Origin of the sequence: Microtetraspora glauca (assembly GCF_040656155.1) — a bacterium.
Taxonomy (GTDB): domain Bacteria; phylum Actinomycetota; class Actinomycetes; order Streptosporangiales; family Streptosporangiaceae; genus Microtetraspora; species Microtetraspora glauca.
On the sequence record NZ_JBFALK010000026.1, the window covers coordinates 1 to 56756 of the forward strand.

General features: G+C 71.5%; 50 protein-coding genes (1 of these 50 running past the window's edge). 17 read left to right on the forward strand and 33 right to left on the reverse strand.

The window, feature by feature from the left end:
* Window positions 1-201: 201 nt before the first annotated feature.
* The 7 genes from AB0I59_RS35710 to AB0I59_RS35740 form a co-directional block, all read right to left on the reverse strand.
* The gene (locus AB0I59_RS35710) at window positions 202-1212 is read right to left on the reverse strand and encodes a hypothetical protein (protein WP_358140087.1); all 1011 of its coding nucleotides are present in this window, start codon (window positions 1210-1212) and stop codon (window positions 202-204) included.
* A 326-nt stretch (window positions 1213-1538) separates the two neighbouring features.
* Window positions 1539-2159 carry a PaaI family thioesterase gene (locus tag AB0I59_RS35715; protein WP_061259514.1) on the reverse strand — a complete coding sequence of 207 codons (621 nt, stop codon included), beginning with the start codon at window positions 2157-2159 and terminating at the stop codon, window positions 1539-1541.
* The gene (locus AB0I59_RS35720) at window positions 2156-3061 is read right to left on the reverse strand and encodes a MaoC/PaaZ C-terminal domain-containing protein (protein WP_061259515.1); all 906 of its coding nucleotides are present in this window, start codon (window positions 3059-3061) and stop codon (window positions 2156-2158) included. Before AB0I59_RS35720 ends, AB0I59_RS35715 begins: the two co-directional genes overlap by 4 nt.
* Window positions 3062-3064: 3 nt before the next feature.
* Complete coding sequence (locus AB0I59_RS35725; protein ID WP_358140091.1) at window positions 3065-4288, reverse strand: lipid-transfer protein; 1224 nt, start codon at window positions 4286-4288, stop codon at window positions 3065-3067.
* 26 nt (window positions 4289-4314) lie between these two features.
* On the reverse strand, window positions 4315-6549 hold the full coding sequence (locus AB0I59_RS35730; protein WP_358140094.1) for an acyl-CoA dehydrogenase family protein: 2235 nt from the start codon (window positions 6547-6549) through the stop codon (window positions 4315-4317).
* Between the two features lie 7 nt (window positions 6550-6556).
* The gene (locus tag AB0I59_RS35735) at window positions 6557-7729 is read right to left on the reverse strand and encodes a steroid 3-ketoacyl-CoA thiolase (RefSeq protein WP_061259518.1); all 1173 of its coding nucleotides are present in this window, start codon (window positions 7727-7729) and stop codon (window positions 6557-6559) included.
* A gap of 16 nt (window positions 7730-7745) precedes the next feature.
* Entirely contained in the window at window positions 7746-9365 is a 1620-nt protein-coding gene (locus tag AB0I59_RS35740) for an acyl-CoA synthetase (RefSeq protein ID WP_358140099.1), read from the reverse strand.
* A gap of 181 nt (window positions 9366-9546) precedes the next feature.
* Between AB0I59_RS35740 and AB0I59_RS35745 the strand changes: the two genes are divergently transcribed.
* On the forward strand, window positions 9547-10482 hold the full coding sequence (locus AB0I59_RS35745) for a 3-oxoacyl-ACP reductase (protein ID WP_358140102.1): 936 nt from the start codon (window positions 9547-9549) through the stop codon (window positions 10480-10482).
* Between the two features lie 60 nt (window positions 10483-10542).
* Here the strand turns inward: AB0I59_RS35745 and AB0I59_RS35750 are convergent, their stop codons facing one another.
* From AB0I59_RS35750 to AB0I59_RS35760, 3 genes are all read right to left on the reverse strand, one after another.
* On the reverse strand, window positions 10543-11319 hold the full coding sequence (locus AB0I59_RS35750; RefSeq protein WP_358140105.1) for an SDR family oxidoreductase: 777 nt from the start codon (window positions 11317-11319) through the stop codon (window positions 10543-10545).
* Between the two features lie 36 nt (window positions 11320-11355).
* Window positions 11356-12102 (reverse strand): SDR family NAD(P)-dependent oxidoreductase, encoded by a 747-nt coding sequence (locus tag AB0I59_RS35755; protein WP_061259522.1) that lies wholly within the window; start codon window positions 12100-12102, stop codon window positions 11356-11358.
* A gap of 132 nt (window positions 12103-12234) precedes the next feature.
* Window positions 12235-12894 carry a DUF305 domain-containing protein gene (locus tag AB0I59_RS35760; protein ID WP_061259523.1) on the reverse strand — a complete coding sequence of 220 codons (660 nt, stop codon included), beginning with the start codon at window positions 12892-12894 and terminating at the stop codon, window positions 12235-12237.
* Between the two features lie 201 nt (window positions 12895-13095).
* Between AB0I59_RS35760 and AB0I59_RS35765 the strand changes: the two genes are divergently transcribed.
* A complete protein-coding gene (locus AB0I59_RS35765) occupies window positions 13096-14940 on the forward strand; it encodes an LVIVD repeat-containing protein (RefSeq protein ID WP_358140109.1) in 1845 nt (614 codons plus the stop codon).
* A gap of 77 nt (window positions 14941-15017) precedes the next feature.
* On the opposite strand, the gene AB0I59_RS35770 is transcribed toward AB0I59_RS35765, so the two are convergent.
* A complete protein-coding gene (locus AB0I59_RS35770) occupies window positions 15018-15635 on the reverse strand; it encodes a TetR/AcrR family transcriptional regulator (RefSeq protein ID WP_061259524.1) in 618 nt (205 codons plus the stop codon).
* A 160-nt stretch (window positions 15636-15795) separates the two neighbouring features.
* On the opposite strand from AB0I59_RS35770, the gene AB0I59_RS35775 reads away from it, so the two are divergent.
* The 4 genes from AB0I59_RS35775 to AB0I59_RS35790 all read left to right on the forward strand — a co-directional run bounded on the left by AB0I59_RS35775 (window position 15796) and on the right by AB0I59_RS35790 (window position 20918).
* Window positions 15796-17334: an FAD-dependent oxidoreductase gene (locus tag AB0I59_RS35775; protein WP_358140113.1), complete on the forward strand. Its 1539-nt coding sequence runs from the start codon at window positions 15796-15798 to the stop codon at window positions 17332-17334.
* Window positions 17335-17348: 14 nt separating this feature from the next.
* Window positions 17349-18572 carry an alpha/beta hydrolase family protein gene (locus AB0I59_RS35780; RefSeq protein WP_358140116.1) on the forward strand — a complete coding sequence of 408 codons (1224 nt, stop codon included), beginning with the start codon at window positions 17349-17351 and terminating at the stop codon, window positions 18570-18572.
* A gap of 69 nt (window positions 18573-18641) precedes the next feature.
* Window positions 18642-19811: a phosphotransferase family protein gene (locus AB0I59_RS35785; RefSeq protein ID WP_358140119.1), complete on the forward strand. Its 1170-nt coding sequence runs from the start codon at window positions 18642-18644 to the stop codon at window positions 19809-19811.
* Entirely contained in the window at window positions 19812-20918 is a 1107-nt protein-coding gene (locus AB0I59_RS35790) for an Rv3169 family protein (protein ID WP_358140122.1), read from the forward strand.
* 14 nt (window positions 20919-20932) lie between these two features.
* Here the strand turns inward: AB0I59_RS35790 and hsaA are convergent, their stop codons facing one another.
* The gene (hsaA, locus tag AB0I59_RS35795) at window positions 20933-22099 is read right to left on the reverse strand and encodes a 3-hydroxy-9,10-secoandrosta-1,3,5(10)-triene-9,17-dione monooxygenase oxygenase subunit (protein ID WP_358140124.1); all 1167 of its coding nucleotides are present in this window, start codon (window positions 22097-22099) and stop codon (window positions 20933-20935) included.
* A gap of 179 nt (window positions 22100-22278) precedes the next feature.
* On the opposite strand from hsaA, the gene AB0I59_RS35800 reads away from it, so the two are divergent.
* From AB0I59_RS35800 to AB0I59_RS35810, 3 genes are read left to right on the forward strand one after another with little or no spacing between them, the layout of a single operon-like run.
* Window positions 22279-23430 (forward strand): 3-ketosteroid-9-alpha-monooxygenase, oxygenase component, encoded by a 1152-nt coding sequence (locus AB0I59_RS35800; RefSeq protein ID WP_358140127.1) that lies wholly within the window; start codon window positions 22279-22281, stop codon window positions 23428-23430.
* Window positions 23427-23705, forward strand: coding sequence for a hypothetical protein (locus tag AB0I59_RS35805; protein WP_061259531.1), 279 nt, complete (start codon window positions 23427-23429; stop codon window positions 23703-23705). The genes AB0I59_RS35800 and AB0I59_RS35805 overlap by 4 nt, the downstream gene beginning before the upstream one ends.
* 16 nt (window positions 23706-23721) lie before the next feature.
* Window positions 23722-24513, forward strand: coding sequence for an SDR family NAD(P)-dependent oxidoreductase (locus tag AB0I59_RS35810; RefSeq protein WP_061259532.1), 792 nt, complete (start codon window positions 23722-23724; stop codon window positions 24511-24513).
* Between the two features lie 45 nt (window positions 24514-24558).
* On the opposite strand, the gene AB0I59_RS35815 is transcribed toward AB0I59_RS35810, so the two are convergent.
* The 4 genes from AB0I59_RS35815 to AB0I59_RS35830 form a co-directional block, all read right to left on the reverse strand.
* Complete coding sequence (locus AB0I59_RS35815) at window positions 24559-26076, reverse strand: hypothetical protein (RefSeq protein WP_358140131.1); 1518 nt, start codon at window positions 26074-26076, stop codon at window positions 24559-24561.
* Between the two features lie 155 nt (window positions 26077-26231).
* The gene (locus AB0I59_RS35820) at window positions 26232-27149 is read right to left on the reverse strand and encodes a hypothetical protein (protein ID WP_358140134.1); all 918 of its coding nucleotides are present in this window, start codon (window positions 27147-27149) and stop codon (window positions 26232-26234) included.
* A complete protein-coding gene (locus AB0I59_RS35825) occupies window positions 27146-27703 on the reverse strand; it encodes an RNA polymerase sigma factor (protein ID WP_061259533.1) in 558 nt (185 codons plus the stop codon). Before AB0I59_RS35825 ends, AB0I59_RS35820 begins: the two co-directional genes overlap by 4 nt.
* A 102-nt stretch (window positions 27704-27805) precedes the next feature.
* On the reverse strand, window positions 27806-28549 hold the full coding sequence (locus tag AB0I59_RS35830) for a TetR/AcrR family transcriptional regulator (RefSeq protein ID WP_061259534.1): 744 nt from the start codon (window positions 28547-28549) through the stop codon (window positions 27806-27808).
* A gap of 133 nt (window positions 28550-28682) precedes the next feature.
* Here AB0I59_RS35830 and AB0I59_RS35835 point away from each other — a divergent pair, with 133 nt between their 5' ends.
* The 3 genes from AB0I59_RS35835 to AB0I59_RS35845 are packed head-to-tail and all read left to right on the forward strand — an operon-like array spanning window position 28683 to window position 32853.
* Window positions 28683-29270 (forward strand): NADPH-dependent FMN reductase, encoded by a 588-nt coding sequence (locus AB0I59_RS35835; RefSeq protein ID WP_061259535.1) that lies wholly within the window; start codon window positions 28683-28685, stop codon window positions 29268-29270.
* An 11-nt stretch (window positions 29271-29281) separates the two neighbouring features.
* Window positions 29282-31030: an ABC transporter ATP-binding protein gene (locus tag AB0I59_RS35840; RefSeq protein ID WP_358140138.1), complete on the forward strand. Its 1749-nt coding sequence runs from the start codon at window positions 29282-29284 to the stop codon at window positions 31028-31030.
* The gene (locus AB0I59_RS35845) at window positions 31027-32853 is read left to right on the forward strand and encodes an ABC transporter ATP-binding protein (protein WP_358140141.1); all 1827 of its coding nucleotides are present in this window, start codon (window positions 31027-31029) and stop codon (window positions 32851-32853) included. Before AB0I59_RS35840 ends, AB0I59_RS35845 begins: the two co-directional genes overlap by 4 nt.
* 912 nt (window positions 32854-33765) lie before the next feature.
* Here AB0I59_RS35845 and AB0I59_RS35850 read toward each other — a convergent pair.
* Window positions 33766-34320, reverse strand: a complete 555-nt coding sequence (locus AB0I59_RS35850) for a Chromate resistance protein ChrB (protein ID WP_061259537.1) — start codon at window positions 34318-34320, stop codon at window positions 33766-33768.
* Between the two features lie 88 nt (window positions 34321-34408).
* Between AB0I59_RS35850 and AB0I59_RS35855 the strand changes: the two genes are divergently transcribed.
* The 4 genes from AB0I59_RS35855 to AB0I59_RS35870 all read left to right on the forward strand — a co-directional run bounded on the left by AB0I59_RS35855 (window position 34409) and on the right by AB0I59_RS35870 (window position 37056).
* Window positions 34409-35179: a COG4280 domain-containing protein gene (locus tag AB0I59_RS35855; protein WP_061259538.1), complete on the forward strand. Its 771-nt coding sequence runs from the start codon at window positions 34409-34411 to the stop codon at window positions 35177-35179.
* Window positions 35176-35382: a hypothetical protein gene (locus tag AB0I59_RS35860; RefSeq protein ID WP_061259539.1), complete on the forward strand. Its 207-nt coding sequence runs from the start codon at window positions 35176-35178 to the stop codon at window positions 35380-35382. Before AB0I59_RS35855 ends, AB0I59_RS35860 begins: the two co-directional genes overlap by 4 nt.
* Window positions 35383-35385: 3 nt before the next feature.
* Window positions 35386-36093 (forward strand): VIT1/CCC1 transporter family protein, encoded by a 708-nt coding sequence (locus tag AB0I59_RS35865; protein WP_061259540.1) that lies wholly within the window; start codon window positions 35386-35388, stop codon window positions 36091-36093.
* A 144-nt stretch (window positions 36094-36237) separates the two neighbouring features.
* Window positions 36238-37056 carry a (2Fe-2S)-binding protein gene (locus AB0I59_RS35870; RefSeq protein ID WP_358140146.1) on the forward strand — a complete coding sequence of 273 codons (819 nt, stop codon included), beginning with the start codon at window positions 36238-36240 and terminating at the stop codon, window positions 37054-37056.
* Window positions 37057-37076: 20 nt separating this feature from the next.
* Here the strand turns inward: AB0I59_RS35870 and AB0I59_RS35875 are convergent, their stop codons facing one another.
* From AB0I59_RS35875 to AB0I59_RS35900, 6 genes are all read right to left on the reverse strand, one after another.
* The gene (locus tag AB0I59_RS35875; RefSeq protein ID WP_358140149.1) at window positions 37077-38417 is read right to left on the reverse strand and encodes a TldD/PmbA family protein; all 1341 of its coding nucleotides are present in this window, start codon (window positions 38415-38417) and stop codon (window positions 37077-37079) included.
* A complete protein-coding gene (locus tag AB0I59_RS35880; RefSeq protein ID WP_358140152.1) occupies window positions 38414-39889 on the reverse strand; it encodes a TldD/PmbA family protein in 1476 nt (491 codons plus the stop codon). Before AB0I59_RS35880 ends, AB0I59_RS35875 begins: the two co-directional genes overlap by 4 nt.
* Window positions 39890-39928: 39 nt before the next feature.
* A complete protein-coding gene (locus AB0I59_RS35885) occupies window positions 39929-40999 on the reverse strand; it encodes a nitrilase-related carbon-nitrogen hydrolase (protein ID WP_358140155.1) in 1071 nt (356 codons plus the stop codon).
* On the reverse strand, window positions 40996-43044 hold the full coding sequence (locus AB0I59_RS35890; protein WP_063818922.1) for an iron ABC transporter permease: 2049 nt from the start codon (window positions 43042-43044) through the stop codon (window positions 40996-40998). Before AB0I59_RS35890 ends, AB0I59_RS35885 begins: the two co-directional genes overlap by 4 nt.
* Window positions 43041-44009, reverse strand: coding sequence for an ABC transporter substrate-binding protein (locus tag AB0I59_RS35895; RefSeq protein WP_061259545.1), 969 nt, complete (start codon window positions 44007-44009; stop codon window positions 43041-43043). Before AB0I59_RS35895 ends, AB0I59_RS35890 begins: the two co-directional genes overlap by 4 nt.
* Before the next feature lie 101 nt (window positions 44010-44110).
* Window positions 44111-44899 (reverse strand): ABC transporter ATP-binding protein, encoded by a 789-nt coding sequence (locus AB0I59_RS35900; RefSeq protein WP_061259546.1) that lies wholly within the window; start codon window positions 44897-44899, stop codon window positions 44111-44113.
* 298 nt (window positions 44900-45197) lie between these two features.
* Between AB0I59_RS35900 and AB0I59_RS35905 the strand changes: the two genes are divergently transcribed.
* Window positions 45198-45842 (forward strand): helix-turn-helix transcriptional regulator, encoded by a 645-nt coding sequence (locus tag AB0I59_RS35905; RefSeq protein WP_358140160.1) that lies wholly within the window; start codon window positions 45198-45200, stop codon window positions 45840-45842.
* Window positions 45843-45896: 54 nt separating this feature from the next.
* On the opposite strand, the gene AB0I59_RS35910 is transcribed toward AB0I59_RS35905, so the two are convergent.
* From AB0I59_RS35910 to AB0I59_RS35955, 10 genes are all read right to left on the reverse strand, one after another.
* A complete protein-coding gene (locus AB0I59_RS35910; protein ID WP_358140163.1) occupies window positions 45897-47042 on the reverse strand; it encodes an alanine racemase in 1146 nt (381 codons plus the stop codon).
* A complete protein-coding gene (locus tag AB0I59_RS35915; RefSeq protein ID WP_061259548.1) occupies window positions 47039-48370 on the reverse strand; it encodes a serine hydrolase domain-containing protein in 1332 nt (443 codons plus the stop codon). The genes AB0I59_RS35910 and AB0I59_RS35915 overlap by 4 nt, the downstream gene beginning before the upstream one ends.
* A 74-nt stretch (window positions 48371-48444) precedes the next feature.
* On the reverse strand, window positions 48445-49845 hold the full coding sequence (locus AB0I59_RS35920; protein WP_358140166.1) for an amidohydrolase family protein: 1401 nt from the start codon (window positions 49843-49845) through the stop codon (window positions 48445-48447).
* Between the two features lie 65 nt (window positions 49846-49910).
* Complete coding sequence (locus AB0I59_RS35925; RefSeq protein WP_358140169.1) at window positions 49911-51506, reverse strand: amidohydrolase; 1596 nt, start codon at window positions 51504-51506, stop codon at window positions 49911-49913.
* 23 nt (window positions 51507-51529) lie between these two features.
* Entirely contained in the window at window positions 51530-51970 is a 441-nt protein-coding gene (locus AB0I59_RS35930) for a RidA family protein (RefSeq protein ID WP_061259551.1), read from the reverse strand.
* A 189-nt stretch (window positions 51971-52159) separates the two neighbouring features.
* Window positions 52160-53743 (reverse strand): amidohydrolase, encoded by a 1584-nt coding sequence (locus AB0I59_RS35935; protein ID WP_358140172.1) that lies wholly within the window; start codon window positions 53741-53743, stop codon window positions 52160-52162.
* A 33-nt stretch (window positions 53744-53776) separates the two neighbouring features.
* The gene (locus tag AB0I59_RS35940; RefSeq protein ID WP_358140175.1) at window positions 53777-55468 is read right to left on the reverse strand and encodes a PucR family transcriptional regulator; all 1692 of its coding nucleotides are present in this window, start codon (window positions 55466-55468) and stop codon (window positions 53777-53779) included.
* A gap of 153 nt (window positions 55469-55621) precedes the next feature.
* Window positions 55622-56242 (reverse strand): FMN-binding negative transcriptional regulator, encoded by a 621-nt coding sequence (locus AB0I59_RS35945; protein WP_358140178.1) that lies wholly within the window; start codon window positions 56240-56242, stop codon window positions 55622-55624.
* A gap of 97 nt (window positions 56243-56339) precedes the next feature.
* The gene (locus tag AB0I59_RS35950; RefSeq protein WP_358140181.1) at window positions 56340-56474 is read right to left on the reverse strand and encodes a hypothetical protein; all 135 of its coding nucleotides are present in this window, start codon (window positions 56472-56474) and stop codon (window positions 56340-56342) included.
* Window positions 56475-56651: 177 nt separating this feature from the next.
* Window positions 56652-56756: the end of a DUF4132 domain-containing protein gene (locus AB0I59_RS35955; protein ID WP_358140184.1), read on the reverse strand. 1959 nt of this gene lie beyond the right edge of the window; only the last 105 of its 2064 coding nucleotides appear in the window; the start codon falls outside the window, past its right edge — the gene reads right to left on this strand; its stop codon occupies window positions 56652-56654.

Genomic DNA, 56756 nt, shown 5'->3' on the forward strand with positions numbered 1-56756 from the left:
CGCTACAAGGAGCGCAACACCGTCGAACGCTGCGTCAACAAGCTCCGCCAGAATCGCGCCGTGGCGACCCGGTACGACAAGCGGGAGCTTATCTACCAGGGCACTCTCGATGTTGCCTCGATCCGGATCTGGCTCCGCGACCCAGTCACATGATCACGGGACACGCCCTAAGCCGGTGACGGACGAAGACGTTGGCGAGCGTCATGCCCAGCGTGCTCGAACGATGCCGTCTTCGTCGGGTAGGACCGCGACGAGCGCGCCAGGCTGGTCATCCGCATCGGCTGGATACACGGCACAGCGATCAGCTTCACGGGCCGTTTCCAGCCAGCTGGAAAGGTTGTCGTCGTCCAGCAGGTAGTCGTGGCGGAGTCGCCCAGTGCCTTTGTCTTCGATCAGGCACATCACGCCGGCGACCGAGAAATCTTCAGCGAGCAAGCGTCGAGCATGTGCCGAAATCTCGACCATGCTGCCGTCGTTCACTGCCACGGGTGCACCGATGAAGGCGGTGACCATGGCACGAGGTCTGAGCGCGGCACGGACACGGGCGGTCCCGTCCCCAGGGGCTACCAGGTGCCAACACCATGCGTTGTAGGCCCACATTTCAAGCAGTGGCACTTCCCCGTCGGTTCGTCTTGCCAGGAGTTCCACCTCCGCCCAGAACCCCGCATCCGCCGACCGGTGTGGCACCGGGTCCTCGAGATCCAGGTCGTAGGGCGAGGTGAAGCCTTCGTCCACGAAGAGCCCGAGGCCGCGCACCTGGTCTACCGCCTGGGAGCACGGCCGGTGGCTGCTGACATAGAGGTAGTAGTCCCAGCCGACCGCGAGACTGAAGCGGCCTTCGGCCTCCAGGCGGCACCACACACCGTCCTCGCGCAGCATCGCTCGGACCAGTTCCAGCCCCGCCGCAAGCGAGACCGGGCGGCCGTCATAGAACTCTTCCGCAGACAGGTTGGATACTTCCGGGCCGTAGCCGGTCAGAAGACGCCCGGAGCTGGTGCCGTGCAGTCCGGGAGTGCGTACGACCAACTCGTTGATCCCGGATGCTTGGGCGAACAGCTCTACCGCTATCAGATAGGCCGATTCCACCTGCTCGTACCGCCGGCGGGTGAGGACGCGGCCGTCGAAGGTCTGGCCGATCTCACCCATGGAGGTCCAATCGTCCCCGGCAAAGGCCCCGCTCGCGTCTCTCAATCGCGGGTCGTACTTGGTCACTCTGAAACGGTGGTCGAGCATGCTCCATCATCTTCCGACGGACGAAGCTCCGACAAGATCGTCTAGATGCGCCTGTCAGAGAGGGCCTGGGCACGACCTGTCGAGCGATGTCTCCAGAAGAGGGAATGCCGGATGCCGCAAACGATCATCACGCGAACAAGATCACGACAGACGAGCAGCCATCGAGCAACCATCATGATCACAATGGGGCATGGGCTGCCGTTGAGTTGGGCTCCAAATGAAGAAAGCCCAGGTCAACTATGCCAACCTGGGCTTCTTGCTGGTGCGCCGCCAGGGACTCGAACCCCGGACCCGCTGATTGAGAGTCAGCGGGGGCGTGGGAGGTGTTTGGCGATGAACAGGCCCTCCGCGCTGACGCACAGCTCGCCGCCGGCCGAGATGGTGCCGGTCGTGCGGATCTTGCGGCCGTCCACGGAGATCTGGCGTCCCGTCACGGTCAGCGGCTCGAACAGCGGCGTCGGCCGGTGGTAGCGCAGGGTCAGCTCGGCCGTCATGCCGGACGGCCCGCCCCAGGCGTTCGCCACGCCGAGCGTGTGGTCGAGCAGCAGCGCCGAGACGCCGCCGTGCACGAACCCGGGCGGCCCCTGGTACGGCATGCCCAGGACGACGACCCCCTCGATCGAGCCGTCGTCCTTGCCTGTGAGCGGGAGCGGCGGCGCGATGGCGTTCTCCGGCCCGGTGACCGGGTCGTGCCGGGTCACACCCTCGCCCCGCCACATGTCGATCATCCGCTCCTCGACGCCGGGAGCGTGCTCGTCCAGATAGTCGGCGACGGCGTTCAACCGGTCCGCCACCTCGGTCATCTCGGCGTCGGAGCCGTCACCGGCGTGCAGCAGCGAGGCGATCACCCGGCGGGCGGCGGCGACGGCCGCGTCCACGCCCTTGTTGTTCGCCTTGGCGGTGAGCTCCTCCAGTCTCTCGCTCATGCCGTCACCTCCGGCGCCGCCGCGGACGACACCGCGGGCGACACTGTGGCCGTCGCGTGCGTGAGAACGGGCGCGTCGTCGCGTTCCGGGCAGGTCGAGGTCAACACCAGCCGGTCGCCCTCGCGCCACACCGTGGTCCGGATCGTCTCGCCGGGGAACAGCGACCCGGCGAACCGCACCGACAGGCCGGTCAGCCGGGACACGTCACCGTCGAGCACACCGTCCACGACGGCCTTCGCGACGATGCCGTACGACGCGAGCCCGTGCAGGATCGGCCGGTCGAAACCGGCCATCCGCGCGAACTCCGGGTCGGCGTGCAACGGGTTGAGGTCGCCGTTGAGCCGGTACAGCAGGGCCTGCCCGGGGGTGGTGGGTGAGTCGAGCACGTGGTCGGGCTTCCGTTCCGGCGCGGCCCACGGGGTCTCCGGGCCCGGGTCGCCGCCGAAGCCGCCTTCGCCGCGCGCCCAGATCTGCATGGTGGTGGTCCACAGCGGCCCGCCGTCGGGGTCGGCCGCGGACTGCTCCATGACGATCACCGCGGCCTTGCCCTTGTCCCAGATGTGGGCCACGCGCGAGGTGACGGTGGCGGTGCCCGAGGCGGGCAGCGGCCGGTGGACCGTCAGGCCCTGGCCCGCGTGCAGGATCCGGCGCAGGTCGATGTCGACGCCGGGCAGGTGCATCGCCGTGGGACCACGGTCCCCGGCGGAGACGCCCTGCCCGGCGACCATCGCGAAGGTCGGGAGCACGCGCAGGCCGCGCTCGTAGGTGTAGGGCAGCTCGGGGCCGGCGTCGGTGCCGCCCGCTCCCAGGCTGAGGTGGTAGAGCAGCACGTCGCGCCCGGTCCAGCTGATCTCGCGGACCGAGGGCGGCGCGCTGAGCGCCTTGTCGACGTCGATCGGCATGGTTCAGCCCTCCTTTCCTGTGTCGGAGCCGTTCAGCGTGCCCGCGCCGTACAGGGTGACGACGCAGGCGCCGCCGAGCCCGAGGTTGTGCTGCAGGCCGACCTTGGCGCCGTCCACCTGGCGGGCGCCCGCCTCGCCGCGCAGCTGCCAGGTCAGTTCGGCGCATTGGGCCAGGCCGGTCGCCCCCAGCGGGTGTCCCTTGGAGATCAGGCCGCCCGACGGGTTGACGACCCACCGGCCGCCGTACGTGGTGGCGCCGGACTCGGCGAGCGTGCCGCCCTCTCCCTCGGGGCACATGCCGAGCGCCTCGTACGTGAGGATCTCGTTGATCGAGAAGCAGTCGTGCAGTTCGATCACGTCGACGTCGTCGATCCCGAGCCCGGCCTCGGCGAACACCAACTCCTTGGCGGCGCGGGTCATCGGGGTGCCGACGACGTCGATGTGCGACCGGGTGGCGAACGCCTCCTCGGTGTCGGTGGTCAGCGCCTGGGCGAGGATCTCGACCGCCCGGCCCTCCAGACCGTGCTCGCGGACGAACCGCTCGCTGACGATGACGGCCGCGGCCGCGCCGTCGGAGGTCGGCGAGCACTGCGACCGGGTGAGCGGGTCGTGGATCGGCTTGTCGCCGAGCACCTGGTCGAGCGTGTACTCGTCCCGGAATTGGGCGTACGGGTTGTTCACCGAGTGCCGGTGGTTCTTCACCGCGACGGAGGCGATCTGCGCGGCGGTCGTGCCGTGCCTCTCCATGTGCTCGCGGGCCGCGTTGCCGAAGAACTGCGCGGTCATCGGCGCGTTCGCCCAGCCGCGGGTGCCGACCAGCACCTCGAGGTGCCGGTCCACGGTCGTCACCTTGGGCATGCCGCCCGACGGGTTCAGCGCGTCCTTGGTCATCTTCTCGAAGCCGACCGCGAGCGCGACGTCGGCCAGGCCGGCCTGCACCCACTCCCTGGCCAGCATCAGCGCCGTGGAACCGGTGGCGCAGTTGTTGTTGACGTTGATGACCGGGATGCCGGTCAGCCCGACCTCGTAGAGGGCGCGCTGACCGGCCGTCGAGGGACCGAACACGTAGCCGGCGGCGGCGCGCCGCACGGCGTCGTAGCCGATCCCGGCGTCGGCGAGGGCCGTGCCGACGGCCTCCGCGACCATGGCCGGGTACTCCCAGTCACGGGTCTCGATCTTCTCGAACTTCGTCATCCCCACGCCGATGACGAACGTCCTGTTGCTCATTGGGGTCTTCCTTCGCGTCCGGGGGTTCACGCCTTGGCGGGCACGGGCTCGGGGTCGCGGGGCAGGCCGAGCAGACGCTCACCGATGATGTTGAGCTGCACGTCTGTGGTGCCCCCCGCGATCGACATGCACCGGGAGTTGAGGAACATCCAGGTGGCGTTCCTCCGCGCGCCACGCCGCTCGGTGCCCTCCTCCCCCTCCTCGTCCGACAGGGACGCGGGGCCGGCCCAGTCCATGGCGGTCTCCCAGACCTCCTGGATGTGCTCGACTCCGATCAGCTTGGCGACGCTGGACTCGGCCCCCGGCTGCCGGCCGGACAGCGACCGGATCGTGGTCCGCAGACCGAACAGCCCGCCGGACTGGGCGTCGCAGAGGATGCCGCCGAGCCGGGTCAGCCGCTCGTCGTCCATGTCGTCGGGGGCGGTGCTCGCGAGCTGGAGCAGCGCCTCGCCGCCGCTCCCGAGCGACGAGTCGTGCGAGAGGGACACCCGCTCGTTGGCCAGCGTGGTGCGGGCCAGTTTCCAGCCGTCGCCGGGCTGGGCGACCAGCATGTCGTCGGGGACGAAGACGTCGTCGAGGAACACCTCGTTGAACAGCGTCTCGCCGGTCAGCTCGCGCAGTGGCCGGATGTCGATGCCGGGGCTGGACATGTCCAGCAGGAAGTAGGACAGGCCCTTGTGCTTGGGAGCCGAGGGGTCGGTGCGGGCCAGCAGGATGCCCCATCGCGCCTCGCGGGCCATAGAGGTCCAGACCTTCTGGCCACTGATCTTCCAGCCGCCGTCCACCTTCTCCGCGCGGGTGCTGAGCGCGGCCAGATCGGAGCCCGCGCCGGGCTCGCTGAAGAGCTGGCACCACAGGAAGTCCCCGCGCAGCGTCGCCGGGAGGAACCTCTCGTGCTGCTCGGGGCTGCCGTGCGCGATCAGGGTCGGCACCACCCAGGCGCCGATGATCAGGTCCGCGGCACGCAGCCCGGAAGCACGCATCTCCTCGGCGATCACGAGCTGGGAGACGGCGTCGGCGCTCTTGCCCCAGGGTTTCGGCAGATGCGGCGCCGTGTACCCGTGCTCGGCCAGGTAGGTGAGCCGTTCCGCGCCTTCGAGGGCGAGGGCCGGCTCCAGCTCGGCCCGGATCTCGGCGCGTACGGCCTCGGCCTCGGGCGGCAGCTCGATGCCGAGCGTGCGGCGGACGCCGTCCAGCGTGAGCCGGGCGACGCGGCGCCGCCACCACGCGGTGGAGCCGAGGAGGAGCCGCAGGCTCTGGGCCCGGCGCAGGTAGAGGCCGGCGTCGTGCTCCCAGGTGAAGCCGATGCCGCCGAGGGTCTGGATGCAGTCCTTGGCGGTGGAGAAGGCCGCCTCGACGCTGGTCGCGCCGGCCACCGCCGCGGCGAGTACCGCCTCGCGCGCGTCGGTGCCGGGGTCGGCGGCGCGCGCGGCGTCCCACGCGCACACCCTCGCCTGCTCCGCTCTGGTCAGCATCCGAGCGCAGCGGTGCTTGACGCCCTGGAACTGGCCGATCGGGCGGCCGAACTGCTGCCGCACTCTCGCGTACTCGGCGGCGGTCGTGGTCGCCCAGTCGGCGAGACCGGACGCCTCGGCGGCGAAGAGCACGGCGGCCAGGTCGAGCACGCCGTACGCGTCGAGACCGGTCAGGACGTCGTCCTCCGCGACGGTGACGTCCTCCGCGCGTACCCGCGACAGCCGCCGGGTCAGGTCGTGGCTGGCGAGGTCGGTCGTCTCGACGGCGGCGCGAGGCAGCACCACCCACGCGGTGCCGTCTCCGTCCGCAAGCGCGGCGGGCAGGACGAACAGGTCGGCGACATGGCCGCCCAGGACCGGATCCGACTCTCCGGAGACGGAGAGCCGTCCGGCGTCGCCGCGGGTGAGGGTGAGGCCGCCCGGCTTCAGTCCGACGGCGCCGATCGTGGTGCCCTCGGCGAGCCCCGGGAGGTGCGCGCGGTGCCCGGCGCGATCGAGGACGGCGCTCGCGAGGACCGTGGGCAGGAACGGGCCGGGCGTGATGGCGCGGCCGAGTTCCTCGACGACGACGGCGAGTTCCAGCAGGCCGTAGCCGGCGCCGCCCGACTCCTCGGGCAGGTGCAGGCCGAGCAGGCCCTGCTCGGCGATCACCGGCCAGAACTCGGGCAGTTCCTCCTTCTTCGCGTCCACGGCCCTGCGTACCGCCTCGGGCGTCACGTGGCGGGTGGTGAGGGTGCGGACCGAGTCCCGCAGGTCGCGGTGCTCCTCGGTGAGTCCGATGGTCATGGTGCTCTCAGATCCGTTCGATGATGGTTGCCGTGGAGTGGGCGCCGCCCGCGCACATGGTGATCAGCGCGGTGGACTTCCCACTCCGTTCGAGCTCGTACAGCGCCTGGGTGATCAGGCGGGCGCCGGTGGAGCCGACCGCGTGTCCCAGGGCGATGGCGCCGCCGTTCACGTTGACCTTGTCCATGTCGGCCTTGTGCACCTGCGCCCACGAGAGCACCACGGAGGCGAACGCCTCGTTGATCTCGACCAGATCGATGTCGGACAGGGACATCCCGGCCGCGCGGAGTACATGCTCGGTGGCCTGCACCGGGCCGTCCAGGTGGTAGTAGGGGTCGGCCCCGACCATCCCGGAGGCGACGATGCGGGCCCGGGGCCGCAGGCCGAGCGCCGCGGCCCTGTCCGCGCTCATCAGGAGCACGGCCGCCGCGCCGTCGCTGATCTGCGACGAGTTCCCGGCGGTGTGCACGCCGTCGGGGATCACGGGGGCGAGCTTGGCCAGTGCCTCCGGGCTGGTCTCGCGCAGGCCCTGGTCGCGCGTGACGGTGGCGGTCTCCCCCGTCGGCCCCTCCGGGCCCATCACGGGGGCCTCGACCGGGATGATCTGGCCGTCGAACCGGCCCTCGGCCCACGCCTGCGCGGCCCGCCGCTGCGACTCCAGGCCGAAGGCGTCCACGTCGGCGCGGGTGATGCCGCGCTTCTTCGCGATCCGCTCGGCGGCGGTGAACTGGTCCGGCATGTCGAGGGACCAGTCGTCGGGGAAGGGGCTGCCGGTCTCGGGTGTGAGCGCCTGGCCGAGGAAGACCCGGCTCATCGACTCGACACCACAGCCGATGCCGGCGTCGATCGCGCCGGACGCGATCAGGCCCGCGATCAGGTGCACGGCCTGCTGGGAGGACCCGCAGGCGCAGTCGATCGTCGTGCACGCCGTCGTGTACGGCAGGCCGGCGTACAACCACGCCTGCCGGGTGACGTTGTTCGACTGCTCGCCCGCCTGGGTGACGCACCCGCCGATCACCTGGTGGATCACCGAGCCGATCGCGTCCGGTTCGACGCCCGCGCGGTCGAGCAGGCCCTTCTGTGCCCGCCCGAGCAACGCGGCGGGGTGGAGCCCGGACAGCACGCCCCGGCGCCTGCCGACCGGCGTGCGCGCGGCCTCGACGATGACGGCCTCAGCCATTGACTTCTCCTTGTGGTTAGTTGGTTTCGCCGGAGAGCACGCGCTTGGCCCACCGGTAGTCCGCCTTGCCGCTGGGCGAGCGCACGACGTGGTCGACGACGACGAGCGAGGCCGGCACCTTGTATCCGGCGATCTGGGTACGGCAGTGCGCGCGCAGTTCCTCGACGTCGGGGGCGGCGACGCCGTCGCGCATCTCGACCACGGCGCCGACCCGCTCGCCGAACCTGGTGTCGGGCACCCCGGCTACCAGCACGTCCATGACGGCGGGGTGGGACTTGAGCGCCTGCTCGACCTCTTCGGGGAACACCTTCTCGCCGCCGGTGTTGATGCAGCCCGAGCCGCGGCCGAGCAGAATCGTGCTGCCGTCCTCCTCGACCCTGGCCATGTCGCCGAGCACCGCCCAGCGCACGCCGTCGATGACGGGGAACGTCCTCGCGGTCTTCTCGGGGTCGTTGTAGTAGCCGAGGGGGACGTGTCCGGTCCTGGCGATGAGTCCGATGTCGGGCGAGCCCGGCGTGAGCGGCTGGAAACGCTCGTCGATGACGGCGACCCGCGGGTTCGGGGCGAGCCGCATGAGGCCGTCCGGCCCCACCTGGAGCTTCCCGTCCACGCCGGACTCCGAGGCGCCGAACCCGTCGTTGATGTACAGGCCGGGAATGAGCGCGACCGCCTCCTCCTGGACCGACCGCGACAGGAGCGCGCCCCCGGAGCCGAGCACCTTCATCGAGCTCAGGTCGTACTCCGCGCCGTGTTCCCTGATGGCGTCGACAAGCGGGCGGGCGATCGCGTCGCCGACCACGGTGACGACGATCGCGCGCTCCTTCTCGATCAGCCGCAGCGTCTCGACCGGGTCGTAACGGCGCATCAGGATCACCGGCGACCCGCCGAGGAGGCTGGCGAACAGGGTGTAGGAGGCCGCGCCGTGCATGAGCGGCGCGGTGATCAGGTAGTTCAGCGCGGCGCCTCCGGCGGCGGCCGCCGCCAGGTCCTCCGCCGTCCGGTGCGGCGGGCCGTAGTGGTTGCCGCCGTTCAGTGCCGCGAAGTAGAAGTCCTCGTGCCGCCACACGACGCCCTTGGGCATCCCGGTGGTGCCGCCGGTGTAGAGCACGTAGTGGTCGTCAGCCGTGCGCTCGGCCACCATGGGCGCGGTCGCGGGCTGCGCGGCCAGCGCCTCGTCGTAGCCGATGACGCCGACCTGGTCCGGCCATGTCACGGGGGTCGCGGCGGAGTCGCTCGCGGGGGACGCGACGACCACCGCGTGCCGCAGCTTCGGGCACCGGTCCGCCAGACCGGCGGCGGCGGGCGTGAACTCCTGCTCGATGATGATCGCCACCAGATCCGCGTCGTTGTACAGGTAGTGCAACTCGTGGTCGGTGTAGCGGTAGTTGATGTTGATCGGCACTGCCCGGATCTTCAGGCAGGCGAGAAGCGCCTCGACGAACTCGACGCCGTTGAGCATGTGCAGGCCCACATGCTGGTGCGGTTCGACTCCGGCCGACTTCAGATGGTGTGCCAGCGCGTTGGCACGCTCGTCGAGCTCGGAGAAGCTCAACCGACGGTCACCGCAGACCAGCGCCAGTCGATCGGGAATCGCGGCGGCCACCGACTCGTACAGAGTCGCCAGGTTCAACGTCATGGCGAGAGACTAGAATCAATTCTTGTTTGCTACAACGACCCCATCCCACTGAGTGGCCGCGCCCCCTTGACGGCCGGAAGATCTCCTCCACTGAGCGGGACGACGCCGTTGGCCAAAACTAGAATACGTACTAATTTTGGCCCTCGAAGCTTGATCGACCGCGTGTGACAGGAGCAAGGACATGAGCCCGAACATCAGCCTGGAGGGCAGGACCGCCGTCGTCACCGGCGCGGGCGCCGGACTGGGGCGCAGCGAGGCGCTGGCGCTCGCCGCGCGCGGCGCCAACGTCGTCGTCAACGACATGGGCCCGGCCGCCGACGAGGTCGTGGCCGAGATCAAGGCGCTCGGCCGGGACGCCGTGGCGGTGACCGGCGACGTGAGCGAGTGGTCCATGGGCGACCGCCTCGTCCAGACCGCGGTGGACACGTTCGGCGGCCTCGACATCCTGGTCAACAACGCGGGCGTGCTGCGCGACAAGATGCTCTTCAACCTGGCCGAGTCCGACTGGGACGACGTCGTACGCGTCCACCTCAAGGGCCACGCGGCCGTGTCCCGCGCGGCCGCCGCGTACTGGCGCGAGAAGAGCAAGGCCGCCGGCGGCCCCGTCTACGGGCGGGTCGTCAACACCTCGTCCGAGGCGTTCCTCTTCGGCTCCGCCGGCCAGCCGAACTACTCGGCCGCCAAGGCGGGCATCGTGGCGCTGACCCTCTCGACCGCCCAGGGCCTGTCCCGGTACGGCGTGCGCGCCAACGCGATCTGCCCGCGCGCCCGCACCGGGATGACGGCGCACGTGTTCGCCGACGGTGAGAACACCGCCGAGGGCCTGGACATCCTGGCTCCCGAGCGGGTGGGCACCTTCGTGAGCTACCTCGCCTCCCCCGCCGCCGACGAGATCAACGGACAGGTCTTCGTGGTGTACGGCGACATGGTCGCGCTCATGGCGGCGCCCACCGTCGAGCGGAAGTTCACCGCGGCCGACGGCGTCTTCTCGACCGAGGAGCTCGACGCGCAGCTCACGCCGTACTTCAGCGGCCGCGGGCCGTACCAGAACTACGCCGCCTACAGCGTGGCCCAGCTCGACATGACGGGAGTGCAGAACGCCGCGGCGTCCAAGTGACGCCCCCCGCACGGCCGGGGCCGCCTCCCATCGGGAGACGGCCCCGGCCCCGTTTCCGGGTCAGTAGACGTCCGGTCCGCGGAGGGTGGCCTCGGCTCCGCCGTCGACGTAGATGACCTGCCCGGTCATGTGGGTGTTGGCCGGGCTGACGAGCCATGCGAGCGCCTCGGCGATCACCTCGGCCGTGGCGTGCCCGTTCAGGGGCATCGGCACCGCCGCCTCCATGGCCTTGCGCATCGCCTCGTCCTCGAAGAGGGGCGCCGACATCGGCGTGAGCACGACGCCGGGGGCGATCGCGTTGAGCGGGATGCCGGCGCCCGCCCACTGGGGCGTGACCGACTCGCGGCGCAGCCACTTCGCCAGGGCGGACTTCGACGACGGGTAGAGCCGGCGTCCCTCTCCGCGCTCGATGGCCCGCTCCGACAGGGCGACCGCGGTGTCCTCGTCGCCCTCCAGGCACGCGGCCACCACGCCCGGGTCCACGGGCTGGGTGCCGGAGATGGAGCCCACCACGGCCGCGCGCGGCGCGGGAGCGGCGGCGAGGGCCGGGCGCAGCCCTTCCAGCAGGCCGACGACGCCGAAGTGGTTGACCCGGACCGTCAGCGTGGTGACTCCGGAGACGCCCGCGCAGGCGACGACCCCGTCCAGCACGCCGCCCGACAGCCGCAGCACCGACTCCACCGCCAGCGCCCGGCCCTCCGGACCGCTGAGGTCGGCGCACACGTCGGCGTCCCTCAGGTCGACGCCGATCACCTCGTCGCCCTGCTCACGCAGCAGCTCGGCGAGCGCCTTGCCGATGCCCGAGGCCGAACCGCTCACGGCGATCTTTCGTGTCACGTGGTCGCTCCTTGTTCTGGTGTCGGGGCGCTCGGGTCAGGCGCCCGAGCCGCCGTCGGCCCGGATCTCCGCGCCGGTGATGTAACCGCCGTCGGGGGAGGCCGCGAACGCGATGACCCCCGCGATCTGCTCGGGAGCGGCGCTGCCGAGCAGTGACCGGATCCGCCCGAAATATCGGGCGTCCAGACCGTCGGGGATGACGTTCCCACTCGTCAGCGGGGTCGCGACGGTTCCGGGCGAGATCGGGACCACCCGGATGCCGCGCCCCACCACCTCGGCGGCCAGGCTGAGCGAGAAGGCCAGTACGGCCCCCTTCGAGGCGGAGTAGGCCGTCATGTACGGGTTGCCCTGAGTGGCGGCGGAGGACGCGATGTTCACGATGACGCCGGTCCGGTCGGGCAGGTGGCGCAGCGCCTCCCGGCAGAACAGCGCGGTGCCGACCAGGTTCACTGAGAACAACCGGTGCAGGTCCTCGACCGACAACGTGTCGATCGGCGTCGTCTTGTGTATCCCCGCGACGTTCACCAGGACGTCGATCCCGCCCAGCTCCGCCGCGGCGGCGCGCACGGCCTCGACGACCGCCGGCTCGTCCGTCACGTCGGCGACGTGCGGGACGATCCGGCCCGGCCCGCTCGCCGACCTGACGGTCTCGGCCAGGCCGTCCTCCGTACGGTCGACGGCGAAGACCGCCGCTTCCTCGGAGACGAGCCGGATCGCGGTCGCGCGGCCGATGCCCGACCCCGCGCCGGTGATCAGGACCTTCACGCCGTCGTAACGGTTCACTGCCCCTGCCCCTCCGAGCCCTCCTGGGCGTCCGCGCCCGTGCGCCGCCCGGCCGACCGGCACGCTATCCGTACGGCGGGCGGCGCGGGGAAGGTGATCCCGGTCACCGGGAGGCGGGGCCGCGGCCGTGGATCATCCGTTCCCGGCGGCCCCCATCGCGGCCAGCAACCTCCGCATGCGGTCGATCTCGATGCGCTGGTCGGCGTCCACGTGCGTGGCGATCTGGTAGACCTCCGGTTCCTCTCCCCCGCCGTCGGCGAAGAGCCCCTCCACCATCTGGATGGCACCGGTGTGGTGATAGATCATGAACTCGTAGAAGAGCCGGTCGAACGCGGCGCCCTCGGCCTTCTCCAGGTCGGCGAACTGCTCCTCGGTGAGCATCCCCGGCATGAGCCCACCGTGATCGTGGCCGGTCCCCGTGCTGTTCGGCACCTCCTCGAGGCGTGCCCGCAGCCAGCGCAGCATCAGCGCGATCTCGTCCTCCTGCGAGACCGTGATCCGCTCGGCGAACAGCGGGACGTCCTTGCTCGTGCTGCGGCCGGCGACCAGGCCGGTCATCCGCAGCGCCTGGGCGTGGTGGCGGATCATCCCCTGGACGAACCGGACATCCGCCTTGGTGTACTTCGCGCTGTCGGGTTGTCCCACGTCGTCGACGGAGAGGACCTTGCTGGACGCTCCCGGCGGGCCGGGCTGGACGACGGTCCGTTTCGGGCCCTCGGCGGTGCACCCGCAGAGCGTGGCGGCGATCAGGAGGGGAGGAAGAATATGCCGGAACGGGGTCAACGAGATCATTACGTGCACTCGCTTCCGACTACTGATGATCTATCCGCATTTGGAAGGTGTGACAGGGTATAGCACATTTACTCCTTCTTTGGTTACAGTCCACCCAACGCCGCGTAGATCTCTCAGCGTCCTGTCAGGGTCTGCTGGGAAATCGCCCGCGCGGGGTTGCCGGGTCACGCCAGCAAGACCGGAAAAGGAGGGGTGCGACCCATGCCGGATGACCGTACCGCGCGCTGGGGACGTGCTGGATTACGCAAACTCGGGGTGATCGTCGCGGGGGCGACGCTGGTGGGCCTGTCGCCCGCCACCGCCATGACGGCCGACGCCGCGACCACCACAACGACCGCCACCACCACGACCACAGCGGCCGCCGACACCGATCCCCGAGCCGGGCTCGGAGCCGGATGGCTGAACGCGCAGCAGGCGTCCAGCGGGCTGGATCTCCTCGCGCACAAGGACAAGCCGGACGGGTTCGTCCAGGCGTCCAATCCGGGGAACCTGTCGTACGCCAACTCGGACATGGCGTTCAGCGGCGACTACGCGTTCGTCGGCAACTTCAACGGCTTCAACATCTACGACGTCTCCACACCCGCGAACCCGGTGCTGACCACCTCCGTGGTGTGTCCGGGCGGGCAGGGCGACATGTCCGTCTACGGCAACCTGCTCTTCATGTCGGTCGAGGAGACCCGCGGCCGGCTGGACTGCGGCACACAGGGAGCGAGCGGCACGGTCAACCCGGACCGGTTCCGTGGCGTGCGGATCTTCGACGTGAGCGACATCACCAAGCCCGTCCAGGTGGCGGCGGTCCAGACCTGCCGCGGGTCGCACACCCACACGCTCGTGACCGGCAAGGACGACCCGGACAACGTCTACGTCTACGTCTCGGGCACGGCCGGCGTGCGCTCGGGCGCCGAGCTGGCCGGCTGCGCCAACACCGCCGCGACCGACCCGAACACGTCCCTGTGGCGGATCGAGGTCATCCGGGTACCCCTGGCCGCGCCGCAGAACGCGGCGGTCGTGAACGCGCCGCGGCTGTTCGCCGACCGGGAGACCGGAGCGATCGACGGCCTGCAGAACACCCCGCCCACGGCGCAGCACCCGTCCGGCTCGTCCTGGTCGCCGCGCCCGGTCACGAACCACTGCCACGACATCACGGCCTACCCCGCGATCGGCCTGGCCGCGGCGGCGTGCGCCGGCAACGGCATCCTCCTCGACATCTCCGACCCGGCCAACCCGGTCAGGCTCGACGAGGTGTCCGACCCGAACTTCGCCTACTGGCACTCGGCGACGCTGAACAACGACGGCACCAAGGTCGTCTTCACCGACGAGTGGGGCGGCGGCACCGGCGCGCGGTGCCGGCCCACCGACCAGCCGTCGTGGGGCGCGAACGCGATCTACGACATCGTCGACGGCAAGCTGACGTTCCGCAGCTACTACAAGCTCCCGGTCTCGCAGACGAACCAGGAGAACTGCGTGGCGCACAACGGGTCGCTCGTCCCGGTGCCCGGCCGCGACATCATGGTCCAGGCGTGGTACCAGGGCGGCATCTCCGTGTTCGACTTCACCGACTCGGCCAACCCGCACGAGATCGCGTACTTCGACCGCGGCCCCGTCAGCGCGACCTCGCTGGTCACCGGCGGATTCTGGTCCGGTTACTACTACAACGGCCACATCTACGGCAGCGAGATCGCCCGCGGGTTCGACTCGTTCTCGCTGACGCCCACCCAGTACCTGGACCAGGCCGAGATCGACGCCGCGGCCACGGCCACTCTCGACCGGTTCAACGCGCAGCACCAGCCGAAGCTGATCTGGCCGGCCGGCTTCGAGGTCGTACGGGCACGCTACGCGCAGGCGCTGCGCGCGGGCACGATGAAGAAGAACACCGCCGACAACGTCAAGAAGTTCGTCGACCGGGCCGAGCGGTTCAAGGACGGGCCGCAGAAGCACGCCGCCGTGGCGCAGCTGAGGGCCGTCGCGAACCAGCTCGACACCTCCGACGCCGCGCAGGCCGCGCTCGCCCAGGCGCTCCGCGCTCTGGCCGACGCGCTCGACTGATCCCGTTCCGCGTCACTACCGACAGAGGGGGCGCCCCGGCCGGGGCGTCCCCTCTCCCGTACTTGCCGACGGGCGGCTCAGCCGTCGCCGGCGTTGGAGCGGGGGGCGAGCAGCAGGCGGCAGGCCAGCCGGATGTCGTCCTCCATGTCCGGGATCGAGGCCCGGCCGTTCAGGGTGACCTGCAGCACGCCGTACCAGCACTGCATGAGCAGCCGGATGAGCGTGACGTCCTGCGCGGTGGGATCGTCGATCCCGAGGGCCCGCAGCACGATGCCACGGAACGTGTTGTCGATCCGGCCCGCGTCGGCCACGGCGGCGGCGTTGGCGGCGTTCGCCGACTGGAGCATCGCGGTCGCCAGGGCGGGCCTGCGCAGCAGCTGCCTGCTCGCGCTCACCAGCAACTCGCCGACCGCGTCCTCGGGGCTGACGCCGGGCTTCGGGCGGGTGACGTTGTCGTTGAAACGGTCGACCTGCTCCGCCATGACCGCGGTGAACAGGTGGGTCTTCGACGGGAAGTAGCGGTACAGCGTGCCGATCGCAACGCCCGCGGCCTTCGCGACCTCGTGCATCTGGACCCGCTCCAGGCCCTTGTCGGCCGCGAGATGGGCGGCGGCCCGCAGGATGCGAACATGCCGGGCTCGCTGCTCGGGCGAGCTCGGCTCGGCCGGCGGCCTGGCTTCGGCGATTCTCGGCACGCTGTCTTCCCCCTGGTCGGTTCGACAAGAGATTACACACGGGTTCGGGCGGCTACGTGAACCCGTCCATACCGGTGAGTGGGATGAGGCTGCCACCGTCCCGCCGTCCTGCTGTTGCCTGAGGCGGACAGCTGCGAGTGTTCAGCGGAAGGACGGTGGCATGGCCGCCTCGGGACTGTGGGACGACGAGTACGACGTGGTGGTGGCCGGCTCCGGAGCCGGCGCCATGACCGGAGCACTGGCGGCCGCGTCCCGCGGCCTGCGCACCGCCGTCCTGGAGAAGACCTCCCTGCTCGGCGGCACCTCCTCGTACGCCGGCGCCGCCGTCTGGCTGCCGGGCACCCGGATCCAGGAGCGGGCGGGCATCGGGGACTCGACCGAGTCGGCGCGCACCTACCTGCGCGCCCTGCTGGGCGAGGACACGGACGGGCGGCAGGAGGCGTTCCTGACGACCGCGCCCGAGGTCGCCGAGTTCCTCGAGCGCGATCCCGCGATCGAGTTCGAGTGGCGCCCCTTCCCCGACTACTTCGCCGCGCCCGGCCGTATGGACATGGGGCGCTCCTTCGTCCCGCTCGACCTGCCCGCCGAACGGCTCGGCGGGCTCGCCTCCCTGGTGCGCCCCCCGGTGGACCGCGACCGGGCCGGGCAGGGCCACCGCGACGCGCCGCTCTCCCAGGGCCGCGCGCTCATCGGGCGGCTGCTGCTCGCGCTGACGAACACCGGGAACGGCACCGTGCGCACCGGCACCCGCCTGACCGGCCTCGTCGTCGAGGACGGCAGGGTCGTCGGCGTGGAGGCCGAGACCGGGGACGGCCCGGTGCGGATCCGCGCGCGGCGCGGCGTCCTGCTGGCGGCGGGCGGCTTCGAGGGCAACGACGAGATGCGCGCCGAGCACGGCGTCCCCGGCGCCGCCGGCTGGTCGATGGCGCCGTCCGGTGCCAACACGGGCGACCCGATCCTGGCCGCGACCGCCGTCGGCGCCGCGACGGACCTGATGGACCAGGCATGGTGGTGCCCGGGAGTCCAGGACGCGAGCGGCGCCGCCTCGTTCACGCTGGGCTTCGGCGGCGGCCTCGTGGTCGACGCCTCGGGCCGCCGGTTCGCCAACGAGTCGCTCCCGTACGACCGGATGGGCCGGGAGATGGCCGCCGCGCCGGATCGGGTTCCGGCGTACTTCGTCTTCGACTCGCGGTCCGGCGGGCGGCTCCCCGCGATCTCGGTGCCGGGCGGCCCCGGCGCGGACTGGGTCCAGGCCGGCACCGTCGGCGAGCTGGCGGAGAAGCTGGGCCTGCCCGCCGACGCCCTGACCGCCACGGTCGAGCGGTTCAACGGCTTCGCCCGTGCCGGTGTGGACGCGGACTTCCACCGGGGCGAGGACCCGTACGACCTGTTCTTCGCCGACCGGTCCGACGACGGGGACCGGGGGCCGAACCCGTGCCTGGTCCCGGTGGACCGCCCGCCGTACTACGCCGTGCGCCTGGTCCTGAGCGACCTGGGCACCAAGGGCGGGCTGCGCACCGACACCGAGGGCCGCGTGCTCGACGCCGAGAGCCGCCCCATCGAGGGCCTGTACGCCGCGGGGAACACGAGCGCCTCCTTCGCGGGGCGCTTCTACCCCGGCCCCGGAACACCGATCGGTTCGGCGATGGTCTTCGCCTACCGCGCGGTCGGGGACATGACCGAGACCGACACCCCCTGATCGAGGAGCACCCGATGACACCCCCCTCCTTGTCCCGCCGCCGGCGCGCCGCCGCGCTGGCCCTGGCCACCCTCGCCGCCGTGACTGTGACGGGCGGCGCGCGGACCGCCGCCGAGGCCGACGCGCCGCGCGCGGGCACGGCCGCGGCGGACGGGGTGGCTCCCGGCCTGCGCGGCAAGATCGTCAGCATCCGCCCGCTGACGAACGCGGCGGCCCTGCCCAGCGCGGCGCGCAACTGGTACGTCACCTACGTGTCCGAGGGCGCGACCGGCAAGGCCGTCACGGTCTCCGGCACGGTCGCGGTGCCCAGGACGCCGCCGCCTCCCGGTGGCTGGCCGGTGATCAGCTGGGCGCACGGGACGACCGGCACCGCGGACGTGTGCGCCCCCTCGGCCGACACCCCGACCGGGCCCGCCCACGACTACGTGTCGATCGCCGCGACCACGCTGGACGCCTGGGTCGCCCGTGGCTTCGCCGTCGTGCAGACCGACTATGAGGGCCTCGGCACTCCCGGCGAGCACCCGTACATGAACGGGCGCAGCGCCGCCAACACGGTGCTGGACATGGTGCGCGCGGCACGCAGGGCGGACAGGCGGATCGGCCGTGACTGGTTCGCGGTCGGCCACAGCCAGGGCGGCCACGCGGCACTGTTCTCGGCCGTCGCGGAGGCCGGGCGCACGGACGTGCGGCTCCGCGGCGCGGTGTCGATCGCTCCCGGCGGGTGGGGGCTCAGCCAGACCGCGCCGTACATCCAGTCCGGCCAGCCGGGCGCCGAGTACGCGGTGGCCTTCCTGCCCACGCTCCTCATCGGCGCGGCCGCCGCCGACCCGTCCGTCAAGCCGGGCGAGCTCCTGACTCAGGAGGCGGCGCCCCTTCTCACCGCGGGCAGGACGGGCTGCCAGGCACAGGTCCGCGAGGTCGCCGCGGGAATCCCGGTGGACAAAGTGTTCGTTCCCGGCGCGGACCTCGGGCCGCTGACGCGCTACCTGCGATCGCAGGAACCTGTCGGTCTCACGCTGCGGGTGCCCACGCTCGTCGCCCAGGGCACCGCGGACGTCCTCGTGTCCAAGGCGACCACCGATCTGATGGTCGCCGACATGTGCGCGAAGGCCGGGAAGGTGACCTACAAGGTCTACGAGGGCGTCGACCACCGTGGGGCCATCGCGCGTTCCTTCGACGACGCGCTGGGGTTCATCACCTCCATCCGCGCGGGGAAGACCCCGGCGAGCACCTGCTGACGACCATGTGAACCACCACTCGGGGGATGCCGGACGCGCCATGACCCATAGCTCTCGAAAGGAGTCATCATGGACGCGAATAAATCCACCCAGACCCCAACCAAGGACGATGTACCGGACGCGGCGCGACGGGTCATCACCGTCGACACGACGGACCTCGGCGCGCTGCGCGCCGCCCTCGCCCGCTGGCTGACCGAGCGGTTGGGAGCCGACCGGCCCGTCCGCCTCAGCGGGCTGACCCGGCCGGCCCACTCCGGCATGTCCAGCGTCTCCGTCCTGTTCGACGCCGAGTGGATCGTCGCGGGCGAGGAGACCAGGGCCGGCCTGGTCGCCAGGCTGGCCCCGCAGCCGGCGGCGTTCCCCGTCTTCCCCGACTACGACGTCCGCCGGCAGTTCGACGTGATGCGGGTGGTGGCCCGGCACACCGGGATACCGGTCCCCCGGGTGCACTGGCTGGAGGAGTCCCGCGACGTCCTTGGCGTGCCGTTCCTCGTGATGAGCCGTGTCGACGGCCGGGTCCCCGTCGACAACCCGCCGTACGTGTTCGACGGGTGGCTGCGCGACGCGGACCCGCGGGAGCGCCGCGAGCTACAGGACCTGAGCGTGGAGGTCCTGGCCGGAATCCACGGGCTGGACCGGGCCGCCGACCTGCTCCCCGATCTGGCCGCCGAGGCCGGCGACGACCCGCTGCGCCGCCATGTCGAGCGGGAACGCGCCTACTACGAGTGGACCCGCCGATCCGACGGCGTGCGCATCCCGGTGATCGAGGACGCGTTCGCCTGGCTGGAGGACCACTGGCCGGCCGACCCCGGGCCCGCCGTGCTGCTGTGGGGTGACGCGCGGGTCGGCAACGTGGTCTACCGCGGGACGCGGCCCGTCGCCGTGCTGGACTGGGAGATCGCGGCCCTGGGACCGCGCGAGGTGGACCTCGGCTGGTTCGTCTTCCTGCACCGGTTCTTCCAGGACATCGCCGAGATGCTGGAGGCGCCGGGACTGCCGGACTTCTGCCGCCGCTCCGACGTGGTCCGGGAGTACGAACGGCTCACCGGCCACCGGGTCCGCGATCTCGACTTCTACCTGACGTACGCCGCGCTGCGGCACGCGATCGTCATGTCCCAGATCAAGCGCCGGGCCATCCGCTTCGGCGAGGAGACCACCCCGGCGACGCCGGACGAGTACGTCCTGCATCACGCCGCGCTTCGGGAACTCGTGACCGGAACCTACTCCTGGGAGAGATGAATGAGACCGGCCCCCCTCGACGAATACCCGATCCACCAGTCGCCGCTGTCGATGGCCCAGGTCGCCGCCACCGACCGAAACTTCTACGACCGGTGCTACTTCAACGCCCACGACCGCACCGGAGACGTGTTCCTGGTCACCGGTCTCGGCGTCTACCCGAACCTCGGGGTGACCGACGCCTTCGCCACCGTACGGCGCGGAGACGAGCAGTGGGCGGTCCGTTTCTCCGACGCCCTCGACGAGCGTGCCCTTGACGCGAAGGTCGGCGGCTACCGGGTGGAGGTGGTCGAGCCGCTGCGAAAGATCAGGGTGGTCTGCGAGCCCGCCGACCGCTCCCTGTGCTTCGACCTCACCTGGGAGGGCACGTTCCCCGCGGTCCTGGAGGACCGGCACGTCCTGATGTCCGGGCCGAAGGCGATCCTGGACGCTACCCGGTTCGCGCAGGTCGGGGCGTGGTCGGGCACCCTGAGCGTCGACGGCGGGGATCTCCGGGTCGATCCCGACGTCTGGGTCGGGAGCCGCGACCGCTCGTGGGGCGTCCGTCCCGTCGGCGACGCCGATCCGGCGGGCAGGACGGCCGACGAGCCCCTCGCCGGCCACTGGTGGCTGTACGCCCCCCTGCGCTTCGACGACTTCGGCCTCCTCGTCATCGTGCAGGAGGCGGCCGACGGGACCCGCACCCTCAACCACGCCACGAGGGTCTTCCCGGACGGCCGCGTGGAGCAGCTCGGCTGGCCCCGGGTGGACATCACGTACGCCCGCGGCACGCGCCATCCGGAGTCGGCGCGCCTGCACCTGACCACACCCGCCGGCGTCCCCCTGCTGGTCGAGGTCGAGACGCTGACGTCGATCGCCCTGAGCGTCGGCGCCGGGTACGGCGGGGACCCCGACTGGACGCACGGCCAGTGGAAGGGCCGCGGCTGGTCGAACTCGTCGAAGTACCAGCTCAAGGACCCGGCGATCACGGCCCGGCTTCCGTTCGCCACCGTCGACCACGTCGCCCGGGCCACCTGCGACGGCGCGGTCGGGTGGGGCATGTTCGAGCACGCGAACATGGGGCGCCACGATCCCAGCGGGTTCGCCGGCTGGTTCGCGACCGCGCCGTAGGGAGTGTCCGCGGCTCAGATCATGTTGTCCTCGACGGCGAGGCCGAACTCGGCCTTGCCGTACAGGGCCAGGGCGCGCTCGACGTCGTTGGCCACGTGCACGCTGCCCGCGTGGGCGTCCCGCCAGGCGCGCTCGATCGGGTTGCCGCGCTGGAGCGAGTTCCCGCCGGCGGTCTTGAACAGGATGTCGATCGCCTCAAGCACTCGCTCGGTGGCGCGCACCTGGTCCCGGCGGGCCCGCAACCGCAGCTCCATCGGGATCTCCGCGCCGTCCACGGCGTGCTGGTACACCTCCCGCACGTTGCGGTCCATCTGCAGGATCGCGGCGTCTATCTCGGACGCGGCCCGGGCCACCGCCACCTGGGCGAACTGGTCCTCGGCGAAGCGGCCGCCGCCGAGGCTGAGCCGTACCCGGTCGCGCATCGCGGTGATGTAGGACGTGTAGCAGCCCGCGACCGCGCCGACCACCGCTCCCGTGATCGCGGAGGTGAAGACGGTCGCGAACGGCATCCGGTACAGCGGGCCGGTGTTCACCCTCTGCCCGGGGCCGCGCAGCTGCGCCTGCTCGTAGTTGCGCATCGTGCGGTACTCGGGCACGAAGGCCCGGTCGACGACGATGTCGTTGCTGGCGGTGCCGCGCAGCCCGATCACGTCCCAGACGTCCTCGATCACGTAGTCCGACCGCGGGACGAGGACGGTCATGAAGTCGACCGGCCGTCCCTCGGCACCCACGATCAGGCCGCCGATCAGCGCCCACTGCGCGTGCTCGCATCCGGAGGAGAACTTCCACCGCCCGGACAGCTCGTATCCGCCCTCGACGGGGATCAGCCGCCCCACCGGCGCGTACGACGAGGCCACCAGCGTGTCGGGGTCGACGCCCCAGACCTCGTCCTGGGCGGCCTCGGCGAACAGGCCGAGCTGCCACGGGTGCACGCCGAGCACGGAGGCCACCCACCCGGTGGAGCCGCACGCCCCGGAGATCTCGCGCACGACCTCGTAGAACCGCACCGGGTCGCTCTCGGCGCCGCCGTACCTTCGCGGCTGCAGCATGCGGAAGACCCCGGCCTCGACGAGTTCCTGGATGCTCTCCGCCGGAACCCGCCGGTTCTCGTCGGTGGACCGCGCCCGCCCCGCGATGTACGGCAGAAGCGCGCGAACCGACTCCAGGACCTCGTTGCTCATGGCTTGCGTCTCCGTGTCACGCTCGTCGTCGTCATAGGGATGCAGACCATGATGGTGCGCCGGGGTGGATGAACACGACCCGGGGCATCCCGCCCACTGGGATTCCGGGTCCGTCCCCGCCCGTCGGCGACCTACCTTTCCCATCGAGAGAACCTGCGTCCCGAAGGGTGGGGTCAACAGTGACCGCAGTCGAATCCGAACACGACGATGTGCGTGCGATCGAGGCCGAGGCCGCGCCTACACGATTCGCCCGAGGATGGCACTGCCTGGGCATGTCCAGCGGGTTCAAGGACGGCAAGCCGCACACCGTCAATGCCTTCGGCCAGAAGCTGGTGGTCTTCCAGAGCGGCGACGGCAAGCTCAACGTGCTCGACGCGTACTGCCGGCACATGGGCGGGGACCTGTCGCAGGGCACCGTCAAGGGCAACGAGATCGCCTGCCCGTTCCACGACTGGCGCTGGGGCGGCGACGGCAAGTGCAAGAGCATTCCGTACTCCCGCCGCGTCCCGCTGCGCGCCCGTACGGCGGCCTGGACCACGATGGACCAGGACGGCCTGCTGTTCGTCTGGAACGACCCGGAGGGCAACCCGCCGCCGGCGGACGTGACGATCCCCCGCATCGAGGGTGCGACCCGTGACGACTGGACCGACTGGGTCTGGTCGGAGACGATCGTCCACACGAACTGCCGCGAGGTCGTGGACAACGTCGTCGACATGGCGCACTTCTTCTACGTGCACTACTCGTTCCCGACGTACTTCAAGAACATCTTCGAGGGGCACACGGCCACCCAGATCATGAAGGGCATGGGCCGTCCGGACGCCCGTCCGCCGGCGAAGGACGGCGAGCCGCAGATGACCGGCAACACCTCCGTCGCGTCGTACCACGGGCCGTCGTTCATGGTCGACGACCTGACGTACCACTACACGAACATGGAGATCAAGTCCGTCCTGATCAACGCGCACTACCCGATCGACGCGCACTCGTTCGTGCTGCACTCGGGCATCATCGTGCAGCGCAGCGACGCGCTCGAGGGCGACGCCGCCGACACGATGGCCAGGAAGCTGGGCGACTTCATCCTGAGGGGCTTCGACCAGGACATCCAGATCTGGAAGAACAAGACCAGGATCGACAACCCGCTGCTGTGCGAGGAGGACGGGCCGGTCTACCAGCTCCGCCGCTGGTACGAGCAGTTCTACGTGGACGTCGCCGACGTCACGCCGGAGATGGTGGAGCGCTTCGAGTACGAGCTCGACACCACCCGCCCGGTCGAGGCGTGGCGCAAGGAGGTCGAGGACAACCTCGCCCGCCGGGCCGAGGGCCAGCCCGCATGACGATCCGCCAGGACAACCGCCTGCTGGACGGCGCCCCCATGCTGCCGCTGCGGTGCCACCAGTGCGGCACCCGGGTGCAGGTGCGCAAGTCCAGCTGGCACCAGACGAGCATCCAGTGGGACAAGGAGGCCGTGGACGCCTGCCTGGAGCGGCGTGCGTCCACTCCGGGCGGCGGCCCGAACGGCGACCAGTTCCCCGCCTGCGAGGCGTTGCGGCAGACCATCAGGCAGGCCGTGCTCGACGGCGCCATCCCGGTGCCCGACGACGGTCTGTGAGGACAAGAGAAAGACGATGACCGACAAGAACGTGTACGGCCCGTGGGCCGTGATCGCCGGCGGCTCCGAAGGAGTGGGCGCGTCGTTCGCGTACCAGCTCGCGGACGCCGGGATCAATCTCGTGCTCATCGCCCGCAAGCCGGGCCCGCTTGAGGAGACGGCGGCGCGAGTCCGGGCGAAGGGGGTCGAGGTCCGCACCATCGAGCTCGACCTGCTCACCCCGGACGCGCTCAAGGTGATCCGCTCGGTCACCGACGAGCTGGAGGTCGGCCTGCTGATCTTCAACGCCGGTGCCAACACCTACGGCCACGAGTTCGTGACCGGCGACCTGGACCGGGTCCAGGGCGTCATCGACCTCAACATCACGGCGCAGCTCGCGCTGGCCCACCACTTCGGCGCGCTGATGAAGGAGCGCGGCCACGGCGGGATCATGCTGGTCGGGTCGCTGGCGGGCTACATGGGCCAGCCGCACATCAGCGTCTACTCCGCGGTCAAGGCGTTCAGCCGGGTCTTCGCGGAGGGCCTGTGGCTGGAGCTCGGCGAGCACGGCGTCCACGTGCTCGAACTGGTCCTCGGCGTCACCCGCACCCCCGCCATGGAGCGGGCCGGCCTTCGCATGGACCTGCCGGGGCTCAACGTGGCCGAGCCCGACGACGTGGCCAGGGAGGGCCTCGCGCACCTCGCCGACGGCCCGGTCTGGGTCGCGGGCGGCAACCAGGAGGCCGCCGAGAAGCGGAGCCGGTTCCCGCGCGCCAAGCTCGTCAGGGGCGCGCACGAGGCGACCAAGCGCCTGCTCCCCTCGGAGTAGCCCGCCACGCGAATCCAGCTCGCCCATGACCATGAAGCCGTGAGCTCATGAGGCCGTGAGGTGATGAGGAGGCGGCCGGTCCTCCTGAGGACCCGCCGCCTCCTGGCGTTCCAGGCTGCCGACCCCCACACCTCTTCCTCCCTTTTCCTTGTCTCCCTTGCCCGGCCGAGCGGGCCGTACGGCGAGGGCGGCGGCGACGCAGGCGACGGGCACGACGGGCAGGACGTAGCGGTGGTCGAAGTCGAGCGCGGCGACCGGCCCGACCAGGAGCCCCATCGCCACGGCCCATGGAAGTGCCGCCCGGCCGGGCCGCAGGACCGCCCCGGCCGCACCCAGCAGCAGGATCGCCGCCAGCACGGGACCGCGCAGGTACGCGAGACGCTGGTAGACGATGAGCACGTCGGCGTACGGCCCGGCCGAACGCATGGCGCCGATGTCGGACGCGTAGGTCCGGCGGACCTCGGCCACGAGCGGCTGGTCGGGCAGCGACCAGATCCCCCGGGCGAACCCGAACGCCGGGACGGTCCGCGCCGGATGCGCGACGGGCGTCCAGCGGAAAGCGATGGAGGTGTCGGCGAACACATCCCGGAGATAGTCGAGCGGCTGGGCCGCGATGGCGCGCAACGCGAATTCGCGCGCCCGCTCGTTGTGCGCGAACCGGCCGCCGGGCAGCAGGTTGATCGAGGCCCCCGGCGCCCATACGTACTCGGAGGCGGCGTCCACGACGGTGCCGTTCGGGCACAGCGGGGCCAGCTCCGGCGGGGGCTGGACGACCGCGCAGTCCGCGAAGGTCATCGTGCGCGCCCACAGCGCCACCCCGTCGGCGCCGCTCAGCGCGACCTTGCCGTGCGTCGCGCCGTACCAGGCGGCGTAGCCGGCGAGCGGCACCATCCCGGCCAGTGCCAGCACGACCACGGCGCGCCAGGAGACGCGGCGCAGCGCGAGCACGAGCAGGACGAGGAGGAGCAGCGGCAGCGCGATCGTCCGGGTGAGCGCGGCGCCCGCGAGCAGCAGCCCGGCCACCAGGGCACACCTCGGGGACGGCCGCTCCCGCCAGGCGAGGACCGCGACGGCGGCGACGACGAGCAGGATGAACAGCGTGTCGGACAACACCGCGTGCTCAAGCCGGAGGAACGACGCGTCGAACAGGACCGGCACGGTGGCGAGGACGGCTCCCCAGACCGGCAGCCCCTTGTGGCGGGCCAGCGCGTAGACGATCAGGCCGGTGGCCAGGCCCATCGCGTGCTGGACCGCGACGACGACCGTCACGCTGTGGAAGGGCAGCAGAGCGCGCAGCAGCAGCGGATAGCCGATCGGGTGGAACGTGGACGACGGCCGCAGGTGGACGGCATTGTCCAGGTAGGTGAAGGAGTCGTACCAGTACAGCCGGGCCGGCGGATAGCCGAGCATGGTGACGACCCTGAGCGCGGCGGCGAGCGCGAGTACGACGGCGAAGGTCCGGTGGCGCGCGAGCAGCGCGCCGGTCCGGGTCCGGAGGCGGGCGGCGGTACGGCCGAGCGCGGGCACGCCGAATCCAGCGGGCATACGGAGTCCGGCGGGCATGGCGAATCCGATCGTCGGAGGGGAATCCGCGCATGCCGAAGGGCCGCGCGGCGGATGGCACGGGAACGAGGGCCGTCCGCGGCCTCTCGCGAGGGAGTTCAGGACGGCTCGGGCGGGATCAGGCGATGTCGGAACCCGCCAGGGACATCAATCCGTCAGGGACCTCGGGTATCAGAAGCTCTCGGGGGCATCGGGGCCGTCAAGGGCGTCAGGGCGTCACGGGCTTTCAGAGGACCGTCGGGTCCGTCAGGGCAGAAGGCCTCGATCGGCCGGGGCGAGGGGTTGGGCACCGGATTGGTGACCATGAGCGCCTCACCCGGAGCGGTAAGGGTCCCCGCGTAGACGTACCAGTCGCCGGGCACCGTCTTCGCCTGGTACGCGGTGAACGTGCCCTTCAGTCCACGCGCCCGGAGCATGGGCTCGACCTCGGCGACGGTCTTGTTGATGAAGTCCACGCAGTGGAACGGCTCGCCGGGAGAGTCGATCGGGGTCATCAGGCCGTAACGCTCCCCCGCGCGGGCCGGCCTCCCCAGGAAGACGACCACGTCCTTCCGGTAGTTCACCGGGATGCGCAGGCCGATCGGGCAGCCGAAGGAGCGGCGGCACTCCCCTGGGGCCTGGATGCGGGTGACCGCGCTGCCGGTGCGCGTGCCGTCGAGGACGAGGACCTGCCCGATGGCGCTGGCCGAGGTCGGGATGACCTGCAGCTCGATGTTCAGCCCCCGGGCGCGCAGCTCCCGCTGGTACATCGCGGGCTCGGCGAACAGGTCCTTCACCGTGACGACGTACTCGTCGCCCTCGCGCTCGATGTCGAGCGCGGCGGAGGCGGGTGTGACTCCGAGCGCCGCCGTGACCGCCAGCAGGGCCGCGACCGCGCCGGCCGCCGCCATCAGGCGAGGCCGCCGCTCGCCGCTTCGCATGAACCGTGACCGCCACCGGCGTGGCCGGGCGGGCGCGGCCGGAGCGACCAAGGTGATCTCGTCCAGCAGGTCGAGGGCGAGCGGCGTCATCCCGGGACCCGGGTCGGGGGCGATCCGCTCGACGAGGCGGTCGAGCCGGGCGTCGGTGGTCATGCCTTCCTCCCCACGAGCGCGAGGGCGCGCACGCCATACCTCGCCACGTCGACGCCCGCGCGTGACAGCTCCCGCGCCAGGCGCCTGCGCGCGCGGTGCAACCGGGAGCGGGCGGCGCCGGGCGAGCAGCCGAGGACGGTCGCGACCTCTTCAGAGGTCAGGCCCTCCCAGCTCGCCAGCGCCAGCACCTCGCGGTCGTCGGCGTCCAGCAGCCGGAAGGCCGCCCGGACCGCGTCGAGATCGTCGTCCGGCGGGCCCGCGCTCTCGGCCCACCGCGCGAGCTGCGCGCCGAGCCGCTCCACCAGGGCGCTCCTGCGTGTCGCGGTCCTGCGGCCGTTGGCGAGCACGCGCCTGGCCACGCCGTACAGCCAGAGCCGGGCGGCGTGGCCGTCCGGGACGTCCGCCAGGCGGCGCCAGGCGGTGGCGAAAGTCTCGGCGAGAGCGTCGGCGGCGTCCTCGTGGGACTCCGTGCGCCGCCGGATGTAGGCGAGGAGGTCGGCGTAGTACGCCAGATAGATCTCCTCGAAGCGCTGTCTCGTCTCCGGGCGGCCCACGCTGCTCCCTCTCGCCGGGTGCTCCTCCACCTCGGTACGTGTCCGGATGACGGCGAGTGTTCCACCTCGATCCTGAGAAAGAGTGATATTCCTCCGTGCGGGTCAGATCCCGAGGCGGGCGGCGATGCCGTCGAGGACGCATTCGAGCCCGAGCTCGAACCGCCACTCGCTCTCGTCCTTCCTGACTCCCTGCCGGATGTAGTTCTCGAAGGCGGGGTAACGGCCGGAGCCCAGCAGCCACATCATCCGCGATGCGTAGAGGGCGCGCAGGTCGTCCATCCTCGCCACGCCCTCGCGCCGCATGAGCCGGTCCAGGCCGACGTCCGCCCCGACCGTTCCGCTCACGAAGGAGGCGACCGTCGTGACCACCACCATCCGGGTGTCCGCGTCGAGGTCGAGCGACTCCAGCGAGGCCAGCAGCCGGTCGGTACGCGCCACGAGATTGGGAGTCAGCGGGCCCGACGAGGCGGTGACCTGGACCAGCCAGGGATGGCGCAGTATGAGTCCCCGCAGCCCCCATGCCGCGCCGCGCAGGGTGGCCCGCCAGTCGGGCGCGGTCTCCGGCATGCCCTCCTCGCCGTAGATCGCGTCCACCATGAGCTCGATGACGTCGTCCTTGCCGCGCACGTACCGGTAGAGCCCCATGGTGGCGACGCCGAGCCGCTCGGCCAGTCGGCGCATCGAGACGGCGTCGAGCCCCTCCTCGTCGGCGATGGCGACCGCCGTCGCCGCGATCTGCTCGTGGGTCAACGTCGTGCGCGGCGGCTTCGCCGGGCGCTCGAGCCGCTGCCAGATGGACGCGTACTCCTCGGCCTCGCCGTTCCCTGCCTGATCCTTCTCGGGCATCCGGCTCTCCTTCCCTCCGTCATCTGTGTACATCGTATCCGGACTTGTACAGCGTACGCATCGATGCGTACGCTGTCATCGTTTCTGTACGGCGTACGCACCTGAGGCGCCGCGAAGAGAGGAAGGCTGTGCCATGCCCGAGAACCCGTTGAACGTCGCAGTGATCATCGGCAGCGTCCGAGAGGGCAGGATCGCGCCCGTGATCGCGAGCTGGCTCGTGGGTCAGGCCGGGAAGCGCGACGACGTCGCCCTCGACGTCATCGACCTGGTCGAGACCCGGCTGCCCGGAGAGCTGAAAGGCCACTTCGGGGGTGAGCGGCCGCCGGAGGTGACCGCCCTCCAGCCCCGGCTGGCCGCCGCCGACGCCTTCGTGGTGGTGCTGCCGGAGTACAACCGGGCCTACCCCGGAGCCCTGAAGGTGATGATCGACACCTACCACGCGGAGTGGCAGGCCAAGCCGGTCGGCTTCGTCTGCTACGGCGGCATGTCCAGCGGGCTGCGGGCCGTCGAGCAGCTCCGGCTGGTCTTCGCCGAGCTGCACGCGGTCACCGTACGCGACTCCGTCGCCTTCCAGAGCCCGTGGACGATGTTCGACGCGGAGGGGCACTGGCCGAAGGACTCCGCGGGTTGTGACGCCGCGGCCAAGGTCATGCTCGACCAGCTCACCTGGTACGCCAGGGCGCTGCGCGACGCCCGGACCGCCCGCCCCTACGCGAGCTGAGCGGGCCGACCATGCTGATCCGGCTCCTCCGCACCGACCTGCGCCCCCACCTCGGATCGATCGTCCTGGTCGGAGTGCTGCAGATCGCGCAGGCCGTCGGCGCCCTGGTGCTGCCGACCCTGAACGCGATCCTCATCGACGACGGCGTGCTGAAGGGAGACACCGGCCTCGTCCTGCGCACCGGCGGCGTCATGCTGGCCGGGACCGCGGCGCAGGTCCTGTGCTCCGCCGCCGTCGGCTTCCTCGCCTCGCGGATCGCCCTGGCCGTCGGCCGCGACCTGCGCACCGCCGTGTTCACCCGGATCCAGGCGTTCTCCGCCCGCGAGGTCGGGCGGTTCGGCGTCCCATCCCTGATCACCCGGACCGTCAACGACGTCCAGCAGGTGCAGACGCTCGTCTTCATGTCGCTGACCGGACTGGCCGCCACCCCCATGATGTGCGCGGGCGGCGTGGTGATGGCGCTCCGTCAGGACACGCGCCTGTCCACCCTGCTCCTGGTCGCGCTTCCCGCGCTGTTCGTCACCCTCGGTGTGCTCCTTCGCCGGACGCGCGTCCCGTCCCAGGGGATGCAGGAGGGCATCGACACGGTCAACCGGGTGCTGCGCGAGCAGATCACCGGCGTCCGCGTCATCCGCGCCTTCGCCCGCGACCGGCACGAGCGCACCCGGTTCGCCGAGGCCAACACCCGGCTCATGGACATGTCCGTCCGGGCCTCCCGGCTCATGATGACGCTGTTCCCGGCCGGGATGCTGGTCTCCAACCTGTCCGGGGTCGCCCTCATCTGGGTCGGCGGCCACCTGGTCGACGACGGATCGATGCGGGTCGGGACGCTCATCGCCTTCCTGAACTACTTCATGTTGATCTTCGGCTCCGCCCTGCTGGCGACGTTCACGTTCCTGACGGCGCCGCGCGCCCAGGTGAGCGCCGGGCGGATCCAGGAGGTGCTCGCGGTGACGCCCCCGCCCACACAGGCGGCTTCCCCGCCGTCCGTTCCCACGCTTCCCGGCTCACCCCCTCGGGGCCTCCTGGAGTTCCGCGACGTACAGCTCCGTTATCCGGGAGCGGAACTTCCCGTACTGCGCGGCGTGAGCCTCATGGCCCGGCCGGGCGAGACCACGGCGATCATCGGCTCCACCGGCGCGGGGAAGACGACGCTGCTGAACCTCGTCCCCCGGCTCCTCGACCCGACCGGCGGTGCCGTACGCGTCGGCGGCCTGGACGTCGCGGAGATGGCGCCGGAGGATCTGGTGCGCGCGGTCGCGCTGGTGCCGCAACGGCCGTACCTCTTCTCCGGGACGATCGCGTCGAACCTGCGGTACGGCGATCCCGAGGCCACCGACGCGGAGCTGTGGCACGCGCTGGAGATCGCCCAGGCCCGCGACTTCGTCGAGGCGCTGCCCGAGGGGCTGGACACGCCCGTCGGCCAGGGAGGCGGCTCGCTCTCCGGCGGGCAGCGCCAACGGCTGACCATCGCCAGGGCCCTGGTCGCGCGGCCCGCCGTCTACCTGTTCGACGATCCCTTCTCCGCGCTCGACCCCGTCACCGAGCGGGCGTTGCGCGACGCGCTCGACCACGAGACGCGGGACGCGACCGTCCTCATGGTCGCCCAGCGGGTGCCCTCCATCAGGTACGCCGACCGGATCGTCGTGCTCGACGAGGGCCGGGTCGCCGGCGAGGGCACCCACCACGAGCTGATGGCGACCAGCGGCACCTACCGGGAGATCGTGCTCTCCCAGCTCACCGAGGAGGAGGCGGCATGAAGTCCGACGAGACGCCCGGCACCGTCCTGCGGTTGCTGCGGGTGGTCCGCCCCGAGCGCCCGCTCGTGGTCGCCGCGCTGGCCCTCGGCGTCGGCGGCGTGGCCCTGACCGTGGCCGTGCCCCGGCTGCTCGGCGCCGCGACCGATCTGATCGTCACGGCCGCGGCCGGCGACCGCCGGATCGGCTTCTCCGAGGTCGGCCGGGTCCTGCTGGCCGCGCTGGCCTGCTATCTGGTGGCGTTCGGCTTCGCGCTCGCCCAGCAGCGGCTGACCGTCACGGTCACGCACCGGCTGGTCTTCCGGCTGCGGGAGCAGGCGCAGGCCAAGCTGGCCCGGCTGCCGCTGGCGTACTTCGACGGGCGGACCCGGGGCGAGATCCTCTCCCGGGCCGCGGGCGACATCGACACCGTCTCCCAGACGTTGCAGCAGGCGCTCAGCGTGCTCGTCAACGCGCTGCTCACGCTCGTCGGCGTGCTGGCCATGATGGTGTGGATCTCGCCGCTGCTCGCGCTGATCTCGCTGGTGACGGTGCCGCTGTCGGCCGTGGCGGCCAGGGCCGTCGGCGCGCGGGCCCGGCGCAGGTTCGCGGAGCAGGCGGCGGCCACGGGACGGCTCAACTCGCACATCGAGGAGATGTACACCGGGCACACCCTGGTCAAGGTCTTCGGCCGGGAGCGGCAGGCGCTCGAGACCTTCATCGAACACAACGACGCGGCGTTCCGCTCGGGGTTCGCGGCGCAGTTCGTCTCCAGCCTCGCCGGGCCGTCGACGACCATTCTCCTCAACGTCAACTTCGTGCTCGTCGCGGTCATCGGCGGGCTGCGCGTCGCCGCCGGCGCGCTGTCGATCGGCGACGTCCAGGCGTTCATCCAGTACTGCTTCCAGTTCGGCCAGCCGATCAACCAGGCCGCGTCGATGTCCGCCCTGCTGCAGTCGGTGCTGGCCTCGGCGCGGCGGGTCTTCGAGCTGCTGGACGAGGACGAGAACGCCGACGAGGGCGTTGACGAGGGCGCCGGCGGGGGCGAGGTCGCCACGCCGTACGCGCACCGGGCGGAGACGGCCGGCCGCGTCGCCTTCGAGAACGTCTCCTTCCGGTACGCCCCGGACCGGCCCCTCATCGAGGACCTGTCGCTGGTGGCCGAACCCGGGCGGACCGTGGCCGTCGTCGGGCCGACGGGAGCGGGCAAGACCACGCTGCTCAACCTGCTGATGCGGTTCTACGAGGTCACCGGCGGCCGCATCACCCTGGACGGGGTGGACGTCGCCCGCATGCCGGTGGAGGAGCTGCGCGCCCGGATCGGCATGGTGCTGCAGGAGACCTGGCTGTTCGGCGGGACACTCGCCGCCAACATCGCCTACGGCGCCGGCGACGTGCCGCGCGAGCGGATCGTCGAGGTGGCGCGGGCCACCGGCCTCGACCACGTCGCCCGCACCCTGCCCGACGGCTACGACACCGTGATCGACGACGAGGGCGGCGGCCTGAGCGCGGGCGAGCGGCAGCTCGTCACCATCGCGCGGGCGTTCCTGACGGATCCGGCGATCCTGGTCCTGGACGAGGCGACCAGCGCGCTGGACACCCGGACGGAGGTGCTGGTGCAGCGGGCCATGACCTCGCTGCGCGCCGGACGTACCTGCTTCGTCATCGCCCACCGGCTGTCGACGATCCGCCATGCCGACCTGATCCTCGTGATGGACTCCGGGCGGATCGTCGAACAGGGAACCCACGACGAGCTCCTCGCCCGCCAGGGCGCCTACGCGCGGTTGTACGCGGCCCAGTTCGCCGGCGAGCGGGTCGGCCCGGCGGCGATCGCCGCCGGCGAGTAGTGCCCTTCCGAGGAGCCACCGTACCGACCGGCCGTCGTGGCGACGAGGCGCCCTGTAGTAATCGCGGAAAATCCAACGGATACCGCCGGCCAACGTCGACGTGGAGCACACGGACAAGGTCGGTGGCATCCTCCACCCGGCCCGTCGCGGTCGTCCGTTGGGCCGCAGACGATCACCCTCTGGGAGGAGCCCGGATCGCCGTCACTGGCCGACAATCGACAGTGCGGCGTCGGAGATATCGGGGCATCCGGTGGCCGCCACAGACGCATGATCCGCACCTCGCGTACACCGCGACCCCACCACAGGAGCCCGTGTGAGCCGTCTCCGTCCCGCAATCACCGTCGCGCTGTTGGCCGCGGCCTTCGTTGGGACACTGTCCCTCCCGGCCTTGGCGGTCGGGGCCCCGGAGCCCTGCAACACCGGCCCGAACGGTCCCGCGTGCCATTCGCCCGGCTGGGGAACCAAGTAGAAGGGTCCCGGTGGTACTGGCCGTAAATCCAACGAAGCTGGGCGGCGGGCACCTCAACGCGTGCGTCGAGATGTCCTGACCCCACCAGTAGTCGCGCGAAAAGGCAGACTCACCCTCTGTGGTGGGGCTGCCTTTTCGCGTACGCGGCAACCGCAGATTCGGTGTGTCCGCACCGCGTGGGGCGTTGAGGGCTTTCTGGTCGGTGCTGCGATTTGGTCGCCGCACACCGAGCCATGAAAGCCCTCACCTTCGCAACCGGTTCAACCCTCCGCGGTCGCCCCGCCTGTCACCAACGTCCGTGGCCGGTACACCTAGGAAGCCGGGAACACCGGGCCGCAGCCGGCGACGCGATGAGCACCGGCAGGGAGCGAGCCATCGTCCACCGGTGAGACGGCCAGTGATCGAATGCCGGGTCGTGGCGTGTCCACCAGCCGCGCCGCCCGTCAGACCTTCCCCGGGTCGCCGACACGCTCGTAGACATCGGCCTCGAACTGGTCGAGGAGCCGTTCGCACTCCGCGACCTTCTCGTGGGCCAGTTCCCTGCCGGGGGCGCCCATCCAGTCCCGTCCCTCGACCTTGCGGAGCCAGCGCCGCAGTTTCTCGAGGTCCTGACGGATCTCCTCGGTCTCCTCGAACGTGTAGTTCTCGCGGAACCGCTCGAACTCGATCTCCTTGAAGAACTTCGTCTCGCACTCCTCCACGATCTCGGCGTACTCCTTCGCCGAGTTCTCGCGGAACGACTCGACCAGCGTCTGGTACTCGCGTTCCTCGACCGCGGTCAGCACGAAGATCATGCTCTCGCCGCCGAGCTCGTCGATGCGCTCGCGGACCTTGTCGAGACGTTCCCGTACGCCGGGACGGTCCGGCAGCACGCACACGGCCTGCTGGATGTAGAGGGCGCCCAGGCGCTTCAGCTCGCGCCACACCGCCACCCGAGCGCGCGAGGTCGTCGAGGGCACGCGGTACACGAGCTGCAGGAATCGCTCGTCGATCGTCATGGCATCCAAGGCTACCCAGTTGACATGTCGGACATGCGTGATGAAGCATATGCTGCATTGAAACATCTGTTACAAAGAAGGAGCCGCCGTGACAGGCGCAACATGGGGCCTGGTGGCCTCGACCTTCGCCGCCTCGTTCGTCGAGTTCGTCGAGGCCCTGACCATCGTTCTGGCCATGGGTGTGACACGCGGCTGGCGCTCGGCCATCGCGGGCACCGTGGCGGCGCTGGTGGCGCTGACCGCCTTCACCGCCGCCGCCGGATACGCCCTGGGCACCTGGCTGCCCGAATCGCTCCTCCAGCTGGTCGTCGGCACGCTGTTGCTGATCTTCGGCCTCCAGTGGCTGCGCAAGGCGGTCCTGCGGTCCTCCGGTCTGAAGGCCATGCACGACGAGGAGGAGGAGTACGCCGCCCAGACCGAGGCGGCGCGGCAGGCCACCCGCCAGAGCCGCTTCGGCATCGACACGTTCGCGTTCGTGGTGTCGTTCAAGGGCGTGTTCCTCGAGGGCGTCGAGGTCGTCTTCGTCGTGATCACGTTCGGGCTCAGCGCGGCGAACATGCCCGCGGCGATCGGCGGCGCGGCCGTCGCCGGTCTCCTCGTGCTGATCGCCGGCGTGATCCTGCACCGTCCGCTCGCGGCGATCCCCGAGAACGCCCTGAAGTACGGCGTGGGCCTGCTGCTCGCCAGCTTCGGCGCGTACTGGGCCGTGGAGGGCCTGGGCGTTTTCACGCAGAGCGGCGAGAGCCTCGAGTGGCCGGGTGGTGACTGGGCCATCCTCGCCCTGATCGCCTGCTGGCTCCTGACCTCGCGCCTGCTGGTCAAGGTTCTGCCCCGTCTCAAGCCGGAGGTCGCCCGATGAGGTTCGTCAAGGGATTCGGACAGTTCTGGTACGACTTCATCATCGGCGACGACTGGAAGATCGCCGCCGCGGTCGTCGCGGCGCTCGCCGTGACGCTCGTAGTCGTGCTCGCGGGCGTGTCCGCCGCCGGAGCGGCGATCGCGGGCGGCGTGCTGCTGCTCCTGTTCTTCGTTGCCAGCGTTCTGATCGATGTGAGGAGCTAGCCGATGACCGCGCAGGCCGTAGAACTGCACAACCACCACCGCGACGTCACCGGGGGCTGGCTGCGCCCCGCGGTGTTCGGGGTGATGGACGGACTGGTCTCCAATGCCGCCCTCCTCGCCGGGGTCATCGGCGGCGGCGCCACCGGCACCGGCGTCGTGATCGCCGGGCTCGCCGGGCTCGCCGCCGGCGCCTTCTCGATGGCGACGGGCGAGTACACCTCGGTCGCCTCCCAGCGGGAGCTCACCCAGGCCGAGATCGCCATCGAGCGCCGTGAACTGGCGCGCAACCCGGAGGCCGAGCAACGGGAGCTCGCGCTGCTGTACCAGTCCCGGGGGCTGACACCCGAGCTCGCCGCGGAGGTCGCGCGGCAGCTCCACGACGACGACGAGGTGGCCTGGCGGGTGCACGCCCGTGAGGAGCTCGGCGTCGACCCCGACGACCTGCCCTCGCCCTGGGTCGCCGCGGGTTCCTCGTTCCTCGCCTTCGCCCTCGGAGCGCTGATCCCGGTGCTGCCGTTCCTCATCGGGATGTCGTCGGTGCTCGCGGTGGTCGTGCTCACCGCGGCCGCCCTCTTCGTCACCGGCGCGCTGGTCGCCGTGCTCACCTCCAGGTCCCCCCTGTACGGCGGAGTGCGCCAGCTCGCGCTCGGCGCCCTCGCCACAGCGGTGACCTACGGCGTGGGCAGCCTGGTGGGAACGTTCATCGGCTGACCCGGCGGGCCGGTGATCCCCCACCGCCCGCGGCTCCAATGCCCCCTCAGCGGCGGCCTCGCGAACAGCGGCCGCCGCTGAGGGCTCCATGATCGCCCAACCGCCGCGCGGACGCGCGGCCCGGACCTGACCGGCGGTGTGACGATGGACCAGCGCAGTTCGCGCCCGGCACGACTCCACGCGGGCCCGCCGCCCGCCCCTCCCTCGGCCGTCTTCCACGCGGTCGCCGACGTCTCCTCCATGGGCGACCGCTTCGAGCTCGGCGTCGGCCGGGCCGAGTCCGGATGGCGCCCGTTCACCGACCTCCTCACCGATGCCGACGCCCTGGAACAGCGGATCGGGGACGTCGCCGAACGCCTGCGCACCACCGAGGCCCGGGTGGCCGCCTCGATCCTGTTCCAGAAGCTCGCCTCCCGGCTGTGCTCGCCTCTCTTCGGCGCAGCGGTCGCCCACGGCCTGCTCGTCGAGCTGGACCCGGGGCGCCTCCACTGGCGGCCTGCGCCCGACGGTGTGCCGTCGCCGCTGCGCACCACCGATCTCGCCGGCTGGGAGATCCGCGACCCGGTGCGGACAGCCGAGCGGATGTACCACACCGTGGTACCCGGGTTGCTGGAACCACTCGCCGAGGCGGTCCAGGGAGTCGTGAAGATCGCTCCGGGCCTGCTGTGGGGCAACGTGGCCTCCTCGCTGGCCGGGACCGTCCGCGCCCTCGCCCGCGTACGTCCCGAGCTCACCGGAGCGGCCCTCGCACTGGCCCGCGAGCTGCTCGACCTGGGCCTCATCCGGGACAAGGGAGAGCTGGCGGAACCGGAGCCCGGCCACCCGTTCTTCGTCCGCCGCAGCTGCTGCCTTTACTACCGGGCGGGGGACGGCCGCAAATGCGGCGACTGCGCGCTGGAGGAACCGGACGCGCGCCGCGACCGGTGGGCTCGTGCCGTACGGGAATCTCGGGGAGCCCGATGAGCCGCTGCCCGGCATCACGACTACCCGGAGAAACGGAAGCCGTCCACCAGGACGGCGGGAACGGTGATGTCGCCGAGGACCGACACCCCTCCGTACCAGCCGCGCAGCGTCTTGCGCTCCTTGCCGACCGCCGAGACGCCCCGCAGCACGTCCAGGTAGCTCTCGCTGAAGCGCAGGTCGCGGACTGGGGAGACGATCTCGCCGTGTTCGACGAGGAAGACGCCGTCCCGGGTCACCCCGGTGACGATTCCGCGCTTCGGGTTCACCGGGTTGGTGTAGTAGAAGCGTGTGACAAGGAGCCCCCGGTCCAGCCGCCCGATCAGCTCCTCCCGTGACGACGCGCCCGGCGCCATGAACATGTTCGTCGGAAGGGGCCCCACCGGGTTGGGCGCGGGCAGCGCGTGCCCGGTGGACCTGATTCCGGCCCTGGCCGCAGTGCGGGTGTCGTGGACCAGCCCCACGCATCTGCCGCGATCGATGAGGCTGACGCGCTCCTTCCCGACGCCCTCGTGGTCGAAGGCGGTGGGAAGCCCCGCGGGGTCGGTGCCGTCGTCCCAGACGGTGACGAGGTCGCTGGCCATGCGGAGGCCGGGGGCCGCGAAGGACTGCCCCTCCTGCGCGGCGAGCGCGTTGAAGCCGCACCTACCGAGCTTGGCCAGCAGGTCCACCACGGCGTACTCCTCCAGGACCACGGGATACTCCCCCGGCGCGAGGACGACCGCGTGATCGTCGGCGCGCGCCTTGCCGGCCGCCTCCCGGCCGAGGGCCACGCCGTCGACGTCCGCCACGTCCACCGCGCACGTCTCGGCGTAGCCGGTGCCGCCGCCGGGCGACATGTGCACGGTGACCAGCCACGCGTCGCTCCTGGCCTGCACGGCCCGCACGCCCCGGGTGCTGATCACTGCCGTGGTGACGGCGCCGGTCGAGAAGGAGCCGAACGCGGCCACGCCGGCGGCGTCCGCCGCGGCGACGACATCGCGTACGGTCTCGACCCGGCGCTCGGCTGTGGCCTCGCCGGTCGAGGCCGCATAGGCTCCCGTCACCTCCGGGATCGGACCCGGTTCCGGAAGGCCGGGCCAGTCGTGGCTCTCGGCCATGCTGCGCGCGTTCGCCGACGCGCGCTCGACGAGGGATTCGATCGCGGCGTCGTCCAGGCGTCCCGTGGCGGCCATGCCGTACCGCCTGCCGTGGACGTAGCGGAGACCGACCCGCACGGTGTCCTCGGCGACGCTCTGGTGGATCTCGGAGTTGGCGAACCGGGTCAGCGCGGAGACCCGGGCCTCCACGCTCACCTCGGCGTCGGTCGCGCCGTGCCGGCGCGCCGTGTCCAGTACCCGCTCGGCGTACCGTTCGAGGTTCATCGTCCCGCCCCCATCCGCACGCCTCGGAACCGTGCGCCCGACGTGCCGTGGCCGACCTGCACGCATTGCGGCGGAAGCCCCTTGGCGCAGTTGGGATTGCCGTACATGACGTAGCTCCGCTCGTCGGCGACCGCGTCGCAGGAGCGCCAGAACTCCGGGGTGATCCCCGAGTAGACGGGGTTCTTCAGGATGCGCCCCAGCCTGCCGCCCTTGATCTCGTAGGCGATCTCCGTGCCGAACTGGAAGTTCCATCGGCGGTCGTCGATCGACCAGCTGCGGTTCTGGGTCAGGTAGAGGCCGTCGTCGGTGTCGGCCACGATGTCCTGGAGGCTCATGCCGGGCACCGGCACGAGGTTGACGTTGGTCATGCGGACCAGCGGGAGCCGGTTCCAGCTCTCGGCGCGCACGGTGCCGCCGGACTCCCTGCCGATGCGGGGAGCCGTGTCCCGCGAGGTCAGATAGCCGGTGAGGATCCCGTTCTCCACCAGGGTGGTCCGCTGCGCTGCCACGCCCTCGTCGTCCCAGCCGAACGATCCCGGGCCGCCGGGCACGGTGGCGTCGGCGACCAGGGTGACCAGGTCTGAGCCGTACCTGAAGCGCGAGTCCAGCAGGTCCGCGGTCAGGAAGCTGGTTCCCGCGTAACTCGCCTCCGCGCCGAAGACCCGGTCGAGCTCGGTGGCGTGCCCGCACGACTCGTGGATCTGCAGGTAGAGCTGGCTCGGGTCGATGACGACCGTGGCGGGGCCCTCGGGGCACGGCGGGGCCGACAGCAGGGCGACGGCCTCCTCTCCGCATCGGGCCGCGTTCCCTTTCAGGTCGAGTTCGCGGATGAACTCGTATCCCGCCTGCTGCCAGCGGCCGCCCCGCGCCTCGGGGTAGCTGCGCCGCTGGTGCTCGCTTCCCTTCACGGCGTGCGCCTCGATGCCCGCCCCCACGTGCGTGAACACCTGCTCGGTGAGGCTGCCGTCCGTCGCCGCGAAGGTCTTCCACTCCCGCTGGGCGGCGTACGTCGACGCGGTCGACACGACTCCCGGGACGGCCAGCGCGGCGTCGGCGTCGAGCAGGTCGGCGACCTTGACCTCCAGCGGGAGCGCGAAGGGATCCTCACGCACCGGCGTGGCGTACGTGCCGTAGGCGCGGGGGCGCTCCGCCAGGCTGACGCGGTGCCTGAGCGAGGGCGCCGCGCCCTTCGCGAGCCGTACCGCCTCGTCGGCGGCCCGGTCGATCGCGTCCGCGTCATACCGGTGTGTCGCCGCGAAACCCCACGCCCCGTACGCGAACACCCGGACGCCGACGCCCTGGCTCTCGTCCGAGGCGATGGACTCCACCCGGCCGGTGCGCACCGTCACCGACTCCTCCACCCGCCGTACGACGCGCACGTCCGCGTAGTCGGCGCCCGCGCTAGCGGCGGTGTCGAGCGCTCGATCCGTGATCTCCCGCATCGCGCCCGTCGGCGTGCCGTGTGGCTCCATCGCACTCCTCTATCGAATTCGGGTGAGACAACGCGGTTGCTAGGCGTCCCTCTCGCGGGCCGCCAGGTCGCGCCGGCGTCTCCAGAAGGGATCGCGCTCGTAGTAACCGGCCCAGTAGGCGTCGTTCTGCTCGCGGGCGGTGGCGAAGTGCTCCGTCTCGGACACCGTCCGGCCCGTGGAGAGCCGCGGGCGCGGCCCGGGGCCGGGCCTCGTCAGGTAGTCGTAGGCTTCAGTGCGGTTGTGTGCCAGCATGTTGCCGCCGAGTACGGACTCGCGGTACGCGCGCACCCGGTTGGCGTCGATCCTGGCCATGATGATCTCCTCGCCGCGCTCCGCCTCGCTGAGCACGCGGCCCTCGAAGTCCACGATCGAACTGCGGCCCGGCCACGAGAACGGCGGCCCCGTCCGCGGGCTGGACCCGCGCTGGGCGCTCACCGTGTAGGCCAGATTCTCCAGGGAACGCATCCGGTCGGTCATGACGCTCGCGCCGGTCGGCCCGGAGCCCCAGGGGTCCATGATCGCCGAGGCGCGCACGAAGATCTCCGCGCCTTCGGCCGCCAGCTGCCGCGTGACCTCGGGAAAGAATCCGTCGTAGCAGATCAGCCCGCCGATGGTGCCGATCTCGGTGTGGGCGACCGGGAACAACGGGAACCTGGCGGTGTCGTATCCCTCGCCGAGCAGGTCGATCGGCGACTGGGTCGTCTCCAGCGGATACCAGACGTTGACCTTGCGGTAGCGGAGCGCGATCTCCCCGGACGGCGCGAGCATCACCAGCGTGTTGAACACCGCGTCGTACTCCGGCTCGTACTCGAAGACCGTGCCCGCCACGAGATAGACGCCGTGGGTCCTGGCCTTCTCGGCGAGCTCCTCGATCTCCGGCCCGGGAAGCTCGATCGCGTGACGCCGCTTGTCCGCGTAGGTCGCGCCGACCGAGCCGTGGATCGCCAGCTCGGGGAAGACGATCAGCCGGACCGGGACGCCGAGGGCCGAGTAGCCCTCCATGGCCCAGTCGATCATCGTGACCATCTGCTTGAGGTTCTGGCCGACGGCGCCGTCCACGGTGTCCATCTGACAGGCGACGGCGAGGAAATCGCCGGGGTCGAGGCTCAACGGTTCACCTTCCGGTTCGAGCGGAGCAGCCAGATCATGTACGGGGTCCCGACCAGCGCGGTCATCACACCCACGGGGATCTGCCGCGGGTCGATGACGAGACGGCCGATCGTGTCGGCGACGACCACCAGGGCGGCCCCCAGGAGCGCGGCCACGGGCAGCATCCGCCGGTGTGAGGAGCCGACGAACCCCCGCGCGAGGTGCGGCGCGATCAGCCCGACGAAGCCGACCGCGCCGATCGTCGCGGCGGTTCCCGCGGCGAGGGCAACCGCGCCCATCAGGACGAGAAGCCGGACCCGGCCGAGGCCGAGCCCGAACGCGCGCGGCAGGTCCTCCCCCAGCGCCAGCATGTCCAGCGGCCGGGTGCCGATGACGAGCAGCACCGTGACGGCCAGCGGGACGACCAACCAGAGCAGATCCTCTCCCGCGCGGCCGTAGGTGGAGCCCGCCAGCCAGGTCAGCACCGCGCCGATCGTCATGGTGGAGCGCAGGGCCAGCACCTGGACGACAGCCGAGGTCGCCGCGGCCAGGCCGATGCCGACGAGCACCACACGGGTCGGATCCAGGGTGCCCTTCCGTCGTGCCACGGCCATCACCAGCAGGAGGGCGAGGAAGCCGCCGAGCGACGCCGCCGCCGGGATCATCCAGTGCGGGGCGGTGGACGCCATCGTGATCACTGTGACGGCGCCGATGGCCGCTCCACCGGTGACCCCCAGCAGGGACGGCTCGGCGAGCGGATTGCGGATGACGGCCTGTACGGTGCCGCCCGCCACCGCGAGGCAGGCTCCGCCGCCGGCCGCGGCGAGCACCCGCGTGAACCGCTGGGACAGGACGCTCTGGATCAGCGGATCGGGGTTGAGCATCTGCGACAGGTCGATGCTCAGTGTGCCGACGGAGAGTCCGACGAGCATCGCGGCGACGAGCAGGACGGCCGCCACCGACACGACCGTGGCGTAGCGCCTGCCGGTCAGCGGCCTGGCCTCGGTGACCGAGGCCCCGGTCTCGGCGTCGCCCGTGGTCAACCGGCGGACCAGCACCAGGAAGACGGGGCCGCCCACCAGCGCGGTGACGACACCCACAGGGATCTCGCCGCCCGCGGCGGTCTGGAGGGCCTGTCCCGCGCCGTCGGCGAGTAGCACGAGCAGCGCGCCCACCGAGCCGGAGAGGGGGAGCAACCAGGCGTGCCTGTGGACGCCCACCATCCGCACCATGATCGGGGCCACCAGGCCGACGAAGCCGATCGGTCCCGCGACGGTCACCGCGACGGCGGCGAAGGCGACGGAGAGCATCAGGACGTAGAGGCGCATGCGTCCCGCGTTGATCCCCATGGCCTCCGCCGTGTCGTCGCCCAGGGAGAGCAGGTCGAGCGGGCGGACCAGCCCGGGTATGGCCATGGCGAGGACGAGGGTCGCCGCACCGGTCCAGAGAGGGACGGTCAGCCCGGTCTGGATCAGCGATCCGTTGCCCCAGAAGAACGTGCCCCGAGCGGTCTGCTCGTCGAGCATCTGCAGCATCAGCGCGAGGGATGTGGCCGCGAGCGCGACGGCCGTGCCGGCCAGGAGCACCCGCCCGGGGGCGTACAGCGACCGCCCCGCCAGCGCGTACACGAGGGCCGCGGCCCCGACGGCTCCGGCCAGGGCGGCGGCGCCGGTGCCGAGCACGCCGACGCTCAGTCCGGTCGCGCTGGCGGCCGTGACCGCCAGGTAGGCGCCCGCGTTCACGCCCAGCGTGTCGGGAGCCGCGAGCGGGTTACGCGTCCCGCCCTGGACCAGACCTCCCGCGAGGCCCAGGGCGAGTCCCGCCACCAGTCCCGCGAGGGTCCGGGGCAGTCGTCCGCTGAAGACGATGTCGTCCGCCAGCTGGTCACCGCCGCCGGTGAGCACCCTGAGCACGTCGCCGACACCGAGGTGGGAGGCGCCCTGGCCCAGGTGCCAGAGGAAGACGAGGGCGAGCAGGACGAGGGCGAGGCCGCAGGCGACCGGGGCGGCCGGCCGCCGGGCGGGTCGCATCGGGGCGGGGGCGGCGGATGCGAGGACGGCGCTCATTTGACCAGCGTCGCCACGGTCTGGGTGAGCAGCTGCTCGGCCGACGTGGGACCGCCGTAGAACCAGGGGGTCGGGTCGAGCTTGTAGGTGTGGGCCGCCTTGACGAAGGGCAGTCCCGTCCACACCTTGTTGTCCGCCAGCTTGAGGAAGGTGTCGTCGGAGGACGGCGAGACGTAGAGGAAGTTCACGTCGGCGGGCAGTCTGGTCAGCGCCTCGACGCCGACCGTGCTGAGCCCGTCCGAATCGGCGTTGCCGGTCCACGCGTTGCTCATGCCGGCCTGCTCCAGTATCTGGGAGGCCAGGGAGGTCTTGGCGAAGATCGTCACGGTCGCGGCGCCGGCACCTCCCGCGGGGTAGGCGAGGGCGAACGTCCCGCCCACGGCGGAGAGCTTCTCCTTCGCCGACGCCGCGGTCGCGTCGAGCCCCGCGAGCGCCTTGGCGGCTTCGGCGTCCTTCCCGACGGCCGTGCCCAGCGACGTGAAGGACTCCTTCATGACCGCGAGCTGTCCCTTGGCCGGATCGTTCCAGCGGAAGGCGACGACCGGGGCGATGGCCTTGAGGCTCTCGATGTTGTTGGCGAGCCGGTCGGCGTTGCCCACGATCAGGTCGGGCTTGAGCGAGGCGATGGTCTCCAGGTTCGGCTCCTGGCGGGTGCCGACGTCGACCGTGGACTCGGCGATGCGCGGGCCCGCGGTCACCCAGTCGTTGTAGAGGGCCTTGTCGGCGGCGCCGACCGGGGCCACGCCGAGAGCGAGCAGCTCTTCGGTGTAGGTCCATTCGAGGGAGACGACGCGGGTGGCGGGGCCGGCGAGCTCCACGGGGCCGAAGCCGTCCTGTATGGTGATCTTCGCCGCGCCGGGGGCCGGGGCGGCGCCGGACTGGCCGGTGGTGGCGGCTGGGGAGCCACACGAGGCGAGGGCGAGCACCGCGACCACGGTGCTGAGAAGGATGGCGGGTTTGCGCATCGTCGTCTGCCTTAGCTGGTGGGGGGTCATTCCGTGTGGTCGGTCGTGGTCGGTCGTGAGGGCCGGCCGTGCGAGTGGGGCGTACGGGTGGGCCCCGCGGATCAGTTGGGTGAGGTGCGGGGGAAGCAGGCGATCCCGCCCGTCTCGGGGTCGTGGACGACCTTGACGTCGAGGCCGAAGGCGCGGGCGATGCTCTCGGAAGTGAGCACCTCGGCCGGTTCGCCGTAACCGAGGATCTCTCCCCCGGCGGTCAGCATCACCCGGTCCCCGTAGGACGAGGCCTGCCCCAGATCGTGGAGGACGAGGCCGCAGGCCATGCCGTACTCGTGGGCGAGTGCCCGCACCACCTCCAGCACCTCGACCTGATAGCGCAGGTCGAGATAGGTGGTGGGTTCGTCGAGCAGGAGGATGTCCGCCTTCTGCGCGAGGACAGCGGCGAGCCAGGCGCGTTGCCGCTCGCCGCCCGACAGTTCGTTCATCCTCTTCTCCGCGAGCGGAAGCGCGTTGGTGACGCGCAGCGCCCACTCGACGGCTTCCAGGTCCTCGGCGGTGTGCCGTGAGAACGCGCCGCGATGCGCGTAGCGGCCGTTCCTGGCCAGCTCGCGTACGGTGATCCCGGCGGGGACGAGGGGGGTCTGCGGCAGGAAGGCCAGCCGCCGGGACAGCTCCCTTCTACTCAGCTTGTCCAGGGGGTCGCCCAGGACGCGTACCTGCCCGCCGGTCGGCCGCTGGAGGCCGGCGAGCGTACGCAGCATGGTGGATTTTCCGCAGCCGTTGGGGCCGACGAGTACGGTGACCGCGCTCGCGGGGAGGGTGAAGTCGACATCGGCCAAGATGGTGCGGCCATCGTGACCGACGCTCAGTCGTTCGGCGACCAAGGGACCCGACATTGTTCCGCCTTTCTCATCGCCGGCCGCCGTCAGGGGGCTGACAAGGTAAGACAGCTCGCGCGAGGTGGGGGGATTCGGTTGGTAGCCCGCAAATTAGGCCGGATTTGGACCTGTTGTCAATGGGTTCGACTAATCGTAAAATTCTCGTTGCCGGGCCCGCACGGCCCGTCCGGGCGCATTCCACTGATCCCAATGCGATTCCGGTGATAGACCAGCGACATTCCCGCAAGATTCCAGCGAGGTTCCAGCGAGAAAGGACAATCCGATCAGCCAGAAATCTTCGGCCGTCGACCCGTCGGTGGAAGCCGACGCGCTGTTCGCCGCCATGCGTCCGGTCGTCGACGGGATCCAGGCCACGTTCGGCCGCAAGTGCGAGGTGGTTCTCCACGACTACCGGCGCCTGGAGCACTCGGTCATCGCCGTCGCCGGTGACGTCACCGGCCGCCGCGTGGGGTCGGCCATGAGCCAGATCGGCCTCAGCATGCTGCGGCAGGGCGACGACGCCAAGGACGACCTCAACTATGTGACGCGGCTTCCCGACGGCCGCGTGATCAAATCGTCGACCATCCTGCTGCGCACGTCCGACAGCCACGTGGTGGGCGCCGTCTGCGTCAACCTGGACGTGACCGAGATGCGCGCGGCCGGTCGGCTTCTCATCGAGATGGCCGGCGACCTCGACCCGCTGGAGTCCCCTTCCACCACGTTCGGCACCGACATCGAGTCCGTCGTCGACGGGGTGCTCGCCGAGGTGGAGGACGCCCTGGGCCACCCGCTCACCCGGCTCACCGTGGCGGAGCGGACGGAGGTGTTCCGCCAGCTCGACCAGCGGGGTCTGTTCCAGCTGCGCCGGGCCGTCCCCATGGTCGCGGAGCGGCTCGGGATGTCACGCCAGTCGGTCTACAACTACATCACCCGTCTCAAGGAGGAGCCCCCCGGATCCTGATCATGGAGCCGGCGGCCGGGCACGGCGCGCGAGATCGGGGGCGCGGCCTCACGCTCATCGGACGATCGCGGACTCGTGGTGGCGTGCGGTGACCGGCTCCACCCTGACCCGGCCGTCCGGGCCTATCACGTGCATCTCGCCGAACTGGCTGACGGCCGTGTCCACGTGGCGCGGCACCAGTGTGACCAGCTCGCCGATCTCGGGTTCGGCCCCCGGCGCGCAGGACAGCACGAGGTGTTCCTGCGCCGCCGAGACCGCCACCAGGCCCGCGCTCTCCGCGTGCGGCCGGCCGGCGTCCACCTGGATCGCGGTGAGCCCCGCGTCCACGGTCACCCGTCCCGCCGCGGGACGGCTCACCACACGTGTGAGCACGGCCGCCGCGGCCGTGAACCCGATGTCGCCGAACCTCGCCAGGCTGCGGGCGTCGTTGTAGACCACCGTGCCGGCGCCGACGGCCACCCGGTCGCTCCACGGCGTGGGCGTGGCCAGGATCTCCCGGAACGTGTGGCTCCCGCCCACGACCAGCTCTCCGATCACGTGCCCGGCGGCCTGGAGCGCCTCGGCCAGATCCGTCATCGCGGCCAGGCCGTCGGCCGCCATCCGCTCCCGCTCGGGCGTGGGCAGGTCGGCCAGGTGCCCGTCATAACCGTGCAGGCCGCGCAGCGGGATCCCCCGCCGCGCCAGCTCGTCGGCCACGGCGAAGGCGGCAGTGTGATCGTCCACGGGCACGCCGGTACGGCCCATTCCGGTGTCGACGTCGATGTACGCCCCGACCGGTCCCGGCCGCCAGGTGCGGATCCCCGCCACGCTGTCGGCCAGCACGGAGACCGCCGCGCCCGGGTGGGCGGAGGCGAGCTCGGCCGCCCGCCACTGTGTCGGCCCGACCGCCGGATAGGCGAGGAGTACGTCGGCCACGTCGAGGGAGAGCAGGGTGGCGAGCTCGGCGGTGGTGGACGCCTTGAACCGGGTCACCCCATGCGCGATCAGCCGCTCCATGGCCCAGCGCGCCTTGGCCGTCTTCACGTGGGCCCGCCACCTGTCCGGGGATTGGACGAGCTTCGTCATGAGCCGGAGATTCAGCTCCATCGCCGCCTCGTCGACGACGAGCGCCGGTGTCCTGACATCGGCGAACGCGGCCGCGAGCTCGGGGGCCGGCCGGGCGCCGAAGCCCGGCCCGCCCGGGGAGGCTGGAGGCGTCACGACAGCCTGGCCCCGAGCCGGAGGCCGAGCCTGATCACAGGGGACCCGGGGAAGAAGACCAGCCGTGATCCGAGGCTCGGCCCGTGGACGATCTCGAATTCGGTCTCGGACGTGGCCCGGGACAGCGACTCCCCGGCCGGTGCCGCGTTCTTGACCAGCTCGAGGCGGAGACCGCCTTCGTGCGGAGACACCCGGATCCTGTCCACGCCCGGAATCGCGTAGTCGCCCGCGTACGCGGCGAGGACGTCGGGGCCGAGGTCGGCGTACTCCACCTCGGCGGGCCGCCACCCGGTCAGGAGCTCCAGGGCGGCCTCCTTGACCGCGCGGCACAGGCGGCCGCCGTCGTCGCTGTTGGTCAGCACGGCCACGGCGACTCCCAGATCCGGCAGGAGGGTAAGCCTGGTGCAGTACCCCTTGTACGACCCGCTGTGCTCGACCACCGCCGTGCCGCCCGGAGTGGAGGTCATCCAGCCGAGGCCCTGGTGGTCACCCGCGAAGTCACCCGGGATCAGGGGTTCCCGCATCGCCGCGCGGCCGGCCTCCGAGATGACGGCGGGGCCGTTCCCGAGGTGGAGACCGGCGAACTTGAGCAGGTCGTCCACGCCCGCGATCACGCCTCCGGAGGGCACGCGCGCTCGCGGGAAGGCGAAGGACGGGATCGGGACGTGCTCCGGAGAGCCCGCCGAGACGCGGCGGTGGGGCAGCGCGACCCGGCCGAGCACGGCGTCCTCGGCCAGGAAGCAGCTCCCCGTCATGCCGAGCGGTTCGAGTACGCGCCGCGACACCGCGTCTTCGAACGACGTCCCCGCGAGCCGAGCGAGCACGGCACCGGCGAGCCAGTAACCGGTGTTGCAGTACCCCCAGATCTCACCCGCCGGGGCGAACTGGCGGAGCGAGCCGTACGCCGACACGACGCGGTCGAGAGCGTCAGCGTTGCGTCCGAACGTCTCCAGGTCGCCGCGCAGCTCGCTTTCGAGGCCGCTGGCGTGCGTGAGCAGGTGGCGCATGGTGACCGACGCCCGGGCGTCCGCGTCGGCGAGGGACAGCTCCGGATAGTAGGCGACCACCGGCACGTCGAGGTCCAGCACGCCCTCTTCGACCAGGGTCATGGCGAGCGTGGCGGCGAAGATCTTGGTGATGGAGCACAGGCGGAACAGCGTGTTCGTCGTGACCGGGAGCGGATCGGCCACGCCGGTGACACCGAGCCCGGTCGAGGCGACCTCACCACCGGCGGCCACGCCGAGCGCGACGCCCGGCACCCCGATGTCGAGGCGGTGCTTCTCGGTGGTCTCGGTGAGCGAGGCGAGCAGTTCGGAGGCGGTTGTCATGCGCTGCGTTCCCTTTCTGTCTGTCTCAAGCCCTGGCTGTATCAAGCCCTGGCTGTCTTGCTCTCCGGCCCTGCTCAGGCGGCGAGGCCGTCGCCGGTGTAGAAACCGCTGCCCGCCGGTTCGAGGAGCTCGTGGAGGCCGCACGCCTCACGGGCGGCGGCCGCGCCGCGTTCGGTGCTGAGGAAGCGGGTGCCGCGGCCGAGGACGGCGCCCCGGTGCCAGATCAGCCGCCCGGCGCTGATCGTGCTCGTGACCGTACGGCTCACCGGGTCGATCACCGCGATGTCGGCGTCCACGAGACGTCCCTTGCCGGGCAGCCCGAGGATCCGCGCCGGCGTCCAGGACGCCTTGCTGACGAACTCGCGAAGGGTGAGCAGGCCCCACTCGACCATCGACAGGCCGGCGGACACCGTGACGTTGCGGGGGTAGGCGCCGCCGTCGGTGGCCAGCGCGTGGACGTCGAAGTCGCCGTCGGCCTTCCTGGACGAGCCGAGCACCAGCCGGGAGATGGCCGGGTTGACGGGCAGGCAGATGGGCATCCGCGTCTCCGCCTCCTCCCAGAGGGCGACGCCCTCGTCTCCGGAGAGCAGGAGCACGTTGTCCGGCTCCATCCGGGTGACGTGGGCCCAGCCCTCGCGGATCGCGCGGCGCAGGCCGTCCTCGGTGCCGGGATAGCCGGCTCCCTCCAGCCAGGAGCGGACGCGCCTGTTCTTGGGCAGGCCGTCGACGCAGGTGCCGTTGGACCCGTTGATCTCCGCCAGGTACGACTCGGCGAAGACGTGCGGCGACTTGCGGAGCAGCTCGACGGCGGTGTACGCCTCGGCTCCCGCGTCCTCGACATCGCCCCGGCAGTAGCTGTTGACATGGGCGACGTGCAGCCGGTTGTCCCCCGCGAGTTCCAGGGTCTCGCGCAGGCCGATGATGTCGCTCCCGGTCGCGGTGGTGCCGCAGTGGCTGGCGATCCACACGCCCGCGCGGTTGCACTCGTCGATGATCAACCCGGCCGGTTCGGGTTCCCAGCCCTTGTCGACGTGCAGCTTCACCCCGATGCCGCCCGCGGCGAGCACCCGCTCGACGGCCCGCCGGATCTCGGCCCTGGTCGGTCGCGCGGGCAGCTGCTGTCCCGGACGGAACGCCTCGACCGCCGCGATGTGCAGCCCGACGCCGGACTTGGCGGCGGCGGTCAGGACGCCCGTGACCGGGCCCGACAGGTCGAGGGCGGTCGTCACGCCCGCGCGGGCCAGCATGGCGTGCCCGGCACCGCCGCCGGCATGGTCGGGGATGTGGACGTGCAGGTCCACCAGACCGGGGATGACGTATCGGCCGGTGACGTCGATGACCGTGGCGGCGTGTCCGGCCAGATCGGGGCCGACCGCCTCCACCTTTCCCCCGGCGACCGCCACGTCGGCGACCTGGTCGATGCCCGCGGCGGGGTCGATCACCCGACCGCCGCGCAGCAGAATGTCATACTCCATGCCAACTCCCAAGACTGATGTGACAGAGCGCCTCGACGAGAGGCGCCTGCGTTCGGATCCGCCCCTCAACGGGCGGTGCGATGGACCACGACGCCGTCGACGATCGTCGCCACGACTCCGGTCCCCCGGACGTCCCCGCTGTCGAGCAGGTTCCGGTCGAGCACGACGAGGTCGGCGTCCATCCCGACGGCGACACCGCCCCGCCGGTGTTCGGCGTGCGCCGCGTAGGCCGCCCCGCGCCCGTACGCGGTGAGCGCCTGCGGCAGGGTGAGCGCGTGGTCCGCGGACATCGCCGCGTGCAGTGTCATGAAGGGGTCGAAGTCCACCACGGGCCAGTCGGACCCGAGCGCGATGACCCCTCCCGACGCGTGGATCGCGGACATCGGCCAGTTCGCGGCCGCGCGCTCCGGTCCGATCACGCCGTGCCAGTCGTGCGCCCGGTCCGGAGCGGAGAAGGCGTGCGCGGGTTGCATGCTCGCCACGACGTCCAGTGCCGCGAAGCGCTTGACGTCCTCCGGATGGATGACCTCGACGTGCTCGACGCGGTGCCGGCGCCGCCCCGCCGCCTCGAACGCGTCCAGGGCCATGCGGACGGCGCGGTCGCCGATGGCGTGCAGCTGGACCTGCCATCCCCGCCGGTGCGCCTCCACGGTGAAGGCGGTGAGCTGTTCCGGCTCGAAGGCGGGCACGCCGCTGCTCTCCTCGCCTTCGTACGGCGCCAGCATCGCGGCCGTCCGGCTCTCGATCACACCGTCGACGAAGCCTTTGACGATCCCGCTCGTCAGCCAGTCGCCGCCGCGGAGCGGCGCCACCAGCTCGGCATGCTCGTCCAACGTCGTCCGCCAGTCCGTGAGCGACTGCTCGGGCGCCATGGGCAGGGCGATCCTCGAACGCAGCGTCAGCCCGCCCTCGGCCAGCACCTCCCGCCACACCGGCACCTCGCGCGGATCGGTCCGGGCGTCCTGCACGGCGGTGAACCCGGACGCGTTCAGCACCTGTACGGCCCGGCGCAGGGCGAGCTTCAGGTCATGGTGGGTCGGCTCGGGCATCACCCGGTAGATGAGCTGGCCCGCCTTCTCCTTCAACCACCCGGTGGGCTCACCGGTCGCCGGATCGCGCACAATCGTGCCGTTGACGGGATCGGGGGTGTGGCGGTCGATGCCCGCGGCGCGCAGGGCGGCGGAGTTCACCCAGTAGCTGTGGCCGTCCATGCAGGTCATCATGGCCGGGCGGTCGGGCAGGACCGCGTCGAGCAGTTCCTTGGCGGGCCTGGCCTCCCCCCAGGCGGCGTAGTGCCACCCTCCGCCCCAGATCCACGGCAGCTCCGGGTGCGCCGCGGCGTACTCCGCGATGCGCGCCTGCAGCTCCGGGACCGTGGCGGCACCTCTCAGCGCGAGCAGGCCGTCCCACTGGCCGCCGGGGATCACGTGGATGTGGGCGTCGTCGAACCCCGGGAGGACGGACCCGCCCGCGGCGTCGATCACCTGGGCGCGGGGATGGCGCAGACGCAGCGCCTCGGCGTCGGAGACGACGGCGGAGATCCTGCCGTCCTCGATCACCAGGGCGGTGGGCGCGTCGTCGGGCCGGGGTCCCGTCGACGCGCCGGGTAGGAACAGGCGGCCGTTGATGATGGTCAGGTGCTTGGGGGTTGCGTCCATCATTCCTCCTAAACGGCGCCGGGCGGTCAGCCGACCAGGGCGGTGGCCTCGATCTCCACCGGGGAGTCCATCGGCAGCCGCGCGACGCCCACCGCGGACCGCGCGTGCTCGCCCACGTCGCCGAGCGCCTCGATGAACGCCTCCGAGGCGCCGTCGGCCACCAGGTGGTGTTCCAGGAAGTCCGGCCCGGTCGCGACGAACACCGTCACCTTGACGAGCGCGCGGATCCTGGCCAGATCGTTCAGTTCGCGCTGCAACGCGGCGAGGACGTTGAGCGCGCACTGCCGCGCGGCCGCCCGGCCCTGCTCCAGCGTGAGTTCCGCGCCGACGCGGCCACGTAGCGGGAACTCCCCCTCGCGCGCCGCGACCTGCCCCGAAACGTGCAGCTCGTCACCGCTCCACCGGCACGGCACGTAGCGCGCGAAGGGCGCCAACGGCTCGGGCAGTGCGAGAAATCCGGTTTCCATGCCGACCTCCTGGGCGCTCTGGGCGCTTCACGGGGCTCGCCTCGCGAGCCGTGAAGGCCGAGGCTATCCAAGATTTAGACTGTTGGTCAATGGCTTGGACGTTTTGTAAATGCTCGCCGGGTGGCCGCGGCACCTCCCGGCGAGCCGGGCATCCCATCCCGCTGTTCAGCCCGCTGTTCAGCCCACTGATCAGCCCACTGTCCGGTGGGTCCACCGGCCGCCCACGAGCGTGCCGAGCACGCTCGGGCGGCGCAGTTCCCCGGACGCGAGGAGCGACGGGTCGCGCTCAAGGATCATCAGGTCGGCCGGCTCCCCTTCCCGTACGGTGGAGCGTCCCCTGGAGGCGGCGGCGAGCGCGTCCTTGAGCGAGATGGCCTGCTCGGGATGCCACGGCGGGCGCTCGTCGTCGGTCCTGGTCACCGCCGAGGCGATGCCGTCCCAGGGATCGAGCGGCGCGACGGGCGCGTCGGAGCCGAGTTCGAGGGTCGCGCCCGCCGCGAGCAGGTCGGCGTACGCGAAGGCCCTGGAGGTCCGGCCGCACCAGTGGGTGTCGGCGACCTCGCGGTCGTCCGGGGCGTGCGCGGGCTGCACTCCGGCGACCAGGCCCGGCCGCGCGAACCTGGCGAAGTCGGCCGCGCGGACGAGCTGCGCGTGCTCGATGCGCCCGGGGCAGCCGACGCGTTCGAAGGCGTCGAGCGCGATGGAGGAGGCGAGGTCGCCGATCGCGTGCACGGCGGGGTGCAGGCCGTGGCGGGCGGCGTGCTCCATGATCGCGGCCAGCTCGGCCGGTGGCGTCTCCAGCCGCCCGTGGTCGCCGGAGCCGGGGTACGGGTCGTCGCAGTAGGCGGTGCGGGTGTTGAGCGAGCCGTCGACGAACATCTTGACCGGACCGACCTCCAGCCATCCCCCCGAGCCCGCCACCGTGTCGCCGGTGCGCAGCCCACGGGCGATCGCCTCGTCGAGGCCGCTGCGCGGGATGGAGCAGGCGACGCGTACGGCGACCTCCTGCTCACGGAACCGCCGCAGCCAGTCCGTGACGTTGTCGGCCAGCTCGAAGTCCAGCATGCCGGTCACCCCGATCCTGGCGGCGGCGACGGTCGACTCGGCCACCCACCTGTCCAGTAGCTCGCGAGGGGGTGGCGGCAGCGCGACCAGCGCGTTGTAGCACTCCGCTTCGCGAAGGACGCCGGTCGGGTGGTCGCCTCTGCCGATGAGGGCGAGCGCGGCGCCGCTGAGCCAGGCCGTGTGGAGGTCGTTGCTGATCAGCACGACCGGGTGGGCATCGGGGAGCAGCGACCTGTCCGGCACGTCCGCCCAGAGTGCGTCGCGGAAGCCGTACCCCATGATCACTTCGGTGGCCAGCCCGGACGGTCGCAGGTGCGGCAGGACCAGCTCGGCCGCCTCTCGCGCGGAGCGTGCGCCGCCGAGGTCGATCCGGCGGCGGGCCTGCGCCCACTGCACGGAGTGCACGTGCGCGTCCCACAGCCCCGGCAGGACGGTCGCGCCTTCCAGATCGACGTCCTCGACCGCTCCGGCCCGCGTGTGGCCGGCCGTCAGGTCGCCGATCTGGGCGGAGCCGGGCGGCTCGTCGAGCACCGCGGCCACCCGCCCACCGATGATCAGGATGTGCCGGAGCGGGCCGCGGAGCCCGACCCTGGCGTTGCGCAGCACCAGGCCGGGACGCTCCTCGGACGCCGAAGGCGCGGGCGAGGAGACGACCGAGGAAACGGACGGGGCAACGGGAGGCGTCGACGGCGCCGAAGGAGAGGACATATGGCAGACGCTAGGCGGTGTCCCCGCGATCACTCATCGTTGAGAACGGACGTTCCATCCCTGGACTCTTGTGGGCATCGACGAGAACTCCGCACGCATGTGGAGCAGGCGGAGCTGGAGCCAGATGACCAGCCGTTCGGTCGGATCGGCGAGATCCACTCCGAACAGCTCCTGCAGGCGGCGGACGCGGTAGCGCAGCGTGTTCTCGTGGATCGACAGCTCGGCCGCGGCCCTGGCCGCCTCGCCGAACGCGTCCAGGTAGGCCAGCAGCGTCACCGCGTGCACGCTGGAGTGCACGGCGTCGTACTCCAGCATCCGCCGGACCGGTTCGAGCAGCCGCTCGGCCGCGGTGTCGCCTCTGTCGACGAGGTCGAGCAGGGCGATCCGGCTGCGCACCTGCTCGTCGGTGGCGACGCGCGTGGCGCCGCCCGCGGTCTCGGCCAGTACGCGGACGACGCGGTCGGCGAGCCGGCGGGACTCCGGGACCTGCTCCAGCCTCGCCGCGAGGGGGCCGATGCCAACGTGCAGGTCCATCCCGGCGGCCTTGTGCACGGAGGCCGCGGTGTCGGTGGCGAACCGGACCAGCCGGGCGGGCGGCGTGCCCTCCGGCACGGGCACCAGGGCGTAGAGCACGCTCCGGCTCGTGGTGCAGACGGCCTCGTGGTGCCACGCCTCGCACGCGAGGCTGACCAGGTCGACGACGGTCGTGACGGCGGCCTCGGCGGCTCCCGGTTCGGGGACCGGCCGCGCGGGGGCGAACGCCATGATCGCCACGGACGAGTCGGCGGGCAGTCCCAGCCGCGCGGCAGCGACGGACTCGGAGACGTCGCCGTCGAGCAGGAGTCGCAGCGTCTCCGCCCGTTGCCAGCGCCACGGGTCGCCGGGGTCGCGCGAGCGCAGCATGTGCGCCGCCGCGATCCGGCCCGCGTCCCCGAGCAGCCGCATGGCCCCGGGGACGACAGGCGGCGTGCCGTCCAGCACCCAGATGAAGCCCAGGAGCCGGGCTCCGGCGCGCACCGCCGTGGCCAGCCGCCGCATGTGCCCCGGCCCGAGGCTCGGGAAGCGCACCGGCCCGTCGGCGCGGAACACCCGGCTGTACTCGAGTCGGTTGGTCGGCCGCTGCGGCGTCTTGCGCCCCAGGATGCCCTGCTTGCGTATCTCGTCGATCTCCTGCCCCCGCACGTTGGAGTACGCGAGCACGTTGCCCTCGGCGTCCTCGATGCAGGTCGCCCCGCCGATCGTGGTGGCGATCGCGTTGGCCAGGGCGAACAGGTCCCCGATGCCGACGGAGGAGAACGTCGCGGTGGCCGCTCCCGGCCCCGAGATCGCGGCGGTCAGCAGCGCGTCGAGCTGGCGCCACGGGATCCGCGCCGACGCCACGAGAAGCGCCACCCCCGCCTCGCGGGCGGCGTCGATGAGCTCGCCGAGTTCGGCGCCCCGGTCCTTGATGACGACCGCGTGGTAGTCGTGTGCCCCCGCCAGCCGTACGAGATCGCGGGTCTCCGGCGCGGACGGCCGCGCGCCGACGGCGAGCAGCACACCCGCGGGACGGTCGTCGAGCTGGTCGTCCGGGTCGTGCACGACGGGCTCGCCGATCGGCAGGCCGGCGTCGGGGACGTGGACGGCGGAGAGCACGTGCGAGCCGAGCGTCTCCAGCACCTGGCCGAGCGAGGGCCGGTACGGACGGGCCATGGTGCCGTCGGGGATCAGGTCGGTTTGGGACATAAGCGCCCCTTCCTCAACACGGGGGAGTAAATCACCCTACGGCACCGTGCCCGACCCCTCGCGCCGTCCTCGCGGGCACCTCCTCGGGGGCGCCGTCCTCACGGGCGCGTGCACGCGGTCAGCCGGCCGCGACGCCCGCTCATGGCGCCCCGTTCACGGCGCGCCATTCACGGCGCGCATCGCGTCGGCGAGCGCCGGGTTGCGGTGGACGTCGTCCGTGTCCAGGGCGCGGATCACCCGCTCGACGATCTCCGCCGGCTTGTCCTGGCTCAGCTTGGCCTTGCCCACGACCCTCGACGGCATCAGACGGAACCCCGTGGTTCCGGGGGCGATCCGCCGGGCGTACCCCTCCACATCGGCCATCCGGAACGGTTCCGGCCGCGCGGACTCGAAGTGATCGACGGTCGCCGAGAGCACCTCGTACGTCTCCTCGGGACCGAGCGGGCGCGGTGTTCCGTGCAGGTGAACGGTGACGTGGTTCCAGGTCGGGACGTACGGCCCCGCCTCGTAGAACGCGGGCGAGACATACCCGTGCGGGCCCTGGACCACCAGCACGACCGGCCGCTCCCCCAGCCCGCGCGCGGCCGGGTCCGTACGGGCGAGATGCCCGACGACGGCGGGTCCGGGCGTCTCCGGATCGGGGATCACGGGAAGGTGCGTGACGACGAGCTCGCCCTCCGCCGAGACGGTCACGAGCGTCGCCCAGCCGTGGTCGCGAATCAGGCCACGCAGCGCCTCGGGATCGTCGAGCGCGTATATCTCCTGTTCCAGCATGCGAACGATGAAACAGGTGTTACACATCGCCTGTCAGCGTGGAAGCCGCCAAGGCCCCACGGGGAACTTTGGGCGTCCCGACAAAGGACCCGTGCGGTCACTGCTCGCGCATGCCCCACGGGGTGCCGTACGCGGTCAGCAGGTCGAGGAAGGCCCGGGGCGGAAGGGCTTCGGGACCCGTACTCGGCGACGGGCAGGTCCCGCCACTGGCTGCCGGTACGAAACGCCACATCACCGCGTTGAACTGCTGTCGCAGATCCGGGATCGACCCTCACTCACCCAGCGACAAGTGAGGCTCGATCAAGGACCACTCCTCGTCGGTGAGGTCTCCACGCGCCATGGCGAAGGCCCACCAGAGACGCTGTCCGGAGCGCAAGGCGATCCCTGTGATCTCGACTCCGTACAGGCTCTAGGGAGCAACAAGCTGGCGGGTGATGCTGGGATCGCTGATCCTGGTGTCGTCCGCCAGCAGGAACGCCTTCGACAAGATGACCGACAACATTCCGCCGTCCTC

What these genes read in the sequence shown, in the direction of transcription:
- AB0I59_RS35715 (WP_061259514.1), bottom strand. Translation starts at nt 2,159, where the DNA reads ATGAGCGAGAGACTGGAGGAGCTCACCGCCAAGGCGAACAACAAGGGC.
- AB0I59_RS35720 (WP_061259515.1), bottom strand. Translation starts at nt 3,061, where the DNA reads ATGCCGATCGACGTCGACAAGGCGCTCAGCGCGCCGCCCTCGGTCCGC.
- AB0I59_RS35725 (WP_358140091.1), bottom strand. Translation starts at nt 4,288, where the DNA reads ATGAGCAACAGGACGTTCGTCATCGGCGTGGGGATGACGAAGTTCGAG.
- AB0I59_RS35730 (WP_358140094.1), bottom strand. Translation starts at nt 6,549, where the DNA reads ATGACCATCGGACTCACCGAGGAGCACCGCGACCTGCGGGACTCGGTC.
- AB0I59_RS35735 (WP_061259518.1), bottom strand. Translation starts at nt 7,729, where the DNA reads ATGGCTGAGGCCGTCATCGTCGAGGCCGCGCGCACGCCGGTCGGCAGG.
- AB0I59_RS35740 (WP_358140099.1), bottom strand. Translation starts at nt 9,365, where the DNA reads ATGACGTTGAACCTGGCGACTCTGTACGAGTCGGTGGCCGCCGCGATT.
- AB0I59_RS35745 (WP_358140102.1), top strand. Translation starts at nt 9,547, where the DNA reads ATGAGCCCGAACATCAGCCTGGAGGGCAGGACCGCCGTCGTCACCGGC.
- AB0I59_RS35760 (WP_061259523.1), bottom strand. Translation starts at nt 12,894, where the DNA reads ATGATCTCGTTGACCCCGTTCCGGCATATTCTTCCTCCCCTCCTGATC.
- AB0I59_RS35765 (WP_358140109.1), top strand. Translation starts at nt 13,096, where the DNA reads ATGCCGGATGACCGTACCGCGCGCTGGGGACGTGCTGGATTACGCAAA.
- AB0I59_RS35775 (WP_358140113.1), top strand. Translation starts at nt 15,796, where the DNA reads ATGGCCGCCTCGGGACTGTGGGACGACGAGTACGACGTGGTGGTGGCC.
- AB0I59_RS35780 (WP_358140116.1), top strand. Translation starts at nt 17,349, where the DNA reads ATGACACCCCCCTCCTTGTCCCGCCGCCGGCGCGCCGCCGCGCTGGCC.
- AB0I59_RS35785 (WP_358140119.1), top strand. Translation starts at nt 18,642, where the DNA reads ATGGACGCGAATAAATCCACCCAGACCCCAACCAAGGACGATGTACCG.
- AB0I59_RS35790 (WP_358140122.1), top strand. Translation starts at nt 19,812, where the DNA reads ATGAGACCGGCCCCCCTCGACGAATACCCGATCCACCAGTCGCCGCTG.
- hsaA (WP_358140124.1), bottom strand. Translation starts at nt 22,099, where the DNA reads ATGAGCAACGAGGTCCTGGAGTCGGTTCGCGCGCTTCTGCCGTACATC.
- AB0I59_RS35805 (WP_061259531.1), top strand. Translation starts at nt 23,427, where the DNA reads ATGACGATCCGCCAGGACAACCGCCTGCTGGACGGCGCCCCCATGCTG.
- AB0I59_RS35810 (WP_061259532.1), top strand. Translation starts at nt 23,722, where the DNA reads ATGACCGACAAGAACGTGTACGGCCCGTGGGCCGTGATCGCCGGCGGC.
- AB0I59_RS35815 (WP_358140131.1), bottom strand. Translation starts at nt 26,076, where the DNA reads ATGCCCGCCGGACTCCGTATGCCCGCTGGATTCGGCGTGCCCGCGCTC.
- AB0I59_RS35820 (WP_358140134.1), bottom strand. Translation starts at nt 27,149, where the DNA reads ATGACCACCGACGCCCGGCTCGACCGCCTCGTCGAGCGGATCGCCCCC.
- AB0I59_RS35830 (WP_061259534.1), bottom strand. Translation starts at nt 28,549, where the DNA reads ATGCCCGAGAAGGATCAGGCAGGGAACGGCGAGGCCGAGGAGTACGCG.
- AB0I59_RS35835 (WP_061259535.1), top strand. Translation starts at nt 28,683, where the DNA reads ATGCCCGAGAACCCGTTGAACGTCGCAGTGATCATCGGCAGCGTCCGA.
- AB0I59_RS35840 (WP_358140138.1), top strand. Translation starts at nt 29,282, where the DNA reads ATGCTGATCCGGCTCCTCCGCACCGACCTGCGCCCCCACCTCGGATCG.
- AB0I59_RS35845 (WP_358140141.1), top strand. Translation starts at nt 31,027, where the DNA reads ATGAAGTCCGACGAGACGCCCGGCACCGTCCTGCGGTTGCTGCGGGTG.
- AB0I59_RS35850 (WP_061259537.1), bottom strand. Translation starts at nt 34,320, where the DNA reads ATGACGATCGACGAGCGATTCCTGCAGCTCGTGTACCGCGTGCCCTCG.
- AB0I59_RS35860 (WP_061259539.1), top strand. Translation starts at nt 35,176, where the DNA reads ATGAGGTTCGTCAAGGGATTCGGACAGTTCTGGTACGACTTCATCATC.
- AB0I59_RS35865 (WP_061259540.1), top strand. Translation starts at nt 35,386, where the DNA reads ATGACCGCGCAGGCCGTAGAACTGCACAACCACCACCGCGACGTCACC.
- AB0I59_RS35870 (WP_358140146.1), top strand. Translation starts at nt 36,238, where the DNA reads ATGGACCAGCGCAGTTCGCGCCCGGCACGACTCCACGCGGGCCCGCCG.
- AB0I59_RS35875 (WP_358140149.1), bottom strand. Translation starts at nt 38,417, where the DNA reads ATGAACCTCGAACGGTACGCCGAGCGGGTACTGGACACGGCGCGCCGG.
- AB0I59_RS35880 (WP_358140152.1), bottom strand. Translation starts at nt 39,889, where the DNA reads ATGGAGCCACACGGCACGCCGACGGGCGCGATGCGGGAGATCACGGAT.
- AB0I59_RS35890 (WP_063818922.1), bottom strand. Translation starts at nt 43,044, where the DNA reads ATGAGCGCCGTCCTCGCATCCGCCGCCCCCGCCCCGATGCGACCCGCC.
- AB0I59_RS35895 (WP_061259545.1), bottom strand. Translation starts at nt 44,009, where the DNA reads ATGCGCAAACCCGCCATCCTTCTCAGCACCGTGGTCGCGGTGCTCGCC.
- AB0I59_RS35900 (WP_061259546.1), bottom strand. Translation starts at nt 44,899, where the DNA reads ATGTCGGGTCCCTTGGTCGCCGAACGACTGAGCGTCGGTCACGATGGC.
- AB0I59_RS35915 (WP_061259548.1), bottom strand. Translation starts at nt 48,370, where the DNA reads ATGACAACCGCCTCCGAACTGCTCGCCTCGCTCACCGAGACCACCGAG.
- AB0I59_RS35920 (WP_358140166.1), bottom strand. Translation starts at nt 49,845, where the DNA reads ATGGAGTATGACATTCTGCTGCGCGGCGGTCGGGTGATCGACCCCGCC.
- AB0I59_RS35925 (WP_358140169.1), bottom strand. Translation starts at nt 51,506, where the DNA reads ATGATGGACGCAACCCCCAAGCACCTGACCATCATCAACGGCCGCCTG.
- AB0I59_RS35930 (WP_061259551.1), bottom strand. Translation starts at nt 51,970, where the DNA reads ATGGAAACCGGATTTCTCGCACTGCCCGAGCCGTTGGCGCCCTTCGCG.
- AB0I59_RS35935 (WP_358140172.1), bottom strand. Translation starts at nt 53,743, where the DNA reads ATGTCCTCTCCTTCGGCGCCGTCGACGCCTCCCGTTGCCCCGTCCGTT.
- AB0I59_RS35940 (WP_358140175.1), bottom strand. Translation starts at nt 55,468, where the DNA reads ATGTCCCAAACCGACCTGATCCCCGACGGCACCATGGCCCGTCCGTAC.
- AB0I59_RS35945 (WP_358140178.1), bottom strand. Translation starts at nt 56,242, where the DNA reads ATGCTGGAACAGGAGATATACGCGCTCGACGATCCCGAGGCGCTGCGT.
- AB0I59_RS35950 (WP_358140181.1), bottom strand. Translation starts at nt 56,474, where the DNA reads ATGTGGCGTTTCGTACCGGCAGCCAGTGGCGGGACCTGCCCGTCGCCG.